The sequence below is a fragment of the Confluentibacter flavum genome (assembly GCF_002843175.1).
GTDB lineage: Bacteria > Bacteroidota > Bacteroidia > Flavobacteriales > Flavobacteriaceae > Confluentibacter > Confluentibacter flavum.
On sequence record NZ_PJEO01000049.1, the window covers coordinates 57672 to 115342 of the forward strand.

The window sequence follows — 57671 nt, forward strand, 5'->3', positions numbered from 1 at the left end:
GGGAGGTGGTGTTATAGGCGTTACGTTATTTCCATCAATTGCCAGTGATAGAATTTCTGTGGAATTAAATATGCCAAACGGTACCAACGAAAAAGTAACGGATTCCATTATATCCATGATTGAAGAGAAGGCATTTATTGTTAATCAGGAATTTACGGAAAAATACCTTGCAGGAACTGGTAAAGAACTTTTTGAAAACACCATTATCCAATTAACGGGCAGTTCCAGTGCTGAATTGGAAATTAATATGCTGCCAGGGGAAGAACGGCCCGATGCTATAAATTCAGCATTGGTTGCAAATCGTTTGAGAGAATTGGTAGGACCAGTAACTGGAACAGAGCGTTTAATTTTTGGTTCTGGAGGTAATTTTGGTGGAAGTCCGGTATCGGTTTCCCTGTTGGGGAATAATATTGATGAACTCAAGGCCGCTAAGATTGAGTTGAAGTCCGTTTTAGAAACGAATGTGTTGTTAAAAGATGTTGAAGATAATGACCCTGCTGGAATAAAGGAGATTAGGTTAGAGCTTAAAGAAAGTGCTTATTTACTCGGATTGGATTTAAGATCGGTCATGAATCAAGTAAGAGCAGGTTTTTTTGGTGCCCAAGCACAAAGGTTCCAAAGAGGACAAGACGAAATTAGGGTTTGGGTGCGTTATGACAGGAGCAATAGAGAATCCATAAACGATTTAGATGAGATGCGCATTGTAACGCCATCGGGAGATCGTGTGAACTTAAAGGATATTGCTAGTTACTCAATTGAAAGAGGAGATGTAGCTATAAACCATTTGTCAGGGCAAAGGGAAATTCAAGTTTCAGCCGATTTAAAAGATCCTAATTCTAGTGCCACTGATATTTTAACAGATATAAAAACGAATATGATTCCCGATATCCAATCTAGATATCCTACCATATCAGCATCTTTTGAAGGACAAAATAGAGAAAAGGATAAATTGCTAAATTCCTTAAGCAATGCCGGAATACCTATTTTATTACTGATTTACATTACCATAGCTTTTACATTTAGAAGTTATAGCCAACCCCTTTTATTGCTAATTTTAGTTCCATTTAGCTTAACGGCTGTGGCCTGGGGACACTGGTTATTTGGGTTTTCAATAAATATTTTGTCATTATTGGGAATTATAGCTTTGGTGGGTATTATGGTAAACGATGGCTTGGTTTTAATAGGTAAGTTCAACTCAAATCTTAAAGAGGGGATGACTTTTGATACAGCGCTTTTAGATGCGGGTAAATCGCGTTTTAGAGCGATATTCTTAACATCCCTAACAACCATTGCTGGATTGGCACCATTACTATTGGAAAAAAGTAGACAAGCACAATTTTTAAAACCTATGGCTATTTCCATTTCATTTGGTATTGCTTATGCAACCATTTTAACATTGCTTGTTTTGCCTTTGTTTTTGTCTTTCAGTAACAATATTAAGAAAAATGCTAAGTGGTTAGCTACCGGTAAAGAGGTTACAAAAGAAGAAGTTGAACGTGCTATAAAAGAACAACATGAAGAGAATGAATATTAAATTTTTCTATTTAAATATATTGATTCTAGGAATATGTATGTCGCATTCTGCTCAGCAACGATTAATAACGCCTAGTGAAGCCGTTTCATTGGCTTTAGATAACAATTACGGTATTAAAATCGCTAATAATTCAGTAGAAATAGCTGAGAATAATACAAGTATTTTAAATTCAGGATATTTACCCACATTAATTGGAAATGCAGGTACAGCTTTTAATATAGATAATACCGAAGCAGAGTTTTCAAATGGAAATACAACGGTATTAAGAGGCGCCGAAAGTTCAAGATACAACGCATCGCTAAACTTGAACTACACGTTGTTTGATGGCATGGGAAGGACTTATAACTATAAACAACTAAAGGAAAGGCACAACCTGTCTGAATTAGAAGCACGTGAAACTATTGAGAATACGATATTGCAGTTATTTACAGTTTACTATAATGTAGCACAATTGTTTGAAAATACGTTGGCAATCCAGCAAACACTTGATATTTCAAAAGACAGGGTAGTACGTGCTAATTATCAGTTTGATTACGGACAAAGCACTAAATTGGAGGTGCTTAATGCTGAGGTTGATATTAATAACGATAGTATTAATCTAATAAATTCTAAGCAACAACTAAAGAATTTCAAAAGAGATTTAAATGTGGTTACAGGCCATACACTACCTGATGATTTTGATGTAAAAACAGACATTGATTTTGTTTTACAACTCAATAAAGAAGATTTGTTTCAAAAAATGTTGGTTAATAATGCAGTGTTATTGCAAGTGGATAAAAATATATCTATTAGTGAATATGATGTGAAATTTGGCAAATCAGCTTATTTACCAACTATAGGGCTAACAGGAACTTATGGTTGGAACGAAAATAATAATAACGCAGCAGCCTTCGTTGCTGTATCAACAAGTACCGGTTTATCTGGAGGCTTAAATTTAACATGGAATTTGTTTGATGGTGGCGGTACCATTACAAGAGTAAAGAATGCTAAGATAAATTTAGAAACACAAAAATTGCAGAAAGAGCAATTAGTGATTGATATAACCCGTAATTTTAATAATGCTTGGGATGATTATCAAAACAAACTTGAAATTTATAGGATTCAAGAAAACAATATAATTACTGCCCAAAATAATTTTGATAGGACCGAAGAAAAATTTAAAATAGGACAAGTAAATTCAATTGAATTCAGGCAAGCACAATTAAATTTGCTCAATGCTGAATTAAGTAGAAATCAGGCTAAATATTTAGCAAAATTAGCAGAGCTTCAAATACTTCAAATAAGTGGTGAGATTTTAAATATTGATTTTTAATTAAAAAACATATCAATAATTTATAATTTATTTTCTTTTTTCTGAAGATTGTAATTTCAATAACGTCCATGAGTTTTTCAAGTATTTATGTTTTTCATCGGAAATTAAGCGGCTCATCGAATGTGAAATGTTAAAAAAACAAGCATTTCATCGAATAAAATAGTTTTTCATCTGCTTCTGGACTACTTTCGTGAGAGAATTAATCCCAAATTTATTCAGACATGAAAACTATAAAACTACTCTTAATCTGCTTTTTTGTTACAGCATATTCTTTTGCAGATATTTCCTCAACTGAAAAGGATGCCTTAATAGCACTTTACAATGCTACAAATGGTAGTAATTGGAATGCTACATGGGACTTAAGTAAGTCTGTAGATACTTGGTATGGAATCAAAATAGAAAATGATAAAATTGTTGAGATTAATTTACCTTTTAATAATCTTGAAGGTCAGTTACCCCAAGAGATAGGTAGTTTAGTATCATTAAGAATTTTAAATTTCGGATTTAATAAAATAAGCGGCACGATACCAACTTCAATTAAAAACTTAACAGAATTAACATCTTTAGAGCTTTTCATGAACAGGTTAGAAGGAACGATTCCTTCGGAATTAGGTGAGCTAAAAAAATTAGAATCATTAAAATTATACAGCAATAACTTAACAGGAACGATTCCAACAGAATTAATGGGATTAACCAATTTAAAAGAACTTTTATTAGGAAGTAATTTTTTAACAGGCACCATTCCAAACGAAATCTATCAATTGAGTAAGTTAGAAAAGTTAAGTTTGATGGATAATAAATTGGAAGGTCAAATACCCGTAGAAATAGCACAGTTAGGTCAATTAGAAGAATTGGTCTTGTCAAGCAACAAATTAACTGGCGATTTACCTATGGAATTTATAAACTTAAAAAATTTGAATACACTAATGGTAAGCGATAATAATTTAAATCAAGAGTATATTAGTGTTTCAGGAAACAATCCTCCAGGTATTATGTTGTTGCCATTGCAAAATCAGAGTGCAACAGCTATCATGGATATTGAAAAAGAATAGTTTTAGTTAGAATTTCTTAAATCTTAAAGAGGCTGTATTTAAATACAGCCTCTTTTTTTTTTAACTTTATGGGATGGTTGAACATTATTTTAATTGTCCGTATTGTTGGGAACCCATTTCTATGCTATTGGATTCTTCTGTTTCTAAACAAACATATATAGAGGATTGTGAGGTTTGCTGTAACCCAATCCAGGTTTCAGTTGCATTTTTAAATATGGAGCTTATAGATTTTCAATCGAATAGTATTGAACAATAATATTTTTAAATATAATCGTTGTTAAAATTAAAAAGGATTGTATATTTGCATTCCGAAACGGTTTTGTCGGCATTATGAACCGAAAGTTTAAAGCTAAGTAAGCTGTTTTAGGAATTAATATCGCGGGATAGAGCAGTAGGTAGCTCGTCGGGCTCATAACCCGAAGGTCACTGGTTCGAGTCCAGTTCCCGCTACAAAGTATAAAGTTTTTAAAACAGCGGTTTAGTTTTCCTAAACCGTTTTTTTATGTCCAGTTTAAAGGAATTAATTATCTTAGATGCACAAAATGAATACGAAAGTGCATACGATTTGTCAGTAAACAGAAACTTTTCAACCCCCAAAATCTACTCAGCCAACGATGATTTAAAAAAGCGCTGGTATATTTATTTTTCCTTCCGAGACCCAAAGTTAGGTAAGATGAAACGGGTAACTCCATTTTATGGTAATGCCAATAAGTACAAAACAAAGGAAGAAAGATTGTCCGTTTTAGTTACTTATAGAAAAGTATTATTAAAGCTCTTAAAACAGGGGTATAATCCATTTGTGGACAATACGGAACTATATCTCCAAATACGTTGTAAAGCTTTAATTAAAGAAGATCAAAATTCTAAAAAAGATTCAAGTAACAGTTTAACAGCTGTTGTTGAAAAACCAATAATGAATTTGAAGGAAGCGTTCGATTTTGGATTGAAGCAAAAAGAGAAGCTTGTAAATTCAACTACAAAAAGAGGCTATGATAACCATGTTAAGAATTTTTTAGAATGGCTTAATGACAATCACCCAGAGGTTAAAACCATAGATACATTAAACAAGCAAATAGTCTCTGGATTTTTAAATGACGTTTTAGACAAAACCAGTGCTAGAAATAGAAATAATTATCGAACAGATTTAAGTAGTATTATGCAGGTGTTGGAAGACAATGATATTATAGCATCAAACTTCATTAAGAAAATACCTGTATTAAAATCGATACCCGAAAGAAATAAAACCTATACAAACAAAACTCAGGAAGAAATATTTGAATGTTTAGAAAAGAAGGATCCGATACTCTTGCTTTATATCAAATTTATCTCCTATAACTTTCTACGCCCCATCGAGGTGTCTAGACTGACCATAGGCGATATAAATATAAAAGAGAGAACCATTCAGTTTAAAGCAAAAAATAGCCCATTAAAAACTAAGATAATACCAGAAATATTGTGGGATGATTTACCAGATTTATCTAAGTTAAGTAAAGATTTGGTCTTGTTCACGCCCGACCAAATTGGTGGTATTTGGGAAACTGAAACAGGTAATAGAAGAGACTACTTTTCAAAGCGTTTCAAAAAGGTAGTAAAAGATCCTTTTGGGTTGAGCAAAGATTATGGATTATACAGTTTCAGGCATACCTATATTACCAAGTTGTATAGAGCACTGATGATAAATTCATCCCCTTTTGAGGCAAAAAGTAAGCTTTTGCTTATAACAGGGCATACCTCTATGACAGCACTTGAAAAATACCTGCGAGATATAGATGCTGAATTACCGGCAGATTATTCAGAAATGTTAAAGAACACACATGAGTAAGCCGACTCTACATCAATTTTATTTAAGCCTAATTCCTAACCTGGTATCAGAGTTGTTTTTCTTTATACCCAAAAATGAAATTAGGGAGGATATAATTGAGAAACTTGATTTTTTAAAAACAAACGATATTTTCAATAAAGTATATGTAATAGATTATTATCAAGGTCCTATCGAATTTAAAAAGGGTAGGGATAATAGACGCCTTCTATTAAAGGAAAGTGATCTGGATAAGAATATGTTTCAATTATTGGAAAAGAAAAGCGACGTACCACCCCATGAATTTAACTATGTGTTAGATAAATATTTTGAATTGGCAGAATGTTTATTTTATATAACCCATTGGATGGATAACAACATAACTCAAATACTTCAAGTAGATGACACTTCCGCAGGGATATTCTACTTACAGTATACAAGCTACAAAAAACACTTCGAGATCTTAGTAAAGAACTTATACCCTACCAAAGACATTATACCAAAAGGAAACTTCAATGCCCTAGAATTAATAGACACCTATTTTCCAGATATAACAAGTCAGTACAACATTTCCACAGATTACCCCACACTTACACACTCCACTTTAGAAAGGGGGCGGGGGCAGGAGGAAAAGCTACCGCCATTAAAGAAAACCAAAAAATCACCACTAATTACGGACATAGAAGCCGAAAAAATATTGTTGGAAAAAGTATTTAATTTAGATTTAAATAAATTAAAATGAAAATTATGCGTAAATTACACGTATAATTGACTCATAATAATGAAAAAATCAGAAATTTGCCTGCATTGCAACGGCGATTACACCCCCACCAGACGCGGCGTGCAAAAGTTTTGCTCCCAATCGTGCAAATCTCGGTATTGGTATTTGAAACAGAATTTTGGGAACAAAGAAGTAACCGTTAAAGACCAAAGTATTGTTGCACCGCAAAACTTAAAGGTTGAAAAAATGAGTTTAGCAGGCGTTGGGAACGCAGCTGCCGGAGTTGCAGTTGTAGAAGTAGCAAAGTATCTTGCCACTTCACCTGAAAACAAGCCTGCGACAAAAAAGGATATACAAGAACTTAAATCATTATTGATTAGTGGTGAACGTTATTTGCCTGTTAATAATGTTCCAAATGATGGTTTTGGTAGAAAACCGTACTACGATGTTGAAACTGGAGATGTGGTTTATTTATTTGTTTAATAAATATGGCTTTCTTTTTCTAAATCATTTTTCACAAAATTTTAAATAGTCTTATTTTCAATAATAATGCTATACCCCATGCCAACACCCACACACATAGTAGCTAAAGCGTATTTTCCTCCTGAACGGATTAATTGGTTTGTAGCAGCTTGAACAATTCGTGTGCCAGACATTCCTAATGGGTGACCAATAGCAATGGCTCCTCCGTTCGGATTAATTCTAGGGTCGTTATCGTCTAATCCTAATTGTCTTGTACATGCTAATGCTTGAGCAGAAAATGCTTCGTTAAATTCCATGACATCCATGTCGCTAAGTTTTAGTCCTGCTTTTTTTAGTACTTTTTTAGTTGCTTCTACAGGGCCGATTCCCATTATTTTTGGTTCAACACCAACAACAGCAGACGCCACAATTCTGGCCTTAGGTTTTAAGTTGTATTTTTTCAATGCTTCTTCTGAAACCACTAACATAGCAGCTGCACCATCATTTAATCCAGAAGCATTACCAGCAGTTACAGTGCCGTCCTTTTTAAAAACGGTACGAAGTTTTGCTAAAGTCTCTAGTGTTGTACTTGGTCTTATAAATTCATCTGTATCAACAATAATAGAATTTCCTTTTCTTTGAGGAATTTCAACAGAAATAATTTCTTCAGCCAAAATGCCATTTTTTTGTGCTCTAGTTGCTTTCATTTGAGAATTGTAAGCGAATAAATCTTGGTCTTCTCTAGATATAGAAAACAATTCTGCCAAATTTTCGGCTGTAATCCCCATGGCATCTGTTCCATACAACTCATGTAATTTGGGATTTACAAAACGCCATCCGAAACTAGAATCTTCCATCTTAGAATCATTTCCAAAGGCTGATGATGCTTTTGAAATCACAAAAGGTCCACGAGACATATGCTCCATACCACCAGCAATGAATACATCGCCATCATTAGCTTTTATGGCTCTATTTGCATGAATGATAGCCGACATCCCAGAGGAGCAAAGTCTGTTAATTGTTTCTCCAGGTACAGAGTAGGGGAGACCCGCTAATAATAGAGACATACGAGCAACGTTACGGTTGTCTTCTCCTGCTTGATTATGGCAACCCAAAATAACATCATCAATGGCATCTTTTGGTATGTTTGGATACTTTTCTAATAATGCTTTTATGGGAATAGCAGCTAAATCATCTGCTCTTACAGGAGCTAAAACCCCTTTAAAACTTCCTATGGGTGTTCTTAATGCATCAACTATATAGGCTTCTCTCATCTTTTTTTAATTAAGTTTTTCAATAAATTTAGCTTCCGTTTTAGCTCTAATTTCTTCGAGTGAACTTCCTGGTAAAATTTCAATTAGAGTTAATTGGCCATCAATAAATTTAAAAACCGCCAATTCGGTAATTAGTATATCTACACAATTATAATCGGTAATAGGTAAGGTACATTTGTTTACTACTTTTGATGTTCCAGACCTATCTGTGTGACTTAAAGTTATAATTAATTTTTTAGCACCCGACGCTAAATCCATGGCGCCTCCAACCCCTAATAAAGGCTTTCCTGGAACGGACCAATTGGCTAGATTGCCTGAGGCGTCAACTTCTAATCCTCCCATGATAGCGACATCGATATGACCACCGCGTATCATGGCAAAACTATCGGCACTGTCAAAGTAGCTACTTCCAGGTAAGGCCGTTACTGGAACTTTTCCAGCATTTACAGGGTAGAACATGGCGCCCCTACCATCTACTGGTTCTGGCCCCACACCAAGCATCCCATTTTCGGTATGTAAAATTATACTATCTTTTGGTTTTATAAGGTCTGCTACTAGGGTTGGTATACCAATACCTAAATTTACAACATCACCTTTATTTAATTCAGCGAAAGCTCTTTTAGCCATATTCATACGCTTCTCATCAATGACTTTAGACGAACCTACAGATGCCGAAGTGCCTAAATCTTTTTCAGATAAAGTTTTCTGAACTAAATAATCAACAAAACAACCTGGTGTGTGAATTTGGTTAGGGTCAATGTCTCCGACCGGAACAATTTCTTGAACTTCAGCAATAACAATATCTGCTGCAGTAGCCATGGCTCTATTGAAATTTTGCTCAGTCATTCTGTACTGTAAATTTCCAGCAGTATCGGCTTTCCAAGCTCTAATAATAGCTATGTTACCACGAATTCCTTCAATGAAAACTTGTTCTACACCATTAATAATTTTGGTTTCCCTGCCTTCAGCAATTAAAGTGCCTGCCGATGTTGGTGTGTAAAAACCTCCAATACCAGCGCCTCCAGCACGAATGGCTTCTGCTAAAGTGCCTTGAGGTAATAATTCATATTCAATAGTACGAGATTGAGCCGCTTTCACTGCTTCTGGATTGGATGTAAAAAAAGAACCAATCATTTTTTTTAGTTGGCCATTATTTAACAAACGACCACCACCCATATTGGGTTCGCCAACATTATTAGCAATAAATGTTAGGTCTTTAGTTTTTGTTTCAGCCAATGCATGTATAATATCAACAGGGCTTCCTGTCATTCCAAAACCGCCTCCAAGAATAACATCGCCATCTTTTACCAATGCAGCAGCTTCTTTTGCGGTTATTTGTGGTACTTTTTTCATTTATATAATGTTATGATTCAAACGATTCAAAAGGCAGTCCTACATAATTCTCGGCAATGGTTGTTTTATAGGCTTTTGACATTTTTATATAATCTATTTTTGCTTTTTGTAATCTGTAAGTATACGATCCGTGTTCATCTTGTTTATGAAAAAGCGTTGTCATAAAGTTTGAAAAATCTTGTGCTCTCCAAATTCTTTTCAAGGCTTGTTCAGTATAGTTATCAAGAAATTCGGTAGAATTGTTTTTGTAAAAACCTACAAATCCATCTACCAAGTGTTTAACATCTGCAACAGCTAAATTTAATCCTTTTCCACCTGTTGGAGGCACAATATGACCAGCATCACCTGCTAAAAACAAATTTCCTGAGCGTAAATTGTCAATCATGTGACTGCGCATGGGAGTTATGCTTTTATCGAAAATAGGACCAGATTTTAGTTTCCATCCTTTAGTCGCTAAGCGTGTTGAAAGTTCTTTCCAAATGCGCTCATCAGGCCAATCTTCTAAGTTTTCATCATTATCAACTTGCAAGTACAAACGGCTAACGGTTTCAGAACGCAGGCTGTGTAATGCAAATCCATTTTTATGATGGGCATAAATTAATTCGTCTGTAGATGGTGCTACATTTGCTAGAATACCTAACCAACTAAATGGATATGTAATGTCATAAGATTTATAACTGTCTTTTGGCATTGTTTTTCTGCCAATACCATGAAAACCATCGCAAGCAGCAACAAAATCGCATTCTAGAATACCTGCTTCACCATTTTTTTCAAAGTGAATTTTTGGACTATCTGTATCAAAATCGACTATTTCTTTAGCTCCAGTTTCAAAGTAAAGTTGTTCGCCTTGATCCAACCAAGCATCTGTAAGGTCTTTAACAACTTCTTGTTGTCCGTAAATAGTTATTTTTCTTCCACTTGTAAGTTCAGAAAAAGGAACATGTATACGTTCTTCGTCAAAACTTAAATACACGCCATCATGTTCAATACCTTCTTTTTCAAGACGACTACTTAAACCAAGTGATTTAATTATATCGACAGTATTTTGTTCTAATAATCCTGCTCTTACTCTTGCTTCTACGTATTCTCTGGAACGCAGTTCTAATATAACAGATGAGATGCCATGTTTTTTAAGCCAATGTGCTAAAACTAATCCGGCAGGGCCAGCTCCAATAATGCCTACTTGAGTTTTTATTGTTTTCATTTTTTGGATATTATTTTCCTAATTCATTAAATACTTCTTCTGCCGTGTGAATAGCTTCGTTTGCAGCTGGAAGTCCGCAATAAATACCTGATTGCATAATAACTTCCATAATTTCGTTTTTTGTAACACCATTATTAAAAGCCGCTTTAATGTGCATTTTAAATTCAGGTTTTCTATTCAAAGGAATGAGCATAGCAAGCGTAATTAAACTTCTGTTATGTTTAGATAATCCTGGTCGCGTCCAGATTTCTCCCCAAGCATAGTTGGAAATGAATTCTTGAAAGTCTCCATTAAATTCGTTTTTATTATTGTTGGATTTATCTACATGGGCATCTCCTAAAACGGTTCGTCTAACATGCATACCTCTGTCAAATGCGTCTTTACCAACTATAAAATTGATAAGTAATTCTGAATATATTTTTGGAACTTCTGTACTTGCTAGATGCCTAGCATTTACTATTTCAACTTTTGAATTTACAATTTCTAAAGTCATTTTTTGAGCAGCTATAGGATCAGTAACAGTGTCTTCATTACCTGTAATGATTAATGTTTCTGTTGAAATGTTTTTAATGGTCTCTCTAAAATCGGCATCTCTTACAGCTGCACAGCAGTTGGTGTATCCTAAAGGGTTGTTTGCTATAAACTTGGCCTTAACTTTTCCAACAGTGTTTATGTTTGTTTTTCTGAAGTCATCTGTAAACCATCGTTCAATAGTGCTATCAATAATCGAGCTCATACCATGTTCTGATATGGTTTGGATGCGCTCGTTCCAGCGTTGGTCATCACCAATTTTACTGTCCGTATTGCTAATTATGAGTTTTAATAGGCGTTCAGGATGATTTATCCCTAACCATTGACCAATTAAGCCTCCCATAGAAAGACCGCAGAAGTACACTTTGTCAAGCTCTAATGCATCTAATAAATCAATAACATCTTGTCCGAGTAATGCAATATTGTATGGGTGTTTTGTTACTTCACTACCGCCATGGCCTCGTGTATCATACTGTAAAACTCGAAAATAGGGAAGTAGGTAGGGAACTAATTCATCCCACATACTCATATCAGCACCTAATGAGTTAGAAAACACCAATACCGGACTGTTCGGTGTACCTTGAATTTTATAATTTGTCTTCATTTTAGTTCTTATATGATTTGAGTATTTTCTCAACCCATTCTATACTGTTTCCAATAACATTTTCTGGTTTAAACAGTTCCTCAATATTTTCGATTTCAGGATGAGCCTCTGAAATAATTTCTTTTAAGTGCTTACCACTGGAAATCGATAGCTGGCAGGATTTTTTAATGGCCTCGTGCGCTTGCATTTTACCTATAGTTTTAGATAATATAAAAGACACTTTTTCAGCATAAATAAGACCGTTTGTTATTTCAATATTTTTAAGCATACGCTTACTGTCAACTTCAAGATTTTGGATTAAATCGATACTTTTTTCCAAAGAACCTGCGGTTAAACCTATTAATTGTGTAAGTGTTTCCCATTCGGCATGCCAATATCCTGCTGAACGTTCATGTTCTTGAATCATTGCAGATAACATGGTTGAAACAAGTCCAGGCGTGCGGGTGCTATTGCTTAAAATGAGAGCACATGTTACTGGATTTCGTTTGTGAGGCATGGTGCTAGAACCACCTTTATCTTCTTGAGCACCTTCAAAGACTTCGGCAACTTCTGTTTGCATCATTAAAGAAATATCTTTCGCAATTTTCCCCAAAGTCCCACTTAATATGCCCAATATGCAAGAGAATTCATTTAAATCGTCTCTTTGTGATTGCCAGGGGAAGGCGTTTCTCAAACCTAAATTGTTGGCGAATTTTGATTGAACATCCTCAGTAATATGGTTGTTTCCGCTTCCTACGGCACCACCCAATTGTATTTGTAATACATCATTTTTAACAGTTTGTAATCTTAGTCTAGATCGTGTAATGCTTTCTAACCAACCTGCTGTTTTTAAACCAAATGTTATGGGGCGTGCCTGTTGAAGCAGGGTACGACCAACCATTATAGTATTTTTGTGTTCTTTTGTTAATGTAATTAAAGCAGTTTCTAAAGTGTTTAACTTATCTTCCATCCAAGAAATAGTTTTCTTGATGGTAAGTATGGAAGCGGTATCAATAATATCCTGACTGGTAGCACCAAAATGCACATATTTTGAAGCCTCAAAATTAGAAGTCTTAATAACTTTTGTAAGCTCTTTAACTAAAGGTATGGCAGCATTTCCGCCTAATTTTATATCAGATTTTATTTTGTTTATATCTATAAAATCAACGTTACAACTTATTGAAATAATTTTGGCAGCGTCTGCTGGTATGATGCCTAATGCTGCCTGAGCATTTGCAAGAGCAGCTTCAACTTTAAGCATTTCTGCAATGGCACTTCTTTCTGAAAGTAGCAGATTGATATCATTAGCGTAAAACGTATCGGAGTATATAGACATTGGATGTATTTTATATTTGAAAAAAGACCGTTTCGTCTGGTCCTTGCATATGAATATTAAATTCATAACCTTTTTCTGTTTTATTGGCAATTAGCGTTTGTCTTCTTTCTTTTGAAACGGATTGAAGTATGCTGTCTTTTTCATTTAATACATCTTCATCAGAAAAATAAATTCGAGTGTATGAATGTAATAACTGTCCACGCATAAAAATGATGACATTTATAAAGGGTGCTTGCTTGTTAACAGAATTAGGTTTTAAAGTAGTAAAAGAAAATTGGTTATTTTCCTCCGTACCCGTGCCATATCTGCCAAATAATTGATTTTTACCATCGTTTTGCCATAATTCTATCATGGCATCATTTATAGTTTGCCCTTCGCCATCATAAACTTTTCCATAAATATTAATAGCATTGGCATCTTCAGACATTTTATTGTCTACCCAACTCCTGAAATTATATCCGTATTGAATAGGGGTAAGGCCATACGCAAAGTAAGGGCCTATGGTTTGTGACGGAGTTTGTTGTTTTAAATTCACGATACTATTTTATTTGTTTTTAAAAGGTGTTGCTATATGTCCTCTAAGCACAATATCAAATCGATATCCCAATGCGAAATCTGGTTCGGTAACAGAAAGGTCGAAACTAGAAATTAGTAATTCCTTTCCTCTTTTTGGAATGGCATTATAAATTGGGTCGTATTCAAGTAATGGGTCTCCAGGAAAATACATTTGTGTTATAAGCCTACTCGAAATATCACCTCCAAAAAGTGAAAAATGGATATGGTTGGGACGCCATGCATTTTGGTGATTTCCCCAAGGATAAGCACCTGGTTTTATGGTGTAAAACTTATAATTTCCATGAGTATCTGTCATGCATCTTCCAGTACCTAAAAAATTGGGGTCTAGTGGCGCATTGTGCTGGTCTACTTTATGGACGTAGCGTCCGGCAGCATTTGCTTGCCAAACCTCAAGCAACGTGTTAGAGATAGGTTGCCCTAATTCGTTTGTTACTTTGCCTTGAACTACAATACGTTCACCAATTGGCTCCCCATCTATAATGGCGTTTTTTGTTAAGTCGTGGTCTAATACTCCCAATTTAAAATCATTAAAAACTGGACCTGATAATTCAGATAATGTTTTTTTAGTAATTACTAAAGGTTTGCTGGATGCTCTAAGAATCGTCGATTTATATTCAGTAGCTTGATATGGCGGATGAATATCCATATCAAAATGATTATTGATTAGTTTACTCATGTCTCTTTTAGTATAAGACAAAGATATCTTGATAACAGATTATCTTACTGGATAAAATAATTTTTAACTTGTACAAAATTAACATTTTATAGTGCAGTGTTATTTTAAATTTGTTATTTTGTAATGTAATCACTTAAATTTAAGATAAATACATTAATAAATGTATATTTTACTTAAATTTAAATTGTAATATATTAACATCTTATGAAGCCAATCTTGCAATTTAAAGGGTTGTATGGGGATAATCAGTCTTCATATTTATCAGAATTTATACATTTTGAACCTTTAGAATTTAGGAGTAAAATCTATTCTTGGGAGATTAACCAACATGTGCATTCAGAGTTGTTCCAGATATTTATAATTAAATCTGGAAATGGCACGCTGGTTTCTGGTAAAAACAAAATCACTATAAATAGTCCTTCAGTAATTACAATACCAGCTTCTATCATGCATGGCTTTTCTTTTGACCCTAATGTTGAAGGTGATGTGTTGACTTTTTCTGATAGTTATATTGAAAACGTTTTAAAAGAAAATCCACAATTGTATTTGAAATTGAATAAAATCAACCAGTTTTTTTTTGTTGAGGAAACCACTCATTTTAATAACTTATTATATTTAGTTAAAAACATTAGCAATGAAATTTTAAATGAAGCTATAGAAAGGCAACTAGCGTTAAAATCTTATTTTCAATTACTTTTTTTAGAATTATATCGAAAGGGGTTAATAGTCGATAACCTAGAATTACAAACCTCTAATAGAACATTGTTGTATTTTCAGCAATTCCAAAAATTGATTAAACAGTCCATGCGTAGTCCGTTAACTATCGAAGAGTATGCTTTAAAGTTGGGCATTACACAAATGCATTTAAATAGAGTTTGTCATGCTGTAGTTGGAGAGTCTGCTTTAAAAGTAGTACAGAGTTTTATGATAAATGAAGCTAAGAAATATTTGTTGAATACATCATATTCTATATCCGAAATCGCTTATTTTTTAAATTTTAATGACCCTGCTTATTTCAGTAGATTATTTAAAAAGCTGGTAGGAGTTCCACCTGGAGAGTTTAGGAAATCTTAAAAAATTTTTTATTAAAAAATTGATATTGCATAGTTTTATTTCAAAAGTGGATAATTTTCAATAAATCCTTTTATCAAATTTGCAATTCATCTTGAATGATTTAATAATTAAGAGCTTTATTATTTAGTATATAATTATGTTTTATAATTTACATAAAGCATGTTTCCATGTTGTTGTAATTGTAACAAATAGCTTGAATAAATGTCTTTGATAATTTGAAAAACAGACTAAATATAATTGATAAAAAAAATATTTATATCCTATCAGGATCAAGAACTCCGATGGGGTCTCATGGTGGAGTATTGGCTACAATTCCTGCAATCCAATTAGGGGCAATTGCTATTAAATCAGCAATTGAAAAAGCAAAGGCTATCAATGACGATATTGAAACAGTAATATTTGGAAACGTACTTTCCGCAAATTTAGGGCAAGCGCCTGCTCGTCAAGCTTCTATGGATGCAGGTTTACCAGAAAATATTTGTGCAACAACCGTTAATAAAGTTTGTGCATCTGGTATGAAAGCTGTTAGTATGCTTTTTAATGATATATATGTTGGTAATTGCGAAATTGGAGTTGCAGGTGGTATGGAAAACATGAGTCAGGTTCCACATTATTTACCTAATGCACGATTTGGTTTAGGCTTTGGCAATTCATTATTAGTTGATGGTCTAGCCAAAGATGGTTTGACCGATGTCTATAATAATACATCAATGGGTGTGTCAGGTGATAAAACAGCTGAAAAATATAATATTAGTAGAGAAACCCAAGATAATTTTGCTGAGCAATCTTATAAAAAGGCGGCAAACGCATGGCAAAATGGATTTTTCGCAAATGAAATCACTTCAGTTATTGTTCCACAAAGAAGAGGCGACTCTATTGAGGTTAATGAAGATGAAACCTATAAAAAAGCAAACTTTGAAAAAATGCGTCAATTAAAGCCAGCTTTTTCAACAAATGGAACAGTTACAGCCGCTAATGCAAGTCCAATGAGTGACGGTGCAAGTGCTTTAGTTTTGGCCAGTGAAGCATTTGTTAATACTAAGAATCTAAAGCCATTATCTCGTATAATAGCTTATGCAGAAGCAGAGCAAGATCCAATGTTTTTTACGACGTCGCCAGTTTTGGCAACTCAAAAAGTTCTAGAAAGAGCCAACTTAACAATCGGAGATATTGATTTTTTTGAAGTTAATGAAGCTTTTTCTGTAGTGCCAATAGCTTTTATGCAAATGTTAGATGTAGATCCAGAAAAGGTAAATGTTTTTGGGGGTGCAGTAGCTATAGGTCATCCTTTAGGAAGTTCTGGAAGCAGAATTATAGTCACACTATTGAATGTTTTGCAGAGTAATAATGGTAAGTATGGATTGGCGACTATTTGTAATGGTGGTGGTGGAGCAAGCTCAATAATTATTGAAAATTTGAATTATGAACAAAAAAGTTGAGAACGTAGCAAAAGCTATGATCGATTTAAAGAATGGTGACACCTTAATGCTTGGTGGTTTTGGGCTTTGTGGTATTCCAGAAAATGCTATATCTGAGTTAGTGAGATTGGGAGTAAAAGACTTAACCTGTATTTCGAATAATGCCGGTGTAGATGATTTCGGATTAGGTTTATTGCTTCATAAAAAACAAATAAAAAAAATGATTTCATCCTATGTAGGTGAAAACGATGAGTTTGAACGTCAAATGCTTTCAGGAGAACTAGATGTAGAATTGATTCCCCAAGGAACTTTAGCAGAACGTTGTAGAGCAGCACAGGCTGGGTTTCCAGTAATATTTACACCAGCAGGTTATGGAACCGAAGTAGCAGAAGGAAAAGAAACGCGTGAATTTGATGGTAAGATGAATGTGATGGAATATGCTTTTAAAGCAGATTTTGCATTTGTAAAAGCATGGAAAGGTGATGAGGCAGGAAATTTAATTTTTAAAGGAACAGCCAGAAATTTTAACCCAAATATGTGTGGTGCAGCAAAAATTACAGTAGCTGAGGTTGAAGAATTGGTTCCTTTAGGCACATTAGATCCTAACCAAATTCATATTCCTGGAATTTTTATTCAGCGGATTTTCCAAGGAAAAAATTACGAAAAAAGAATTGAACAACGAACCGTGAGATCGAGAAGTTAAATTAGTTGTCATTCCTGCGAAAGCAAGAATTCAATATAAAAATAGAAAAGTTTTAATTAAAACAGATTCCTGCCTAAGCAGGAATGACATAGAAATGTTAGATAAAATAGGAATTGCCAAGCGCTTAGCAAAAGAACTAAAAGATGGATACTATGTAAATCTAGGTATCGGGATTCCAACGTTGGTGGCTAATTATGTTCCAAAAAGTATAGCTGTTGAGTTTCAGAGTGAAAATGGTGTTTTAGGTATGGGACCGTTCCCCTTTGAGGGAGACGAAGATGCCGATGTTATTAATGCAGGTAAACAAACCATTACAACCTTGCCTGGAGCTAGTTTTTTCGATTCTGCATTAAGTTTTTCAATGATTCGAGGAAAACATGTAAACTTAACAATTTTAGGAGCTATGGAAGTTTCAGAAAATGGCGATATAGCTAACTGGAAAATACCTGGTAAAATGGTAAAAGGTATGGGAGGTGCTATGGATTTGGTTGCAAGTGCAGAAAACATAATTGTAGCCATGATGCATACAAATAAAGCAGGAGATTCTAAACTTCTTAAAAATTGCTTATTACCACTTACGGGTGTTGGTTGTGTAAAAAAAATAGTGACCAATTTAGCAGTATTAGAAGTAACTAGGCTGGGATTTAAACTTTTGGAAAGGGCTCCAGGGGTTTCTGTTGAAGATATTAAAAAAGTAACAGAAGGCACTTTGATAATTGATGGAGAAATTCCAGAAATGAGCTTTTGAAAAATTAAAAACTATTTTTTTCAATATCATATATTATTCAGTGAAACCTGTGTCATTTATTTTTTAAAAATAGTCACAAATTCTAAATAAAACTTGAATATTTAATTAATGTGAGTAAAGTTAAGATATAGAGTTTATGAACATTTTTATCACATAATATGTTTATTTTATTGAAAAAAGAATTGAAATTGCATACAAATACAATGTAATAGACAATTTTTGAGATTCTTTTTTCATGAAATTTGTAGTTAGTAGTTTTATTAAAATAAAATGGAGTTTAAAATTTTTTAAAGGAAGTAATAATAAATTTTAGTCAATGAAAATAATAGATCTTTCGGTAACAATTTCTGATGAAATAAAAGAGCCACTGCCAATAAAAATTTCATATGAAACTCATGAAGAATGTGCAGATAATGTTGGTAAAATATTATTCAAAGACGTTGAAGGTGATATTTTTATGAATGGAAAAGGTCTTGCTGGGGAAATGTTAAGTTTGTCTACTCATAGTGGGACTCATGTTGACGCACCTTATCATTATGCCCCTACATGCAATGGAAAACCTTCTAGAACCATTGACGAAATGCCATTAGATTGGTTTTTTCGAGATGGTGTTGTTTTAGATTTCACTGATAAGCCAAGTGGTTATATGTTTGAACCAGAGGATTTGATAGAAAAATTAAATGCTATAAAGTATAACTTAAAGCCATATGATATTGTGCTTATTCGTTGCGATGCAGATAAAAGAATACATGATGAAGATTATGTAAAAATCCATGTAGGAGCATCAGCAAAGGCTACCCATTGGCTTATTGACCAGGGCATAAAGGTAATGGGCACAGATGGCTGGGGTTGGGATATTCCACTTCATATACAAGTAGAAAAGTTTAAAAAATCGCCACGTCCAGGCATTATATGGGAAGCACATTATGTGGGTATTGAAAAGGAATACTGCCAAATAGAAAAATTAGCAAATTTAGATCAATTACCTCCTTTTGGATTTAAAGTAGCTTGCTTTCCAGCAAAAATAAAACAAGCAAGCGGAGGTTGGACAAGAGCCGTTGCCATAATTGATTAATAACGATTTTTATGAATTTAATAGATATTATATAACAGGAATAAATCGCATAAATGATAAATGAAAAATCGTCTAGCCAAACAAAATTTCTGGCCGTCATTTTTCTAGCCGTCTTTTTAGATTTGTTAGGAGTGACTATTATAATACCTGTAATACCTGCCTTGTTTGAAGGAGAACACGCTATGTTTTCTGGTTTTCAAGTAGGAACGAGATCTTTGCTTTATGGATTGCTAATAGGATGTTATTCCATCATGCAATTTATAGGAGCGCCGGTACTTGGAGCTTTATCTGATAGATACGGTCGCAAACCTATTTTATCTATTGCATTAACCGGCGCATTTATTGGTTATACCTTGTTTGGTTATGCTATATTGGAAAACATAATTTGGTTATTGTTTTTAGCACGAATGGTTCCTGGTTTTATGGGAGGGAATATAGCGGTGATTTATTCTGCAATTGCCGATATAAGTTCGGAAAAAGAAAAAATTAAAAACTTTGGGCTAGTTGGTTCTGCTTTTGGATTAGGGTTTATAATAGGGCCTGGTTTGGGGGGTGTATTGGCAGACAAAAGTGTTGTTAGTTGGTTTAACTATGCAACGCCTTTTTGGTTTACAGCAATTTTAACATTGATAAATATTATTTTAATTAGATTCTTTTTTCCTGAAACCTTAAAGGTTCGTACCAATAAGAAAATTTCTATTTTACAAGGAGTGAACAATTTAAAAAAAATAGCTTTTTTGAGTAATCTTAAAAACGTATTTGCCATTGTTTTCTTGGTAACACTTGGCTTTACATTTTTTACCCAATTCTATTCGGTGCACCTCTTCAGAAAATATGGTTATTCCGTTAAAGATATCGGAACACTATTTTTATGGACAGGCATTTTTCTTGTCATTGCACAATCGTTTATTGTTAGAATTATTTCTAAAATGTATTTACCTAAACAAGTACTAAAATGGTCATTACTTTTTTTAAGTTTATTTTTAGTTTTACTCATATTTTGCGATGAAACTTGGAAAATTTATCTAATGAACGCACTTATAGCGTTGGCTTTTGGCATCAGCTCACCTAACTTAACAGGTTTGGTGTCTAACAATGCCGAACCAAATCAGCAAGGGGAAGTTCTTGGACTTAATCAATCAATAACCTCTCTCGCGCAAGTATTGCCACCTTTAATTGGTGGTTTACTGTTGGGATTAGATTCTGTGTATCCCATATTAACTGGAGGCTTGGTCTGTTTTGTGGCTGTAATTCTTTTTTGGTTACGCCGTGCATTATAGATTAAATTTCTTAAATTAGTAATACTTATCATATTATAAAAATATATTGTGGATAACAAATTTGGAAATAATTATAAAGATTCAATGCTTTTAAAGCTTGAAGAAATTTTGGCTATATTTCCTGAAAGGTTGAGAAGCAAATCAAGAACCTATTTCAAAAGTTTCCATATTAATAGAATTAAAGATTTCGCTCCCTTTGTAAGTCATAAAAGACCCCCATATAGAAAAAGAGTTACAGATTTCATGTTAGTAACCAAAGGGAATTCTGTTCGAACCAAAGGTCTTAATCAATATGAGTTAAAACCAAATACAGTTTTCTTTATTCCCGCTTTTCAAATAAGAACCACAGAGTTTAATAGCGATGATTTAGATGGTTACTTTTGTCATTTTGATGACACGATATTCGATAATAAACTTTTCCCACAAGAAAGTTTTAAAAATTTTTCTTTTCTTCAATATTTAGGGAATCCATTGATAAATATACCAGAAAGTGAAATGATGTATATTACTCATTTAATGGAGCAATTAATTGTAGAATATCAAAACGAAAGTATTGATGATTTTAAAGTTATATCTTCAATTTTGATGGCATTATTCTATAAGCTTGGTAGTTATGATAATGAGGTATATCCAAAGCTAAAAAATAAAGCATCAATATTAACACAGCGTTACAAAAATGAGTTGATGAAGCATATTTATGATTTGCATTTCGTTGCTGATTATGCTGATTTATTGGGTGTTTCTCAGAATTATTTAAACCTATGTGTGAAAAAAACTATTGGAAAAACCGCATTAACATTACTTACCGATATGCAGTTAATTGAAGCAAAATCTTTGTTACGTCAATCTGAGATGAACATAAGTGAAATAGGCTTCGCTTTAGCTGATAAAAACCCTAGCGATTTTAGCCGCTTCTTTAAAGCAAAAACGGGTTTTACTCCTCGAGAATTTCGAAATAATGCAGATTTTTAAATTATGTGAAAATAGCATAGTTATTCATTTTATGTGCATATAATTACAGATTTAATAAAATTAAATTTGTTTAAATAACAACAGTTAAGTCTAAAACAGATTTAATTATGAAGTTTTTCACATTTAACAAATAACAATAATGGACCGAAATGCATTAGGGTAAGAATTGAATTCGTTGAAAAAGGAGATTGCTTATTTAAAAAAAATCGAAAACAGAGCTAGTGACCTTGATTAAGTAGAAAATCTTATGAATAGACACATATATTATCATAATGTCTTTGAATTTGATTTAATGTGCTTAGTTTGGTGAGGATAGTCAATCTGTTATTATGACTCTAGCAGGAGAGGAAATAGAAAACCCAATACTTCCTTATAGAACATTTACTGGCCAGACTTAGAGCCTAAAACCAACTAAACTATGCAAAACACACAATGGAGAATTTTACTAGAAATCACAACCAATCTAATACTATGCAAAATCAAATAAAAATAGGTTTTAGTCTTGATATGATTAATATGCATCATCAAGAGCCAAATAGAAATCGACAAGAAAGTAAATATTATTGGGAAGAATTATACCCTCTTATTGTAGCCGCTGGTTTTCATGGTATCGAGATGCCTTTTGACCCTTTTTGGATTTTCCGAGGCGGTTCAGGAGTGCCTTTTACGAATTATTGTATTGACATAAAATACAAAAACGTTGATAATTATCTAAAATATTTAAAGGATAAAGGTATAGACAAAGTTGCTGGAATTAATTTCAGTCCACAAATGTTTATGCGCAACGAGGATTTGAACTTTTATTTTGGTGCATCAGGACATTTTGGTGGAGAGGCCATACGGTTTGCTTCAGAGCTTGGCTGCGATTATATCAACGTAACTCCGACAGCACCTTATGGGCTTATAACACATTATCATGGTAAAAATGCAGAGGCGCATTGGGAAAAAGATTTCATCAAACGTACCATAGAGATGATTAACAAGTTTGCTGAAACAGCAGCGCAACACAGCATCAAACTTGTTTTAAAAAATGAATATTGGGGCCTATTCCGAGGCAATAAGATTTCAGAATATTTAAGTGAAATGGATGACTCTATCCGACTCAATATTGATACAGCTCATCTTTCCATTTCTGGTTTAAATTCTGTTGAATTTTTTAAAGAACATGCGCCTAAAATTGGTAGCGTTAATTTAACAGATACAGCTTTTGTAGATGAAGATGACATTTGGAAAACAGCAAATCCTGAATATCCTGAAACAAAAGCAACGCAAGTATTTAGAGATTTAGGTTTCGGTAATTTAGATTTAATCTCTTTTTATCAAGCTCTCAATAAAACTGATTACGATGGATGGGTAATATGCAGCTGTCGTCAAACCAGGGACCCAATGCGTGCACTTTTGAGGAGCCGAAGCTTTATTGATAATAATATATTAATGACCTAAATAGAACAAAACATGAAAAATATCAAATATTCCCATATGAATCATTGGAAAAATATTCCATATAAGAAAATTGACAATTTTCGTGAATTCTATTATGAGGATAAAACTAATACAGCATACTACACAGATTGGGACAGAATATTACGTTACCAAAAGGCATTGGGTTTTGATGGAATAGAGTTGGCACCATGGGATTTCCCAGAATTACTACCATTGTTTGGTTCTGCAAAAGCTTTTTCAGAGTTTGCAGCAGAACGCGGTATCGTTGTGAGTGGTATGTTTCATCTTATAGATAAGTCTCACGATAGTTCACATTATCAACAGACAATTGATGAAGGTAAGCGTGCAGTAGATTTATTGGTGGAATTTGGAGGTGTACATCTAAATTCTGCACCGGGCAATAATTATTTTGGCAATGGTCCATTAAATCGAGATCAAATCAAAGCCGCTGCAAAAGTCATTACTGAAATAGGACGTTACGCTACAGACCAAGGTGTTGAGATAGGAATTCATAACGAATTTTTCTTGGCAATAAACAAGGAGAATCACAAAGAATATATTGAGCTGACAGACCCTCGTTATGTTCATTATTGTATGGATACGGCTCAAGTAGCATTGTTAGGAGAAGATATACTGGAGTTCTATGATACGTATCATGAACGTATTAATAATTTTCATTTAAAAGATACCGCCACACCAAAACTTCCAGATGATATTAGACATAGTCAAGATATTGAAATCGTAGATGACGGAACCCGTTGGTTTTGGGAACCAGGGGAAGGAGTGCTAGATTTTGAAGGGCTTTACAAACTGTTGAAAAAGCATAACTTCAAAGGTTGGATATCTTTAGAAACTGATCAAACTCCAGATTTATTAGCATCCATGGCCTTGAGTCGATATTATATAGATCAAAAATTGAATCCCATTTACAAATAAATAGTTGTTTAGATGAAAAAGAATATTTTCTAATGTTTTTTAATTATTTAAAGCCTTTAATGACTAAAAAAATAGAATAGAAAATAGCCGGATCTAATTAAACATTTTTATTATTTAAGCTTTAGGTTTTTTCAAAAATAAACGGGATTTAAAGAATAACATCCACTAGTTTGAATGTGCAAAATGGTTTTAAAAGTATTCTGTATTTCTTTGGATATGTTCCAAAAACTTCATCCAATGATACGATTAAAGTCTTGATCCAAAGGTTAAAAAATTAAAATGGTGCAGGAAAAATATTTTACTTTTTTATTTGTTTTAAAATTGCATACTTTTTATTAAAATATGAATAAAATAAAGAAAACTTCAGTATTAACTTTGCTTAGTTGCGATTTTATAAAAAAAAATCACAATTAAATAATTAATTAATATTAATGTTAAACTAAAACTAATTAAAGATGAAACACCACAAAATTATTTTATCTAAACACATTTTATGTATAATTTTTACATTATTGTATTTTACGATTCAAGCTCAAAACACAATTAAAGGTAAAGTTTTGAATGAAGACAATGAACCGCTTCTTGGGGTTAATATTTTGGTCAAAGGAACGAATCAAGGCACTGTTACAGATCTTGATGGAGAATTTACTTTTATGGATTTATCTGAGGGTAGTACCTTAGAAATAATATTTATAGGGTATGAAAGGCAAGAAATTTCAGCTACACAGGATATGGTAGTTTATATGAAAATCGATAAAAATTCATTGCAAGAAGTAATTGTATCAGCTGAAAACCGAAATGTCTCTGCACAAAAAGTTGCCATAAGTATGGATTTGGTAAGTGGAGTCAAATTACAGGATATGGGAATAACCGATTTGAAACAATTACAAAATCTCACACCTAGTTTAGCATTTAACCAAAACACCTTTTTTACTCAGGTGTTTATTCGTGGGGTTGGTAGTGATGTTGGATCTGCTGAATTGCAAGATCAAGCAGCCACCCTTTCTATTGATGGAGAATTTATCAATAGACCTGTAGCATTGAATTCATCTCTTTTTGATGTTGAAAGAATAGAAGTACTTAAAGGCCCGCAAGGGACACTTTATGGTCGTAATTCTACTGCTGGCGCAATAAATATTTTGGCAGTAAAACCTAGACTAAATATCACCGAAGGAAATGTATCTGCCCAATACGGGAACTACAACAGTTTAAAGCTAAATGCTGCCGTTAATGTACCATTAGGTGATAAAGCGGCCATTCGTGTTGCGGCCATGTCGGATTCTCATGATGGATATCGCGAAAGTAAAGCAGACCCTTCTGTTGGAGTGAATGGGGATATAGATAATGGTAAGGTTTGGGGCGCGCGTCTTGGATTAATGTTAAAACCAACAGATAAGTTTAATATTTATATTGCTGGTGAATTAAATAAAACAGATCAACAAGCAAATTCTCAATATGGTGTTCGATTAGATTCAACAGGATTACCTCCATATGATTTTAAAACCAACTTGCCAGAAGATTTTGATGTGGCAACAGCAGGCTCTATTAAAATCGATCAAGCAGCTTTAAGAACTAGGATGTCTTATGATTTTGGAGGAGCCGTTTTAACTTATACAGGAGGATACCGTCATGTAGATCTAGAAGCATATCAACCTCTTAATGGTTTTGTGCCAGAAACCTTCAGTTTCGACAATAAGTTAATTTATGATACCCAAAGTCACGAAATAAGATTGAATGGAGAATCGGATCATTTTATATGGCAAGCTGGTTTATTTCACGGTAATGAAGATCAAAAAGCGGCTCGTGGACTAGTTCTCCCAGCAGCTTCCGGAGCTTTTGGCGGCAGTGTCCCATACCTTAATTGGTTTGATGTAGATGTTAACTCCAAAACTACAGGAATTTTTGGACAGGCCACAATTGACTTAAGTGAAACGTTGGCTTTTACTGGAGGACTTCGTTATACAAAAGATAAAAAATCCAGTGATGGCTTCAATATCCAACAAGGACCTTTTGGACCTCCTGGTACACCAGCATATTTTTATCCTAATCCTCCGCAAGCAGGTGATGCAGGGACAGGTCAGGTTCCAGGTGCTGGTAACGGATCATGGAGCCAAGTTACTTGGTTAACAAGTTTGGAATATAAACCTACAGAGAATAACATGTTCTTCGGTAAAGTTAGTACAGGCTATAAGTCAGGAGGATTTACAGTGCGAGATGAATTTGATGCGGAAAATTTAATAGCATATGAAATTGGAACAAAAAACTATCTAGCTAATAGAAAATTGAGACTTAATGGATCAGTGTTTGTTTATAAATATACAGACCAACAGGTTTCCGTTTTTATTGATACCCAAGCTGGCGCGGATATTGAAAATGCAGGAAGTTCAGATTATTTTGGTGTAGAGATTGAAGGGGATTATATGTTTTCTTCTAAAGATAGGATTAATTTTAACTTTAATTATCTAAACGCAGAATTCAAAGAACTTACAACACTTGTAAACACGATTGGCAACAGTGCTATTGTTGCAAACTTAGCAGGTAACAAACCTGCACAAACTCCCGAATTGATAATAGTTGCTGGTTATAACCATACTTTTTCATTGGGTGAAGGAACTCTTGATTTTGGAATAGGTACCATGTTCAAATCAGATTACTATCTACAGGTCTTTAATTTCGAAATGGATAAACAAAAAGCATACACGAAAACAGACATAAATCTAACCTATAGAGCAGGAAATGGCAAATGGGAGCTTGGAGCATTTTTAAACAATCTTGAGGACAATAGAATCATAAATTATGCCTCATTTAATGGGAGTAATATTAATATATACAACTGGAGTTTTGGTTCTCCAAGACTGTTTGGTCTAAGAACAAGTTACAAATTTTAAGTTAGTTTAGACTCATAGATAAAAACAGGCTGTTGTTTGAGAGTAATAACAAAGCAGTCTGTTTTTTTTAAAAATTATTTATTAAATCATTAGTAACAATGAGTAATTCTGTAACCAATAGAAAAGCTGGAATACCACAAGGAATAATAATAGCAGGTGTAAGTATTTTGCCGATGATGGCAGTAATTACTTTAATGCCAGTTATTCCTACTATAAGAAACCATTTTAGCGATATACCTTATATTAATGTGCTTGCTCCATTGGTGATATCCGCACCAGGATTATGTGTAGCACTTTTCGCTCCGTATGCAGGGTTTTTAACAGATAAGTTGGGAAGACGTAAATTATTGCTTGTTTTTACTTTTCTGTATGGATTAGGCGGTATTCTTCCATTTTTTGTTGAGAATTTTGCTTTATTAATAGGTAGTCGCTTGATTCTGGGTATAGGCGAAGCCTTTATACTTACGGTCTCGAATGCTTTGTTAGGCGATTATTTTGAAGAAAATAAGCGAAATACATGGATTATGTTGCAGAGCATGATTGGCCCTGCTTTCGGTTTCTTTATTATTTCAGGAAGCGGTTATTTAGCTTCTATTGGTTGGCAATATCCATTTTTATTGTACTCTTTCACTTTTTTCATAACCATTGGTGCTTATTTTTTTATTTACGAACCCACGAAAAAAGTAATTTCTGAAGCTGATAAACTGAAGAATTTTGAGAATGATAAATTTCCGATGAAACTTATTTTAAAAGTTGCATTGACCACATTCATAGCTTCAGTACTATATTATGTTTATACGCTTCAGTTTTCCTTGGCTCTCGATGAAATAGGAATTACAGATCCTAAAAAAGTGGGTAACATCACTGCCGTGGCTAGTTTAATGTTACCACTTGGTGCCATTGTTTTTAAGTTGATTGGTAAAAAAAGCAATAGGCTTCAATTTATGTTAATGTTTACATTAATAGGTATTGGTCTTATAGGTATTGGTCTATCGGATAGTTTGAACATGGTTTGGGCAAGTGCTATTGTGCAACAATTTGGTTGTGGTATGGCCATTCCAGTTTTAATTGCTTATGGTCTTCGCTCTGTACCGGTAAAATTTAGAGGTAGAGGAATGGGCTTTTGGAGTAGCGGTTTTTTCTTGGGTCTTTTTTTATCACCTTTCATAGTAGGTGCGGTCAGTGGCGTTGTTGGAGGATTATTGCCAGCTTTCGTCATATTTGGTGTCACCTGCATTGTATTGGCAGGTATCAACTGGTTTTTTAGTACTGGTAAGCCTCAAGTGGCGGCATAATTATTAAAAATATAAATTAAAATTTCAAAATAAAATAAAGTAAATGAATCACTCAATAAAAAGAGGAGTAAGTCTATATAGCTATCAAGAGGAGTTTTTTCTAAAAAAAATGTCTTTGGAAGATTGTATTGCTGCTACCGCTGCTACTGGTGCCACAGGAATAGAAATTGTGGGAGAACAAAGTATTCCAGGATGTCCTAATATACCTTCAGACAAGTTTGTAGTACAATGGTTTGAATGGATGGACAAATATAATGTGACTCCCGTTGCTCATGACATGTTCTTGGATTACAACAAAAAGAAAGGACATTATTATACCGATGAGGAAGCTGTGGAATCTTTCAAGAAAGATATACGTTTTGCGCACAAATTAGGATTTAAAATCATCAGGGTCATCGTGAATACCACACCACAAATCATGGAAAAAGTAATTCCGTATGCTGAAGACCACGATATCAAATTAGGTATTGAAGTGCATGCACCATGGCATATCAATTCTCCCTGGATGACTAGGCATTGGGAAGTTATGGAAAAAACGGGCACCAAACACTTTGGTTTTATTCCAGATATGGGAGGCTTTACAAAAAGATTGGCGATGGTTCAGGTCAATCGTTTAATCCGTCAAGGAGCAGATCCAGAAATCGCAAAATTTGTATGTGAACAGCATGAGAAAGGAGTTATGGCAGAATATACCATTTATGAAGTCTCAAGAATGAGTGATCGTAGAATAGACATGGCAGTTGCAGAGCTTTCTCGTCATAACACGTTTGCTAACCCCATCAGTTTAAAGGAACACATGGATAGAATAGTACACGTTCATGGAAAATTCTATGATATGACAGAAGATTTTATAGAGCCAAGCATTCCATATGAAGATGTTATCAACGTATTAAAAGATGGAGGCTATAATGGGTATATCTGTAGTGAATATGAAGGTAATCGTCACATCCAGGACATTCAAGAGGTAGATAGTGTATTACAAGTGAAAAGGCATCAACAGATGCTGGTAAATTATGGAGTTAAATAAATAGAAGAATCAGATTATGTTCGAAAAATATATGATTGTTGAGGACAACCTAAAAAATGTTGTCGACGAAGGAAAAGTGTCCGGATTTCAGTTTGGCGCAAGATTACCTTACTACAGGGGAGTTTCTCTATCGATGCTTGAAGAAATTGAAGTTTCCGTAGACGGTAAAGTTTTGCCTCAAGACAAAGTCCATTTGATTGTACGTGATAATACGTATAATTTAAAACAAAGAGAAGAAGAGTTGGATGACCGTTGGGAAATGGGTGAGGTAGTAAATCTTTTTATAGAAAAAGAAGAAGGACTTCCTAAAGGAAAACATCAACTAGGATTAAAAGTTAATATACGAATCGGGTATTTGCCATTTCCAGCTATTCGAAATGCACAAAAAGAAATAACGATAGAATAATATGGGACCATTAGATAAATATATCCTTAGAGAAGATGCGCTAAGTAGCAACGCTCAAGGACTAGGATTACGTTTTCAATCACACTGGTATAGAGCTTTGCCTTTGTCATGTATGGATTTTAATTTAAAGGTCAATGGAATACCTGTTGATGAAGAAAAAGTAGAGGTAGAGATAAACGGTAAACGTTTTCCCAAACAAAAAATGTTGGAATTAAAAGACGAGTGGTTATTCATTTTAGATCAAGCCACGGTTCATATTCCAATGCAAAATCCTCCAAAAAAAGGTGATATCTGTTCAATAGAATTCAAATTAGACCTCTATATACCTTATATTTTAATAGGTCCGGATCAACACCCCTTGTTAGCAGGAACTTTAGTAACTAAAAACCTATTATGTCAATAATGAAAAAAGGAAATATAAAATTAGCCACGTCACTATTCTCTTATGCCTATGAGTGGAATTCTGGTCAATATACATTGGAAGATATGATAAGGAAAACCCGTGAACTTGACTTGGGAACGGGATTAGAGATTATAGGCTTTCAAAGTCTAAGAAATTTTCCTCACATTACAGAGGAGCAGATTAAGGAAGTAAAGAGTCTAATGGAAAAATATGACTTTGAACCTGTTGCTTTAGACGCTAATATTGATGTGGGCATTCAACGTAACAAACTAATGAATGTTGATGAAACGGTAGAATACATTAAACCTCAAATTACAGCTGCTCAAAAATTAGGCTTTCCTATTTTGAGATGTCAGACGACTGCTCCGGCAGAAGTATATAAGAAATTGGTGCCTTTTGCAGAAAAAGCAAATGTAGTAATGGGTATTGAATTGCACACACCTTATAGTGTTGATCACCCATCGGTTATCAAGATGAGAGAAATGTTCGAAGAGGTAGATTCCCGTGTTTTAGGTTTTGTTCCCGACATGGGAACTTGTATGCACGCCATTCCAGATGCGTTACTGACCAGTTTTAAAGAGGCTGGTGTTACCGATGAAATGATTGAAGTTACCAAGGAAATCTGGTTAAAGGACATTCCAACACCTCAAAAATTCCAACAACTTGGTCCAACGGTAGCTGCTATGGGTGCAACCCCACCACAAATAGGAAGGTTGAATATGGCCTTTAGTATGAATGGCAGACAACCTGTTGAAAAGTGGGCGGAAATCATTCCTTGGACTGTTCACCTTCATGGCAAATTCTATGGGTTTGATGAACATGGCGATGAAAAATCAATCGATTATGAAAAAATATTCAGAACCTTCATAGATGGTGGATACAACGGATACATTGCCAGCGAATATGAAGGCTCTGCCTTTACAGATGAATTTTCAGCTTTTGACCAAGTAGAAAAGCAACATAAGTTATTTAAGAAAATATTAAAAAAGATCAATGCAGAATAAATTCAATTTAAAATACGCGCCACATCTTGGGTCCTTTGTGTATACAGCAGGAAAAAATCCCATTGACCAAATAAAATATATGGCTGATTTAGGATTCACGGCCATTGAGGATAGCGGTTTTAAAGCCGATTACATTCCTTTTGATGCCACTAAAATGGGCATTGGGATGTGTAATCAACCCAATTCTGTGCTTGATGAAATCGCAAGTACCATGACCAAATTAAATATGGAAATGGGAACATTTGTAGTGACGCCACACGTTTGGCCACCAATAGAAATTGTGACTTCTGGCAAGCCGGAAATGCATAGAATTTTTATCGATAAGTACACCAAGGGACTTGAAGTAGCCAAGCGCATCAACGCAAAATATGTCACGGTAACACTCGATTGTTACGACCGCTCTTTACCTATTGAAATGCAGACGGCACACGCCATAGATGCACTTAAAAGACTGTGCGATATCTATGATGGCTCTGGGGTTACCATGGTTTTAGAGCCATTAAGCGACCATCATGAGTTGTTCTTAAGAACTGCCGTGCAATCTTATATGATATGCAGAGCCGTAGGCAGTGACAACTGCAAGATATTATTTGATATGTTCCATCTTCAGAAAAACGAAGGTCGATTGATATATCATATGGATATGGTGTGGGATGAAATCGCCTATTTCCAGATTGGTAATGAACCAGGAAGAACAGAACCTGGAACCGGCGAAATTGACTATAAAAATGTTTTTAAACATATTTACGAAAAGAGTAAAGCAACCAATAAGAATTTTATTCTGGGAATGGAGCATTTCAATTCTACGGAAGGTGCTGAAGGAGAAAAGAAACTACTGAAATCCTATTTGGAAGCTGATAAATTTTTAAATGATTAAGATGGAAAAGAACAATTTCAAACTTAAATACGCGCCACACTTCGGGAGTTTTAAACATTCTGCGGGAGAGGATTTATTGGACCAAATAAAATATGCTGCCGATTTAGGGTTTACTGCTTTTGAGGACAACGCATTTTCAGGTGTGCCTTTGCCAAATTTGATGGGAATTGGAATGATGGGTCAAGAACCATCCTACCTTGATAAAATAGGAAGTACGCTTGATAAACTGAATATGCAAATGGGGACTTTTGTAATGGGACCGATTAGCTGGCCTCCAAACGCGGCATATACCTCTGGCGACCCTGCTTTACGTGAGCAATTTTTAGAGAAATGCAGAGCCTCTGTGGATGTTGCCAAACGTTTAAACGGAAAATTTATTACGGTTGTTCCAGATGCTGCCGATGCATCTCTGCCTTATGAGATACAAACGGCAAATGTCATTGAAGCCTTAAAACGTGCGGCCGACATATATGAACCTCATGGAATTACCATGGTTCTGGAGCCTTTGAGTTTTCCGCCGCAAGTCTATTTGAAGCGATCTGCTCAATGTTATTTATTGGCGAAAGCGGTTGATAGTCCATCTTGCAAGATTTTATTTGATATGTTCCACCTTCAGCAAAATGAAGGGAACCTTCTAAAAAACATGGATTTGGTTTGGGATGAGATTGGCTATTTTCAAATAGGCGATGTACCTGAGCGTTACGAACCTGGTACTGGAGAAATTAATCATGAAGTTCTTTTTCAACATATTTATAAACGATCCAAATCTGAAGGTAAAGAATTCATTTTTGGGATGGAACATTATAATTCTAAAGAAGGTAAAGAAGGAGAGGAAGCGTTATTGAATTCCTATTTAAAAATAGATAAAGTATTATAAAAGTAAAATTTCTATTTGATGGATAATTATATTATTTTCAATAATAAAAGATCTAAGTTATATGCTTTTTTAGCGGTGTTGACTCTTTGTTTTTTTAGTTGTAACCAAAACAAACAAACTAAAGAAAATATGAAAAATGAGACATCAACAGAAAAAGTAACTGAACCTAATATTACAGAGACAAACCGAAAAATCGTTGAGGATTTTGCTGATATTTTCTATACTCAAAAAAATGTAACAAAAGCTTTTGAAAAATATGTTTCAGAAGATTACATACAACATAATCCAAATATTCTAGATGGTCCTAAGGCCGCTATAGATGCCTTGAAGCCAATGTTTGACAATACTGAAGCTACATTTATAATTAAGCAGATGTTGGTAGATGGCGACATGGCCATGATTCTTATACATGCAAAAAAAGATAGTACAGTACTTGGAGGAGCCGTAGCCGATATCTATCGCTTAGAAGAAGGTAAAATAGTTGAGCATTGGGATATAAAAGAAGAAATACCTAGTAATGCCATTAATCCGCATGCTATGTTCAATACAGAAGAATAATGAAGAAATATATAACAGAATTTATAGGAAGCTTTTTCTACACTTTTATAGTATGGATGACGATTCCTACTGGTTTTGTTACTGGTGCAGGAATGATGACAAGGTTATCCATAGGAATCTCATTTGCTATATTGGTCTATGCAGGTGCTAGTATTTCCGGCGCGCATTACAATCCTGCCATAACATTGGCTGCATGGGTTCAAAAAAGAGTATCATCAAAAGAAGGTTTAATTTATATATTTTTTCAATTACTAGGAGCTGTATTAGCTGCCTTAGTAGTTGTCAAATTATTAAAAACAGAACAATTGCCGCAAGAAGCTAGTCCACTACAAAATGGAATCAAAGCATTGATTTCCGAAATTTTAGGAACTTTTTTATTGGCCTTTGTATATTTAAAAGTCATTACAAAAAAGTTAGATAACAGCTATTATGGGTTAGCTATAGGATTAACAATTACAGTAATGGCATATTCTGTAGGTACCATTTCAGGAGGCGTTTTTAACCCTATTATTTTTGTCTCTGGTGCCATTATTAAATGGTCAATTTGGTCAGATTTCTGGATTTATCTTGGATGTTTTGTAGGGGCGGTTATCGCAGGCTTTTTGTATAATCAACTAAAATTAAATAGTAAAAATTAAGTTAATATATAATATTATGAAAGAAAAAAAATATGATGCCATTGTAGTGGGGTCAGGGGCTACAGGTGGTTTTGCCGCTAAAGAGTTGTCCGAAAAAGGTTTGAAGGTTTTAGTCCTTGAGGCAGGGCCTCAACATGACGAAGCATTATTTCAAAAAACAAGTGGTGCATTTAGTAGTATTGGTTCACTTTCCAGAATAAAAGCAGGAGTTTCAGGACATCATAAACAAGCTCGTGCGTCTTTTTATTCAGAAGATAAATCATTTTTGTTTGTAAATGATTGGGATCACCCATATACATCATCTGCAGATTTCTTTCTTTTTTTAAGAGGAAAACAAGTAGGAGGTCGTTTCTTATCTTGGGGAAGGGTTGCCTTGAGGATGTCTGATTATGCTTTTAAAACATTTTCAAAAGCGGGTTCAGGTGTTGATTGGCCTATTGATTATAAAGATATAGAACCTTATTACGAGCATGTTGAAGACTTTTTAGGTCTGTATGGTGAAAATGATAATATTCCTTTTGTGCCAAACGGTAATTATATTGGTAAAGCAGGGTTAAGTACTTTAGAAAAAGAGTTTAAAACTACTGTAGAAACCAAATGGCCAGAACGTAAAGTAATACCATGGCGATATGTAAAAAAAGAAGCGACTCCAGTTGATAAAAATAATAAAAGAACAACCAGTCCTTTAGCTGCAGGTATGGCCACAGGTAATTTAGAATTAAGGTCTAATGCTATGGTTTCTAAAGTTAATACAGATCCTACTTCAGGAAAGGCAACGGGTGTAACTTACATAGATGCAGAAACAAAAGTAGAACATACGGTTAATGCGGATGTGGTGATGCTATGCGCTTCTACTGTAGAAACGATACGTTTAATGCTCAATTCAGCTGGTGGTAAACACCCTAATGGTCTGGGAAATTCTTCAGGCACTTTAGGTAAATACTTTATGGATCAAGTACCTTCATGGATATTTGGTAGCGTACCAGGAAGATTTGGTGGTGAGTTGGTAGATGCCGATAATCCAAAAGATAATCATGGCGGTATATACATTCCTCGTTCTGAGAATTTGGATAAGGTTACTAATCCAAGTTTCAAAGGTGGTTTCAATATACAAGGTATAATAGGTCGCCCAATGGTTCCGCAAGGTATGGAGTCAGTTTTTGGCTTAATGGGACATGGAGAAATGCTTCCATATAAAGAGAATTACGTTTCTGTACATAAAAATCGAAAAGATAAATGGGGCATTCCAATCCCAAATATTAATATCAAAATGTACAAAAATGAAATCAATTTGCTTAAAGCTCAAGTTCAAACTCAAAAGGATTTAATTGCCGAAGCTGGTTATAAAGTAGATTTTGCAATAAGTCCGTTAGGAATTGCTAAAGAGTATGAATTGTTACCAAAAGCACCTTGGTATGAAAGGTTGCTATTTAAACTGAACTATAAAAAAAGTGTGGCACTGGGAGCAGCTATTCATGAATGTGGAGGCGCTCGTATGGGCTTTGATCCTAAAGATTCTGTGCTAAATGCAAACAATCAAGTGTGGGATGCGCCTAATGTTTTTGTTACAGATAGTTCTTGTTTTCCAACTAATGGCTCATGTGGCCCTACATTAACTACAATGGCATTAACAGTAAGAGCTTGTGATTTTATTGCAAAGAATTTAAAATAAATATGAATTTTAATCATATCACTGAATAATAAATATAAACTTAATAATTATGGCAAAGAATCCACATTATTTTTCGCAAATGGCCCATGTTGAAGTTCTAACAAAGGATTTAAACAAGTCAGTTGAATTTTTCCGGGATGTTGTGGGAATGGATGAAACTGGGCGAGAAGTAAACTCCGTTTATTTAAGAGCATGGGGAGATTATTTTCATCATACGTTAAAACTCACGCAAAGTAAGGAATCAGGTTTAGGTCATATTGGATGGCGTGCAGATAGTCCTGAGGCCTTAGAAGAAGCTGTAGAATATCTAGAAAGTATTGGTGCAGGTAGGGGTTGGTACGATGGCGATCTTGGTCATGGCAAGGCATTTAAATTCCAATCTCCTGAAGGACATATGCATGAGGTTTTTTGGGACGTAAGATGGTTACGTGAAGAAGGTGAGCGAGGTAGCGTTTATGTCGATCGTTATTCAAGTAATCGTTTGCAAGGTGCCAACCCAAGACGTTTTGACCATGTTACCTATATGGTATCCAAAGGAGCTTATCCTGCAGAAAAGGCTTTTTGGAAAGCGTTAGGATTAAAAAATCCAGATGAAATAAGAATTTCTGATGAAATTCCACCAATAGGAGGTCTTCACACTATAGCCAACCTGTCTCACGATGTAGCTATTTTTACTGATCCTAATATTGAACCTAATAAAGCAGTCCTTAATCATATCTGCTGGAATGTAGATAGTCGTGAAGAAGTACTATTAGCCTTAGATTATTTTATTGAAAAGGGTTATAAAAGTGTCATGGGAGCTCCCACTAGACATAAAGCTGATGAAGGATTCTTTATATACATTATAGATCCTGGAAGTGGAGTTTTGTTTGAGTACTATGCATGCGCCAGGTTGGTGTTTGCACCAGACCATTTAGATGTCCATTATCTAAAAGATAATCCTAATGATGCTTGGGGTTCTGCTAATCCTTTTGCTGAAATGGGTAAAGGAAAAAAACTAGGGCTATCAGAAGATGGCACCGTTAAACCAGTAGACATTTAAAATATAATAAAAAATAAAAATAAAGAGATGTGGCATTTTTTTCCGGGCAAATACATGCCTTCCTATCAAGTAAATAGAGCGTTGACCCAGGCACATTATGGTGGTGGTGAATTTGCAGAAATAATAGAAGTTGCTGGAAATATAGATCCAGATAATCGCGAAACATTCAACTTAGAATGGTTAAAAAAAGGAGATGAGGTATATAGTTGGGCTGAAGCATATGAAAAAAACAAAAATTTTGTTTCTGCCAGACGTACATATCTTAGAGCTTTCAACTATTTGCGAACAGCAGAATTTTTCATGAATCTTAAGGACGAAAGAAAAATAACAACATATTTAAAAGCGAGACAAGCATTTATAAGAGCGATTAAATATTTTGAGGAACAACCATTGCAAATCGAAGTGCCTTTTGAAAATTCTTTTCTACCTGGTTATTTGTTTAAACCAAATGTAGTTAAAAATCCACCTGTGATGATTATGTTTGGAGGTTTGGATAGTTTAGCTGAAGAACTTTATTTTGGAATTGGGCAACACCTCAACGAACGTGGGATTGCTTTATTAGCTATGGATGGGCCAGGGCAAGGTGCAGCTCTTCGATTAAACCATATCTATTCAAGATATGATTATAATGTAGCTGGAACTACAGTTTTAGATTGGGTAATTAATAATCTTAAAAACGATGTAGATATTAATAGAGTTGGTATTTCGGGTGTGTCTATGGGAGGTTATATGGCTGCCCGCTGTGCAGCGTTTGAACCTCGTTTTAAAGTATGTATGATTTTCGGGGCAGTTTGGTCATATTATTCTGTTTGGGAAGGTCGGAATGGAAAACATCCATTGGCTGAAATAGTGCAACATATCATGGATGCTAATAGTTATAAAGCGGTACTCGAAAAACTAAAAGGCTTCACATTAGAAAATGGAGTAGCAGAAAAAATTTCTATGCCTACATTTATTATGCATGGCGGTGGTGATAAACAAAATTTTGTTGATCATGCTATAACATTAGAAAAACATCTTACTTGTGAACATAAAATGAAGATTGTACCTGATGGCGAAAGTGGCTCACAACATTGTCAAGTTGATAATTTCATGCCAACTTTAGATATGTACGATTGGATTGCAGAAAAAATTCATGCGTAAAAGATTTAATAAACTAAACTAAATAAAAGAACATATGTCATCAGTTAAAAAGGTGCTTATAGTTGGAGGAGGAATAGGAGGGCAGTCTGCTGCAATTGCTTTGGCTAAAGATGGAGTTTCGGTTGAAATTGCTGAGCGATTAGAAGCCTATAATGTATATGGTGTTGGAATCATTCAGCAAGCAAATGCTTTAAAAGCATTAGATAAAATTGGTATTGCTGATGAGGCAATGAAACGCGGATTTCCATATGGTCAAGTTAAAATGTTTACTGCTGGAGGACATGCTGTTGGTGTTGCTGGACCACCACCTATGGGGAAATATCCAAGTCATAATGGTGTTTCTAGAAGGATTTTACACGATGTAATGTATGAAGAAGCTATAAAGCGCGGTGTAAATTATCGTATGGGGCTCACTGTAAAAACCATAGAAAATAACGAAGACCATGTTTCAGTAGTTTTTACTGATGGTACTGAAGGAGTCTATGATATTTTAATTGCAGCAGATGGTATAAAATCGGAAGTACGTAAAATGGTATTTGGTGATTATAAACCGCAATATATGGGACTTTCAGTTTGGAGATATGCTTTTAAAAAGCATGAAGATTTAGATACAGGATACATATATTACGGGAAACGTAGCAAAATAGGTTTTATACCTATGTCTGAAGACAGTATGTATATGTTCTTAGTGTCATCAGAAGGAGCTGATAATCCATGGATTGAAAAATCAGCTTATATATCAATGCTTAAAGATTACCTATCAGAATATCCAGTTAAAATAGTTAATGATGTCATAGGTCAAATTACAGAGCCAGATTTAGTAAATTATAGACCATTAGAAGCTACTCATTTACCAAATCCTTGGTATAAAAACAGAGTAATTATAATTGGTGATGCTGCACATGCTACCGTACCACAGTTAGGTTCTGGTGCTGCATTAGCAATAGAGGACGCCGTAGTTCTTTCAGAAGAATTAAAGAGTAACGTTAGTGTTGAAGATACTTTTAAGGCATTTATGAAAAGACGTTATGATCGCTGTATGATGGTCGTAAATGCTTCAGAGACTTTAGCAGCTTGGGAATTATTGGAGTTTCAAGGCAAGCCTCTGCCAGAAGGAGCGCATCCTGGAAAACTAATTGGTCAAGCAGTTGGTGGTTTAATGGCCCCATTCTAATTAAGAAAAATTATAAAATGAGATTAGTTACATATCAAAATATAACAGGAACCATTAATATTGGTTGGTTGAAAGGTGATGGCGTTGTAGATATGCAAAAGTTAGATAAACGTTTGCCAAATGATATGCTAACCTTTATAGATAATCATGAGGCTTATTTCAAAATCATAAACGATAATGATTTAGAAAAGTTAGAGGCACATTATAAATTATCTGAAGTTAAGTTATTAGCGCCATTACCCAATCCAAGAAGCTTTAGAGATTATGTCGCTTTTGAAGAGCACATGCTGAACGCCTCAAAATCCTTTGGTCATAAAGTAAGTGAGGCTTGGTACGATATGCCTATTTTTTATTTTACAAACCATCAAAGTATCTATGGGCCAAACGACCAAATAAAGCGACCTGCTAAAGAAACCAAATTGGATATTGAATTAGAAATGGCGGTCATCATTGGTAAAAAAGGCAGAAACATCGATACGGATAAGGCAGACAACTATATATTCGGCTATACCATCTTCAATGATTGGACGGCACGAAGTATCCAAAAGCATGAAATGACAGTGCCTTTAGGACCTCATAAAGGAAAAGATTTTGCAAATGCGATTGGTCCATGTATTGTTACCAAAGATGAATTTGAAAAGTATCGATGCACTATTACTAGAGAAACTCATCCAGAACATTTAGCCATGCCTACACAAAAAGAGGGACGTTTTAATTTAAGAATGATAGCAAGAATAAATGGGGAAACAATCTGTAACGGAAATTGCAACACCGTCCATTGGACCTTCCCACAAATGATTGCACGAGCTTCAGAAAATGATGTGGACCTGATGCCGGGAGATATCCTGGGAAGCGGTACCGTAGGTTGGGGTAGTTTGATTGAGAACAATTTTTCAGTGCATCGCCCATTGGAGCCAGGCGATATGGTCGAATTGGAAATTGAAGGTATTGGTATTTTGAAAAACACGATTATTTAATAAGATTAAAAATTATAGTCTTTGTTTGATCTAAGTGACAAAGTAGCCTTAGTTACTGGGGCAAGTAGAGGGATAGGTAAAGCCATTGCTGAAGCATTGGGGAAAAATGGAGCGACCGTTATTGTGTCAAGTAAAGATGTAGAAGGTTGTAGAAATGTAGTTGAGGAATTTACTAAAAAAGGAATGTCTGCTTATAGCATACCTTGTGACATTACTCAAAAAAATGACATAGATGAATTAGTAAAGGTTTCTATTTCTAATTATGGAAAAATCGACATTTTAGTAAGTTGTGTAGGTTTAGCCACTGTGGAGTCTTTTTTAGAAATTGATTCCGATAAATTTAAGGAATCCATTGAAATCAATTTACAAAGCGCTATTTATTTAACTAAACAAATCTTACCAGGAATGGTAAAACGTAAAGATGGGGTAATTATTTATATTGGAAGTATAGCAGCAGTTAGAGGTAATAAAAATATTGGATTATATGGGATTGCAAAAGCTGGATTGGTACAATTAGCAAAAAATATAGCTGTTGAGTATGGACCAGATAATATTCGTGCAAACGCTATATCACCAGGTTTAATTGATACATCCTTTTCTGAATCTTTATTAAATGAAAAAGAATTTATGAAAATGCGTTTACAAAACACCCCGCTTCGTAGAGTGGGAACACCTGATGAAGTTGCTGGTGTTGCTGTATTACTCGCTTCAAAATGTGGTAGTTTTATTACTGGGCAAAATATAATAGTTGATGGAGGTACAACTATTAGTGATGGTAACTAATAAATTATTATGTCAAGGTTTAAAAATAAAGTATGTTTAGTGACGGGAGCAGCTTCTGGCATAGGTAGAGCAACTGCTATGAGCTTTGCCAAAGAAGGAGCAAAAGTTGTAGTATCAGACGTTTCTAGCAAAGGAATAGATGTTGTAGAAACCATAAAAAGTCTGGGAGGGGAAGCTTTTTATCAACATTGTGATATTTCTGATTGGCATTCTGTTGAACTATTAATAGAAAAGGTAGTAGAGGTATATGGGAAGTTAGATTGTGCTGTTAATTCCGCTGGTATTGCAGGACAAGTTTCTCAACCAATACATAGTTATCCATTTGCAGATTGGCATAAGCAAATTGCTGTTAATTTGACAGGTTCATGGTATTTTCTAAAAGCAAGTATAAACCAAATGCTCGAACAAGGTAGTGGCTCAATTGTTTTGGTATCATCAGCTGCAGGTTTGAGTGGGCATTCAGAAAACTCACCTTATTCTGCCTCCAAACATGGAATAGTAGGACTTACACGAACTGCTGCTTTAGAGTACGCTGATAAAAATATTAGAATAAACTGTGTTTGCCCTACAGCTATTGAAACACCAATGATTATGGAAGGACGAAGAAATTTAGCTCAAGACCCTGAAGCACTTATGGCTATAAATAATTACCAAGCTATGAAACGTATGGGACAGCCTGAAGAAGTCGCATCAGTTAATTTATGGCTTTGCTCCCATGAGTCTTCCTTTATTACAGGATGCGCTATGCCAGTTGATGGGGGAGCTTTATCAAAATAATTTAATCTATGAAAATTCAAAATAAAATTCATAGGGTAGTAACAGGACACACAAGAGAAGGAACTGCTATATTTACTTCCGATCTGGAGTTGGAAACAAAAATTATTCCTACCGGTGATGCTGCCATGTCCTTAATTTGGTCGACTGAGAATGTACCAGCTAATTTAAATGATGAGGCAGATGGCAGTTTTAAGCAAGCAGGAACTACATTACATGGAGGGTCTGTAATTAGAGTAGTTGATATGCTACCTGGGAACTCATCTCCTTTTCATCGCACATCTAGTATTGATTATGGCATTGTCCTAAGTGGACAGGTTGAATTGGAGCTAGATAATAATGAAACTAGAATATTAAAAGCAGGAGATATAATTATTCAAAGAGGAACAATACATCTTTGGAGAAATTTAAGTCAAGATGAAATCTGTCGCATAGTTTTTGTGCTAATTGAGGCCAAACCATATGAAGTTAATGGTAAATCTTTAGAAGAATTCATGGAACATTAACTGGGTAAGTATGGAATTTGCATACAGAGTTCATTACTTTTTAGCATGATTTTTTGCAAAAGATATTATTAATTAGTTATCAATAAAACTAATGTAGAAAATGGAAATAAATGAAATGATAAATAATGGAAGAAAATAGTCATTGTAACAAATCTTTTAATAAAATTGTTTTTTCAGAAAAGGAAACCAAAAACAGAGAGTTTGATAATTGTACTTTTAGTAACTGCGATTTTTCAAACACCTCATTTGTATCAAGTATGTTCACTAATTGTTCATTTAGTAATTCTAACTTAACAATGGCTAAATTTAACCACTCTCAATTGGATAACATTGGATTTAAGGAATGTAAACTATTAGGAGTTAATTTTAGCTTGTGTAGTGATTTCCTGTTTTCAGTGAAATTTGACGGCTGTATTCTAGACTGTTGTTCCTTCAACAGAAAAAAACTACATAATACACCTTTTATTAATTCTTCAGTAAAAGATGTTGATTTTACAGATTGTGATTTAACAAATTCGCTATTCCAAAATACAGATTTGTCAAATACCACATTTAATAGCACTAATCTTAAATCAGTTAATTTTCTCACTGCTAAAAATTATAGCATTGATCCGGAAATGAACAATATTAAAAAAGCTAAATTTTCTCATCAAGATGTTATTGGATTGTTAAGTAAATATGATATTATTATTGAATAGTTCTGTTTACATATTATAAATAAAGAACATCATCAATTTTAAATTTTTACTTGGACTAAAAGTAGATCATTGGGTATTAGATCTAATGGTTCCAATCCTTTTTAAGATAGCAATAATAAGATTTAAAAATGATTTGTATCAGTTCACTCTTGGTTGAATTTTTTTTAAATTTCAGCAATGTTTTGTTTATACAACTAAATCAATTTTGACTATATTGCATTAAATATTTCAATAATCCGAAAACTCAAAACTGCATACGTTTTTGCATACGATTTTATAATTTGAAGGGCTCGTGAGCCCAGTAAATGTGTTTAAAATTTGATAGGCACAGAGCTCATAACCCGAAGGTCACTGGTTCGAGTCCAGTTCCCGCTACTAGTAAAGGCAAGGCTTTCGAGAAATCGGAAGCCTTTTTTAATTCCGCTTAGTACAGATTAAGTACTAAATAATGTGTCAAGACCAATTGTTGTGTTTAAGCAAATATTGTAGTTAATCTATAAAGGAATAATTCTTCACTTTTAACTCCTCTGAACTGTTTCTATTATTGATAGAGATCCCATTTAATACTTTATATTAAGCCAATATCTGGTACTTTTAAGTTCGCCTGTTTTGATTAGCATTTTTTTATCAACCATATCTTTTAAATCACGAGTAGCGGTAGAAGCCGAAGTTTTTGCAATTTTTGTATAATTCTCGGCACTTAGACCACCTTTAAAGCCTTCGTATCCAGAATCGAAAAGACGTATAACAACTTTTATTTGTCGTTCATTCATAAGTGTTGTGTAGCGGTCAAAAAACTTAGCTTTTTCAATTAAAAAATCAATAAGTTTTAACGTATCGTTTTGAGCATCTAATATGGTTTGCCCAAAATATAGCAACCAATCGTTAATGTCTAAGCTCTTGTTGTTGTTTTCTAGTGTGTTGTAATACGTTTTTTTGTTACTTTCAATAGTTTTTGATAAGGATATTAGAGCAGGTTGCCCTACACTTTGTGCTACAGATTTTTCGGTAAGAGCACGTGCAATACGTCCGTTACCATCTTCAAAAGGGTGAATACACACAAAGTATAGGTGTGTAATACCTGCTTTAGCAATTGGTAATACACTATGCTCCGTTTCGGAATGCATGGTATTGAACCATAATACAAACTGCTCCATTTCTTTGAGCATGTCATGAGATGGCGGTGCTTCAAAATGAATAGTTGGTTTGTCTAAACGTCCAGATACCACTTGCATTGGGTCTTCATGAGTCCTATAGGTTCCTATGTCTTTTAAATCTCTTCTGCCATTGGTTAACATTTTATGCCAGTCAAATAATTGTTGGTGTGAGAGTGGTGTGTTGAAGTTTTTGTATAAGTCCACCATCATTTCAGAAATACCAAATTCAGCAGGCGCTATCTTTTTCTTATCAACCTTTAATCCTAGATTTCTTTTAATAGAAGATTGAATACTATCTCTGTCTAAATATTCGCCTTCAATTTCTGATGTTTTAAGTGCCTCGTTGGATAGTATTTCAACAATTAAATGTTCTTTTTCATTCTCATTTACATGTTTAAAAGCACCTAGAACAGTTCCAGTATTCTGAGAGAATTTTAACTCTAAAGTTTTTAGAGCATCCTCATCATATGTAAAATGAGGCCATTCTTTTTGTTGCCAGTTCCAAATTTTATGTGCCATGTGAGCTATAAATTTTATTTTATAGCTCAAATATAGCGATAATTTGAGCTATAAAGATGTGTTTTATTCCTCAATATAATTTTTAATTAATCTAGGATTGAATTTTTGTTTCCATAAAACGATTGTGTAATTTGTAATACAAATATTTGTATTGCGTAAAACATCTCAAAAAATTATGTAAATTTGAATTGAAAATAATTATAAATCAGAGTACACTATTGCGTACACGATTTTATTAAAATAAGGTATTATAGCGCCCAATTCGGTTGTTTTTTCAAACTCATAACCCGAAGGTCACTGGTTCGAGTCCAGTTCCCGCTACTAGCAAAGACAAGGGTTTCAAGAGATTGAAGCCCTTTTTTTTATTGTGTCTAGTACAGAATAAGTACAGAATAAGGGCATTATTGTGGCCAAAATATTAAATGTGATTATTTGTCATCATTTGCAATTAAAGGTTATGAATATTTCAATCCTCACTTTCTTTGTCAATAAAACATTCTACGCTAGACTTAGGACTTAGCCAAGCAAAAGGACAAAAAAATTTTAAGATGCGGGTGTGGTGGAATTGGTAGACACGCCAGACTTAGGATCTGGTGCCGCGAGGTGTGGGAGTTCGAGTCTCCCCACCCGTACAAAAAGCCGAAGGTTTTTTTTGATGCCCAGCTGATAGCAAAATATGGTTGGCTTTACCAAGAAGAGCTAGTTCCCGGTAATGTAAAGAGCGCCTCCCATTTAGAATTGGGTAGGTTATTGGCGCTGCGTGACCAAATTGTGAGAAACAATGCTGACCTGAAAGGAACCTTAAAAGAAATGAAAGAGCTGTTGTAAAACCCTACAACGGACTTTGGATGCATGGCCCTAAAGCGCAATTTATTCTGTTGTTTACAATTGCCGTAACAATAATAATTCATTTTTATTCAGTAAAGAGAAACAAGTGCTTAATTTTTATTTTGGCGATTTTATCTTAAAACGTGAAAGTTTAAGAAGATAATCAAGTAGTTAATAAAGTTATTTAAATGAGATGTCTGTATTCTTCTTTATCTAATTTACTAACTGTCCCATCATTCTCAACATAAACATATTCAAATTCTTCATTTTTTGTTTCCAATGGATGTGATTTTAATTGAAGTTTCAGGAAAGTTCAGTCAGAAATTCAGTCTATTTTTTTGCTACTTTGTTTTCCGCTTTTAATTCGCTTGAGTCTCTTTCGTTAAATTCTTTTCTGTTCTAGAAGCAATGCAATTCGCGGTTTGGCTAGTTTCTCATTATAAATATCGAGTCGATGGGTTGTACTCATAATTGTTAAATGCTAATTAAATGTTGTCTAATAAATCAGTTAAAACAGAATTATAGTTGAAATATTGGTTGCAAATTTCTTTTGCCCAACTACAATGTTTGGTATAATTATTATTTATCTCCGAAAATACATCAGGCAAATCCTCCATCTTTTTAAAACCAAAAAGCCCACGCCCTGTATTGAAAATTTCACTAAATCCTGTTTCCTGAACCACTACAGGCTTTGATGATGCAAGGTAAGCAGTGCTTCTTTCGCTAAACCAACCGCTATTGGAAATTACATATCCATGCTTTGCGATACTCCATTCTCCTTTCGATGCCAAAATATAATCTTTATATGATTGTGGAGTTTTTGTTATTTGTAAAGGATCACAAATATACCATCCTAAATTCTCCATTTTGCTTTTGGGAGCAGACGCGCTGCCTAGTGCTAACTCAAATTTTTCATTTGTGCTTTCAGGAAGATTTAAAAATTCATTAAATGATTTTGATTTCATTCCATATACCTGTTTGTTCCACTGTCCTGTTTTATAACTATCCCATTGCATTACGGTTGTCCAATTGCCAGTTGGGTTTGCATTGAAACATTTCCAAAGCTCGGAAACTACAGGCTGCCTGCCGGGTAGGTTTCAATATAAATCCATTTTTGGGGCTGGGATACCCTATTCGTTTTTATCTGAGAAAGATTGATTACTGTATCACTTCATCATTACTGGGAAAGAAACAGATAATCATATTGTATTAATTCGGTATTTTCAGTTCTTTGATTTCTCTTATGAATTTTTCTTTTATTTGATTTAACTTTAAAATTGCGCCTGTAGCACATTGTTTTGCCTTTTTTTTGGCAGTAAAAGAGAGGCAATAATCCATTGCATCCCCCAAAGCTTGATGGGTGATGTTTTTGGAGTTAATCAAAACAGGCCAGTTCAATAATTTTACTTGTAAGGTTATTTTAGCTCCGTCAGCGATAGGATCGACAGGGATAACAGGGACTCCATTTTTAAGTGCAAGGACAGTTCCATGCAATCGGGTAGTAATTACAACATCCATCTTGGAAATTAAGGATTCAATTTCCCCTTCAGTTTTTAACCCACCTTGATTTTTTAAAATTGCGGTATCAATCGGAACTACTGCCAATTGGCGACTATCCAAGAAGTTTTCTATCATTTTATTGACCAAATCATGCTTACTCTTTATTCCGTATTCTTTTTGTTTGTGCGCCAGTATCAAACCTACTACAGGAATTCTCGGTGGAGGTGCCAAAAAAGTAATGTCAGGATTTGAAGCCCTCGAACTATCTCTTTCGTACAGTAAGACAAAAGGGTTCCAATTCTCAAGGGAATCCAATAATGACAAATCCACACCAATTAGTCTGGCACTCGAAAAATGTCTCAACATATTTGTAACAGGATATCCATTGCCAAATGGACCACAAACAAATAGAATATCTGTATAGCGATTACTATCTGCTTGGGTCCAGTCTACGGCATTGGGAAAGGGGAACTGATGATGTACGGCAGTTTCAAATTCGACTTCCGATTCCCTAAGCCAGTCACATACTATATCCCTCGCTATTAAATCACCTGCTGTTGTCCCCATGTCTTCCCAAGAAAACCATCCGGCTACTAATATTCTCATCTTACTTTAATTTTTAAACAATCGATTTTAACTATATTTAAGTTGTTGAAAGAAAGTTTACTTTCTTTCTAGCTAGGGCATCGGCATGATTTTCCTTTATCACTTCCAATAATTTTCCTTTTTCTATATGCAGAATAACATTACAGTTGCTAAGCGTATCCAATCTGTGGGTAATCATAAAAGTAGTACGACCTTTCATCAGTCTTTCAACTGCCTCCATTACCTGTAATTCGGTATTTATGTCTAGGGAACTTGTAGGTTCATCCAATATCAAAACAGGGGCGTCTTTTATAAAGGCCCTGGCAAGTGCTATTCTTTGCCTTTCCCCTCCAGAAAGCTGCATCCCTCGTTCTCCAACCAAAGTTTGGTATCCAGATGAACATCGGGTGATAAAATCATGTGCGTTAGCTGACTTGGCAGCTTCAAGAATTTCATTTTCACTTGCATTTTTACGTCCGTATGAAATATTTTCTGCAATGGTGGAAGAAAACAAAACTGGTTCTTGAAGTACTAGACTGAACTGATTTCGGTAGTCATTTAATTTATAATCTTTAATATTGATGTTATCGAGTAAAATATTTCCCGATATTGGATCATAAAATCTTGTAATCAAATTAATCAGGGATGATTTTCCAGCGCCGGTTGAACCCATTATCCCTACCCTATCTCCTGGCAAAATTTTAAAAGAAATATTATCCAGGATATAATCACTTTCATTGTAAGCAAAACTAACTCCTTGAAACTCCACTATACCCTTTGCCCTATCTATTGAAACAGGGTTAGATGTCTCTTTTACTTCTTCCTTCTCATCAAGTAAATTATAAACACGTTCCATACTTGTCAAAGAGGATTGAATTCCATTGAGGCTTTTGCTGATTTTGTCTACAGGTGCATAAACTTGAGCCAAATAAGAAATCACCATAGTAAGTTCACCCAGAGTCATTAGACCTTGTTGAACATAAATAGCCCCCCAATATATAAATCCTGCCGTAACTGAAGCAAAGGTCATCCCTATCAAAAAATAAAAAATAGCACTGGTCCAAGCGATTGACATTTGCCCTTTCATAGCTATATCTGATTTAGCCATAAACCTGTTACTCTCCCTTTTTTCTTGGGCAAAGGCCTTTACTACTCTTAAAGACCCAAGTACCTCATGGACTACTGCCATTGCATTGCTTTCTGAATCCATCACTTTCTTCCAATCATTCTTCAACTTTTTAGTTGAATATCGGATAAGAAAGACGATCGGTAGAATTAAAAAACAAACTATGAGAGCAAACCGCCAATTGATAATAAAAATAATGATAATCATCCCAACCAAGGTAATAAATGAGGAAAGTAATGGTGATAGATTACCGATTATAAAAGTTCGGATTGATGAGGTATCAAATTGGATTTTATATATGCTATCCGAGGAACCTTTTTTATCATGATACGCCAGAGACAACCTTTGAATATGGGAAAAAAGACGCATTCTAAAACTCCTAACCAGGTTTTCCCCGGTTTGGGCATTAACAATCCATATGGTAAGGTTATATAGGTTTTCAAGAATTGCCACCAAAACAACCAAAATAACAGATATCCATACTACTGTTATAAACGTGAATTCAAAATCAAATGGGAAAAAGAAAGAAATATAGCTTGGAACGGATTTACCTCCAAAACCATTGTCTATAAGGATTTTTAAGGCCAATGGTTTCATTAAGGAAATTGGGGAAGCTAAAAAATTAAGAACAAAAATAAACCCTATGGAAGACCAATAAGGTCTCGCATCCGCAAAAGTTCTTTTCAATATAATAAATGATGGACTCATAAATACAGCTTCCTATTTGATTACTATTTCAGAGTTTATTGATTAAATAAGAAAGAACTTTGTTACTGTCAAAGAATTCATTCGCTATTTCTCTTGCAGCACGTGAATGTTTATGGTAATCAAAATTAACTTCCTCAAGTGCATTTATTGCTGAATTATGGTCAGAAAAGGCAAATAGCCCATTACCAGATGGTATATATTTTGACCATTGTGTTTCTTGTGCAATTACTGGTTTTCCTGCAGCTAAATAACAGGCAGACCTGCAGGAGAACCATCCGCTATTTGATTTAACATAAGTTTCTTTTGCTACTGAAAATTCTCCTATCGATTCATGTATAAAATTTTTGTATTGCCCCGCCGTTTTAATTGTTTTTATCGGGTCTAATAATCTCCATCCATTATTTAAAAGAACTTTTGCATCCATTTTTTTGGAATTGTCTGCCACTATAATATTAAACTTGGTCTTTGTAAATGCTTTAGGGATGTCAATGAACTTTTCAAACTCCACATCTTTTTGTCCCCATTCTTCTTGCATATATCGCATCTTTTTCCTAGTTGACCAATTCATTATTGTAGTAAAAGACCTTTTGTTAACACCAACCTCCATATCCTTCCAATATTCTAAACATATTGGTTGGCGTGTGGGCTGCCATAAAAACCCATAGGTGGGAATCCGGCATTCGGGACTGCCAATATTTTCTCCAAATGAAAAGTAATGTGTATAGTTACGCTTATAATGTTTAATAAATGTTGATTTTGATTCCTCTACATTAGATTCATCCCAATCCTGTACCTGGGTAAACATAGGGTCTGAATCAATTAAAATGCGAGTGGGGATGGACAAATATTCATCTCTCATTAATGATGACGCTGAAATATTGATAAATATATCAGCAGTTTCACATACTTTTGCAAGTTTTTGGGAGCTCATTCCAAAGCATTTTCCAGTAGCAACATCACGGTATGCCCACCTATTTTCCAATCCAAAATTCCTCATTGTTTTTTTAAGGAACTGAATAGTATCAGAAGGATCATCCCATTCTTTTCCCGGTGATTTGTAAAATGAATATTGGCCGGTATCTTCAACATAATAAACATCGTGACCCAACATCTTTAAACCTAAAGGATATTGTATATAATCCCAAGTCACACCTCCCGTAGGGTATAGTCCAATAAATCCACTTACTATTATTTTTAGGTTTCCCATTTGAACATATTATAAAAGGTCCAGAGATAAATCATAAATCAATTTTAAGCCAATCTGACTTACCAAAAGGAAAGAGATATAATTTAAAATTACGCCTCCAATTACCACAATAGCCATAAATACCAGACTATAAAAAAGCAATTGGTCAACTTCCTGACTCATCCCAAAATTTTCCATAAATATAGAAACAAATTGAGGTAAATCTTTTTTTAATAAGACATTATCAATAATAACCTTAATAGGAAGGGGTTTGCTTAACATGAATATCACACCAAGTAACGACAAGACTACTAACACCATCAAACGCCACCAGTAAGGACGCATATATTTTAATAATCGAAATACAATTTTTAAACTATTCATTAAATAGTATTTTTATTCAAAATTTCTTTGATCATCGGAAAAAGCTCTGAAATTTAATGTGGGTTCAGACCATTTTATGGAAGGGTATGATCTAATGGCTGTGATAGGTACTTCCTGATTTTCCACTAGTTCTGGTTTTTCCTCTATTATCTCTTGAATTCCAACAGATAGTAATTTCATTGCATATCGCACTGAAGCGAGTGAACCAACAATATCAGTCAAAATTTTAAGACCTAGAATTAGCGAAAATAATATTAATAGACCAGCTGTAATATAGGCCTGACTTATAAATGCCAAATACGCAACACTAGTCAAAGCCACCCAAAGTAGGGTTCCAAACCTTGAAACCGACAATTTTCTTTTAAGCTTTAAATATTGTTTTTCACCTCCATGTTCTTCAATGGTTAGCAAAGAACGAACTGAAGCAAAAAGCCCTGTTCTACTGCGTATATCCCATCGGTCAAATTCTTTTCCTGATTTTACCTTATTATTTAACCCTTCCAAATTAACTCTAATTTCGGTTAACCAATCCTCTGTCGATTTCCACGATTCCGACCAATGTTTTTCGGTCCGTTTTGCAAAAATAATTTTCAGGTTCCTTAATTGCTTTATGCTTCCACGCCAAGGAGTTAAACCATGTTTAATTCGTCCCTTTAAACGTGCAATGGGTTGAACTATATGAAGTATAGTAGTTAACCCCCAATATTTCACTTTACGGAATTTCGTGTCTGGTTTACTCACAAATACGGCTTTGCTTGCTGAAATGCCCGCTTGTAGGAAGACCACAAAAATGGACAGAAGTAGAAGTGGAGTAGCCCATAATAGCGGCGACCATTCTATTCCCAATAAAGAGATAATTCCCAAAAAGGCTATCCATAAATACCATTCAGGCATTAATGGCAAAACCCCGAAAAAACCTGTTGCTGGCTGGTACACTGATTGAAAAAGAGCTGTTCCCTGACTTCCATAAAATATTCTTTTTTTTCTGGTTTTTAAGGGTTGTGTTAATCCATTTCCATAAACACGTCCCGTCCAGGTTAAATGACCGAATACATTGTATTTTTCAGGCCATTTCTTTTCAAGTAAAGCCTCGGCTTTACCGTAACCTTGTTGTTGTTTCCAATACATTTTTATAGAATTACGACAATGGTGCCATACAAATGCAGAAGGGTGGAAGCCAATTGTATATCCCGCTTGCTGTATTCGCCAACAAGCATCTACATCATCACCAGCCGATCTGTAAACAGGGTCAAATCCATTAATCTCCAACAAGGCCGCCCTTCTAAAAGTCATGTTACATCCAGGAATATGTTCAGCCAGTTCATCAGTAGTGAGCACATGTAGTGGCCTTCCAGGCGAATTAGCCACACAATCGGCTAAAGGACCGTCGCCGGCAGGCGTTATGTTCGGTCCACCAACTCCGCCATGGTCAGAACTCATATAAGCCGATGCCAAGTATTTCAGCCACTGCGAATCAGGATAAGCATCATCATCAATATAGGCTATAATTTCCCCTGAAGCCTCATACATTCCTGTATTCCTGGCATTACTCAATCCACGATTTTCGGTGCTTATCAAGCGTACTTCATACTCACCTGCAATGTTAGGTGTAGCATCGGTAGAGCCATCGTTAATAACTATAACTTCATAATTGGGGTAATCCAAATTTGCAAGCCCTTCCATAGTATCACGAATGGTGGATGCGCCATTATAACTACAAACCACTACTGAAATTCTGGGCAACTCTCTTTCACTGGCAAAAGGAACATCGGTAAATACTTTTCCGATAACTTGTAAGGCGGGTTTTGGGTTGCGATCCCTATCGACCAATCCAAAATCCCAATCTTCTATCCAGGAACCTCCGCGCCACCATTCATCTGTCCACGAAAAAACAAATGCACCGGCACATCCTTTTTCAAAAATTGTTCGGATTTGCCAGTCTAGCATTTCTGCTTGTTGTTCTTCTCCATTTCTATGACTGTCCAAACCAATTTCAGCTAAAACCAAAGGTTTATCTCTAGTAAGATTGTGCAATCGCGCCAAATATTTTACCAGTTTTTCCTTTGTTTCTAAATAGACATTAAAACAGTCAAAATCTAAAAAGGGTAATTCTAGATATTCAGTAGTCGGAAAATTTACATATGTTACAAGTCCTTCCGGATCGATCTTCTTTACAGCTTTATACAATTTATGTAGGAAATTTGATATCTTTTTATCACCATACCACCTAACTATTGATGCCGGAATTTCATTTCCAATGGCATAGCACAAAATGGCCGGATGTTTTTCGCAACTTGATGCAGCCTCCGCCACTCTTTTAATAATTTGATTTTCCTGTGTTTTTGTATCTAAAAAAGTTAAGTGTTGTTCCCATGGTAACCCAATCATTATTTTTATATCATATAACAATGCAAGATCAAGTATCTCTTTTGAGGGTACTGTATAAGTTCGAACGGTATTTACCCCAGATTTAACCATCTGTTGAAAATCATTATCCACTGTTTTTAAATCTGGAAATTGAAAGTTATTTTCATCAGGAGCAAAAGTTCCATATGTGACTCCCTTAATGTAAAATCTTTCCTCGCTTACTTTAAGAAACTTTCCATCAATGGATGGTCTTGTTTCCTTTTTATTTATATATTTTTTCATCAGATAAGTATTAAATTAATAGAAAGTTCAGTACTGCTATTAATAAATAAGTTTTCGGAAGCATCACGTGTATCTGAATAATAAGGAATACCTTCAGGTGTTTGAGCCAATGAAGTGACATTTGTCACAAGACAAATAATTGAGAATAAGATAAATTTTGTTTTCATTATGATGTGATTGTTGGTTAATCAATTTTACCACAACATATATGTATATTAAATTTGGTATAGATTTGGAAGGACTCTATTTGTCCTAATATCTCAAAGACAAATTTCGGAACTTAACGAGGCAGCAAGCATAGCTACCATTAAGATTCCTTTTTTTGTGTTTTTAATTTCTTTTTTCATGATTTGGTATTTTTTAACGTTCAACACTATAAAGATATATAGGTTTTTAAGTCTGTATAACATTGATATTTACCGATTTATATGCTATTTTATCTGTTATTTAATTATTATTTTTATGTTAAATCAATTTAGCATAGATGCTTGTTAATTGGCTGTATTATATGAAATGAATTACAAATTGGAATGATATACTATTAATGAAGATTTTAAAGCTTTGGATGGATCAATCCCAAAAGTTGTGTGTGAAATGAAAATAGAATGAGATCTTTGCGGAAAAAACGCAGCGCTTTGGAATTATCATTGGACCTATTGAAGTTTATACTACCAGAATTGTTGGTAACGCACTTTGACCTAGTTTCCCATAAAACGGAATCAGGAACGCTTCATTTATGTTTTGAAGAAAAGAAAGACACCCCTAAAGAAGAAAAACATCGCATTTTAACAGCCCATGTTTTTCATAAAGAGATTATCATCCAAGACTTTCCATTGCGAGGGAAGTCGGTATACCTTCACGTTAAGCGTCGACGTTGGCTGGATAAGGGCAGTGGCGTGATAGTGCAAAGAGATTGGGATCTAGTAGCACAGGGAACTCGAATGACCATTGAGTTCGCTGCTTTTTTAAAAGTACTTGGTCAATACGAAAACCTCTGACTGCCATACCATAGGTGGTTTTTATGGGGTCAACGGCAAGAAACTACAGCGGCAATACCGAGATTACCTGAGTGATTTTAAAGATTGGGAGCAAAAGAAACACGCCAAAGAGTGGCTCATATTCCCTGAGATTATGGGGCCTTATCTCTCTATTGACGAAACGGCACTCTCCAAGGGGGAACTCTACACCATAATCACCAACAAGAAAGCTAAAGGTAAGAAAGGGTCCATAGTGGCTATTTTTTCAGGAACCAAGGCAGAGCCCATTATAGGGCAATTGCTAAAGATCCCTGCCAAGAAAAGGGGCAAGGTCAAGGAGATTACCTTGGATATGGCAAACTCCATGAAGATCATAGCTAAAAGGCGCTTCCCAAAGGCCATACAGGTCACCGACAGGTTCCATGTACAAAAACTCGCTCTGGAAGCCCTTCAGGACATACGCATCAAACACAGATGGGATGCCATTGACCTGGAGAATGAACAGGTAAAACAGGCTAGGGAAAACAACAGGACATTCACTCCGGAAGAATTCAGTAATGGTGACACAAGAAAGCAACTATTGGCCAGGAACAGGTATTTGCTCTACAAAGCTCCCAATAACTGGACACGGAACCAATCCGAAAGATGTGAGGTACTATTTGCCCAATATCCTGATATAAGGATGGCCTTTGACCTGGTGCAGGGGCTGAGAAAAATATTCAACACGGCAACATCTATCGAAATTGCCTATACAAAACTAGCGCATTGGTATAAAGATGTTGAAAATACAGGCTTTAGCCTTTAATACAATCGCAAACACCATAGCTCTCAATTATAGGTCGATCCTTAACTATTTTATAAATAGAAGCACAAATGCATCAGCAGAATCCTTTAATGCTAAAATAAAAGAGTTTAGGGCACAGTTCAGGGGCGTGAAGAATGTAGAATTCTTCCTTTATAGATTAACTACCATTTTTGCATAAACACAACAATTGCTCATGATCCATTAAAATTTTAGTGTCTGATTTTGGTAATAAGAATACGTTTATTTTCATAATTTTGGAATTATTGGTTAACAAATTTCACCTCAAAAAATGTGATATAGGTATACTAAATTTAGTATTGACCTGAACGGGTTCAATATGTCCTAAAACGTGTAGATTAGTTGGTTAATGGTAAGTTAATATATTTTTTTTAAAGACATGCATCTAAATATCTTCATTTTTTCGATAAGATGTTTTTTATGACGTTCAAGCGTTCTCGTCGTTATACGTTCAGTTACAGTAACTAATATCAATTTTAAAATAATATTCAAAAACCCTTCAGGATCCTGAAGGGTTTTTGAATTTAGTTTTTTTAATGATTAGTATTTGATTAGTAGTTCTGAAAGCCATGTTTTTACTCTAGACTAATTCTATTGTGTTGAACATGGGTTGCCGACAATTTCAGCGTTCCAGACTACATTTTAGTTACCGTGAACCCTGTTCTATTCACCTTCTTCTTTGAATTCAAGAAGTGCCTCTTATATTAAATTTCAATTCTTACCGACTTCGAACCAGTTGTAACAAAGGACATTTAAAATTCCAATAACTAAAATAATTGCCAATTTAATGGATCAAATACTCTCTGAATTTATTTTCAGTGAGTAACGTTAGTTTGCTTTTTCAAAAAATTTATCATTTGCTAATGGTTTGGTCATGATGAAGCACGATGCCGATGTTACGGGACTGCACAAAGTGTGGGCTTTTAACACTGGTTTTTTACGACGCTTCACCCGCATTGCCGTGTAGCCTATGGTTAGTGACTATTCTATTTGTTATCTATTAATAATTAACTTAGCATTTGTCTTATTGCCGTATAAATCTATAAGGATTAGTTGGTAAAAACCTGACACATAAATTTCAATTTCGGTTTGTCTTTCTGTTATTTTTGATGAAATTATTAGCTGGCCCAACAAGTTATACACCTTCAAATTACCCTCAAATTCTGTTTCTATAATTACTTTGCAGTTACTTGGGTTAGGATAAATTTTGAACGTTGGTGTATCTGAAAAATCATCTATTCCTAAAATTGGGTTAAAATTTGCTACCAAATTTCTGTTATCAGAAATAGTGAAAGTGTAAGAAACATTTGAGCTAATAACATTTCCGTTTTCTGTCTAATTTACAAAAGTGTAATCCGTGTTTGCAGTTGCAGTAATCGTAACACTCGCACCACTTGCATAAGTTCCATCACCCGTTGTGATACCTCCTGTTAGTGGATTTGACGAGGTTATTACGGTATAGTTTGTGGTAGTGCAAAAAGTATTCAGAGAGGCAACAGTTGGAGCAGATGTAATAGGATTCAGGGCAAAGCTGCGATATGCAGTTGCTTGTGCAGCTGTGGAAGAAGGTGGCAGCAGAAACGAATAGCTCTAACAGGACCGTTTTTAGAAGTAACTATCGGTCCGTTTGCGTTAGAAAAGGTGTTTTCAGTGCGGGCACATTGATTAATTGCCACAAAAGCCTGCTGATATTCTTAACTCATCCTCAATCCATCTGCCTGTAAATCTCATGCTGTAATTTTCCGTGCTAACGGTAGAATTTTCGGTGTTATTTGAACCTGTACAAACTTCATAGGTCGACTGATAATTAGATGCGTAGGTGAAATTATAGTTCACATAAGAAACGCCTGCACTTTGGCTGAGTGTTCCGTTTTGCTGAAACAGATACACATACTCACTGGGGAAAGTTCTGTTTTTTATTGTTTTGAGAACACAGGCTATTATTCATTGAAGTTGGCACTATACCTGTCCAGTCAGGACATTGTGTATGTGCAGGAGAGCCCCGTCAAAATAAAACGTTCCTTGGGGATAGTAAAGGAAAAAACCGACCCTCTTGAACTACCCCCAAAAAGTTAGACACTATTTGGGGGTATTTTTATGGAAAGAAAAGTCAAATACAGTTATGAATTCAAACTAGAATGTGTTGAATTGGTTTTAAAGAAGCATTTATCAAATCAAACTATTTCTAAAATGATAGAAGTTTTTAAAGCCAACATTACTAAACAAAAGGAATCAAGAGAAATTCTTGAGAAACTAAATCAAACGTTTCCTAAATATAAAATCAACTTCGATCTTGAAAATTGCGATAACATTTTACGTATTGAAAACCCAAGCGGGGAAGTTCATAATGACAATGTTATTCAATTAATTAATAATGTTGGGTTTTTTATAGAACCGCTTACAAATGAGTTTCCAGCTGCTGAAAA

General features: G+C 34.7%; 56 protein-coding genes and 2 tRNA genes (2 of these 58 cut by a window edge). 41 read left to right on the forward strand and 17 right to left on the reverse strand.

Features of this window, described 5'->3' with window-relative positions; all coding sequences use genetic code 11:
* The 8 genes from CSW08_RS12760 to CSW08_RS12795 form a co-directional block, all read left to right on the forward strand.
* On the forward strand, positions 1 to 1534 hold the 3' end of the coding sequence (locus tag CSW08_RS12760) for an efflux RND transporter permease subunit (RefSeq protein ID WP_106660262.1). Its footprint begins 1664 nt before the window's first position; the window shows 1534 of its 3198 coding nt (coding positions 1665-3198); its start codon lies beyond the left edge, outside the window; the stop codon is at positions 1532 to 1534.
* Positions 1524 to 2846, forward strand: a complete 1323-nt coding sequence (locus CSW08_RS12765; protein ID WP_106660263.1) for a TolC family protein — start codon at positions 1524 to 1526, stop codon at positions 2844 to 2846. Before CSW08_RS12760 ends, CSW08_RS12765 begins: the two co-directional genes overlap by 11 nt.
* 221 nt (positions 2847 to 3067) lie before the next feature.
* The gene (locus CSW08_RS12770) at positions 3068 to 3898 is read left to right on the forward strand and encodes a Two component regulator three Y domain protein (protein WP_106660264.1); all 831 of its coding nucleotides are present in this window, start codon (positions 3068 to 3070) and stop codon (positions 3896 to 3898) included.
* Positions 3899 to 3971: 73 nt separating this feature from the next.
* Entirely contained in the window at positions 3972 to 4154 is a 183-nt protein-coding gene (locus tag CSW08_RS12775) for a CPXCG motif-containing cysteine-rich protein (RefSeq protein WP_106660265.1), read from the forward strand.
* A 121-nt stretch (positions 4155 to 4275) separates the two neighbouring features.
* Positions 4276 to 4348 (forward strand) — tRNA-Met (locus CSW08_RS12780).
* Between the two features lie 52 nt (positions 4349 to 4400).
* A complete protein-coding gene (locus CSW08_RS12785; protein WP_106660266.1) occupies positions 4401 to 5720 on the forward strand; it encodes a tyrosine-type recombinase/integrase in 1320 nt (439 codons plus the stop codon).
* Complete coding sequence (locus tag CSW08_RS12790; protein WP_106660267.1) at positions 5713 to 6438, forward strand: hypothetical protein; 726 nt, start codon at positions 5713 to 5715, stop codon at positions 6436 to 6438. Before CSW08_RS12785 ends, CSW08_RS12790 begins: the two co-directional genes overlap by 8 nt.
* A 144-nt stretch (positions 6439 to 6582) precedes the next feature.
* Positions 6583 to 6900, forward strand: a complete 318-nt coding sequence (locus tag CSW08_RS12795; RefSeq protein WP_106660268.1) for a hypothetical protein — start codon at positions 6583 to 6585, stop codon at positions 6898 to 6900.
* 41 nt (positions 6901 to 6941) lie between these two features.
* Here CSW08_RS12795 and pcaF read toward each other — a convergent pair whose 3' ends face one another.
* From pcaF to pcaH, 7 genes are read right to left on the reverse strand one after another with little or no spacing between them, the layout of a single operon-like run.
* On the reverse strand, positions 6942 to 8153 hold the full coding sequence (gene pcaF, locus CSW08_RS12800; RefSeq protein WP_106660269.1) for a 3-oxoadipyl-CoA thiolase: 1212 nt from the start codon (positions 8151 to 8153) through the stop codon (positions 6942 to 6944).
* A gap of 6 nt (positions 8154 to 8159) precedes the next feature.
* Entirely contained in the window at positions 8160 to 9506 is a 1347-nt protein-coding gene (locus CSW08_RS12805) for a 3-oxoacid CoA-transferase (RefSeq protein WP_106660270.1), read from the reverse strand.
* 10 nt (positions 9507 to 9516) lie between these two features.
* The gene (locus tag CSW08_RS12810) at positions 9517 to 10710 is read right to left on the reverse strand and encodes a 4-hydroxybenzoate 3-monooxygenase (RefSeq protein WP_203226891.1); all 1194 of its coding nucleotides are present in this window, start codon (positions 10708 to 10710) and stop codon (positions 9517 to 9519) included.
* 10 nt (positions 10711 to 10720) lie between these two features.
* A complete protein-coding gene (gene pcaDC / locus CSW08_RS18395; RefSeq protein ID WP_106660271.1) occupies positions 10721 to 11845 on the reverse strand; it encodes a bifunctional 3-oxoadipate enol-lactonase/4-carboxymuconolactone decarboxylase PcaDC in 1125 nt (374 codons plus the stop codon).
* Position 11846: 1 nt separating this feature from the next.
* Positions 11847 to 13160, reverse strand: coding sequence for a 3-carboxy-cis,cis-muconate cycloisomerase (gene pcaB / locus CSW08_RS12820; RefSeq protein ID WP_106660272.1), 1314 nt, complete (start codon positions 13158 to 13160; stop codon positions 11847 to 11849).
* A gap of 10 nt (positions 13161 to 13170) precedes the next feature.
* Positions 13171 to 13695, reverse strand: a complete 525-nt coding sequence (pcaG, locus tag CSW08_RS12825) for a protocatechuate 3,4-dioxygenase subunit alpha (RefSeq protein WP_106660273.1) — start codon at positions 13693 to 13695, stop codon at positions 13171 to 13173.
* A gap of 9 nt (positions 13696 to 13704) precedes the next feature.
* Complete coding sequence (gene pcaH, locus CSW08_RS12830; RefSeq protein WP_106660274.1) at positions 13705 to 14412, reverse strand: protocatechuate 3,4-dioxygenase subunit beta; 708 nt, start codon at positions 14410 to 14412, stop codon at positions 13705 to 13707.
* A 204-nt stretch (positions 14413 to 14616) separates the two neighbouring features.
* Between pcaH and CSW08_RS12835 the strand changes: the two genes are divergently transcribed.
* The 28 genes from CSW08_RS12835 (at position 14617) to CSW08_RS12970 (ending at position 42803) form a co-directional block, all read left to right on the forward strand.
* Positions 14617 to 15486, forward strand: a complete 870-nt coding sequence (locus tag CSW08_RS12835) for a helix-turn-helix domain-containing protein (protein ID WP_106660275.1) — start codon at positions 14617 to 14619, stop codon at positions 15484 to 15486.
* 215 nt (positions 15487 to 15701) lie between these two features.
* Positions 15702 to 16925, forward strand: a complete 1224-nt coding sequence (locus CSW08_RS12840) for a thiolase family protein (RefSeq protein ID WP_262496557.1) — start codon at positions 15702 to 15704, stop codon at positions 16923 to 16925.
* Complete coding sequence (locus CSW08_RS12845; protein ID WP_106660276.1) at positions 16906 to 17607, forward strand: CoA transferase subunit A; 702 nt, start codon at positions 16906 to 16908, stop codon at positions 17605 to 17607. Before CSW08_RS12840 ends, CSW08_RS12845 begins: the two co-directional genes overlap by 20 nt.
* A 94-nt stretch (positions 17608 to 17701) precedes the next feature.
* The gene (locus CSW08_RS12850; RefSeq protein WP_106660277.1) at positions 17702 to 18355 is read left to right on the forward strand and encodes a 3-oxoacid CoA-transferase subunit B; all 654 of its coding nucleotides are present in this window, start codon (positions 17702 to 17704) and stop codon (positions 18353 to 18355) included.
* A gap of 316 nt (positions 18356 to 18671) precedes the next feature.
* On the forward strand, positions 18672 to 19430 hold the full coding sequence (locus CSW08_RS12855) for a cyclase family protein (protein ID WP_106660278.1): 759 nt from the start codon (positions 18672 to 18674) through the stop codon (positions 19428 to 19430).
* Between the two features lie 53 nt (positions 19431 to 19483).
* Positions 19484 to 20710, forward strand: a complete 1227-nt coding sequence (locus CSW08_RS12860) for an MFS transporter (protein WP_106660279.1) — start codon at positions 19484 to 19486, stop codon at positions 20708 to 20710.
* Between the two features lie 48 nt (positions 20711 to 20758).
* Complete coding sequence (locus CSW08_RS12865; RefSeq protein WP_157831480.1) at positions 20759 to 21682, forward strand: AraC family transcriptional regulator; 924 nt, start codon at positions 20759 to 20761, stop codon at positions 21680 to 21682.
* A 471-nt stretch (positions 21683 to 22153) separates the two neighbouring features.
* The gene (locus tag CSW08_RS12870; protein WP_203226892.1) at positions 22154 to 23125 is read left to right on the forward strand and encodes a sugar phosphate isomerase/epimerase family protein; all 972 of its coding nucleotides are present in this window, start codon (positions 22154 to 22156) and stop codon (positions 23123 to 23125) included.
* 12 nt (positions 23126 to 23137) lie between these two features.
* Complete coding sequence (locus CSW08_RS12875; protein WP_106660282.1) at positions 23138 to 24061, forward strand: sugar phosphate isomerase/epimerase family protein; 924 nt, start codon at positions 23138 to 23140, stop codon at positions 24059 to 24061.
* 455 nt (positions 24062 to 24516) lie between these two features.
* Complete coding sequence (locus CSW08_RS12880) at positions 24517 to 26949, forward strand: TonB-dependent receptor (protein ID WP_106660283.1); 2433 nt, start codon at positions 24517 to 24519, stop codon at positions 26947 to 26949.
* 98 nt (positions 26950 to 27047) lie between these two features.
* Entirely contained in the window at positions 27048 to 28244 is a 1197-nt protein-coding gene (locus CSW08_RS12885; protein WP_106660284.1) for an MFS transporter, read from the forward strand.
* A gap of 43 nt (positions 28245 to 28287) precedes the next feature.
* Positions 28288 to 29271, forward strand: coding sequence for a sugar phosphate isomerase/epimerase family protein (locus CSW08_RS12890; protein ID WP_106660285.1), 984 nt, complete (start codon positions 28288 to 28290; stop codon positions 29269 to 29271).
* A gap of 31 nt (positions 29272 to 29302) precedes the next feature.
* On the forward strand, positions 29303 to 29677 hold the full coding sequence (locus CSW08_RS12895; protein WP_203226893.1) for a C-glycoside deglycosidase beta subunit domain-containing protein: 375 nt from the start codon (positions 29303 to 29305) through the stop codon (positions 29675 to 29677).
* A 1-nt stretch (position 29678) separates the two neighbouring features.
* Positions 29679 to 30080, forward strand: coding sequence for a C-glycoside deglycosidase beta subunit domain-containing protein (locus CSW08_RS12900; RefSeq protein ID WP_106660287.1), 402 nt, complete (start codon positions 29679 to 29681; stop codon positions 30078 to 30080).
* Entirely contained in the window at positions 30080 to 31084 is a 1005-nt protein-coding gene (locus CSW08_RS12905; protein WP_162495556.1) for a sugar phosphate isomerase/epimerase family protein, read from the forward strand. The genes CSW08_RS12900 and CSW08_RS12905 overlap by 1 nt, the downstream gene beginning before the upstream one ends.
* Entirely contained in the window at positions 31074 to 31961 is an 888-nt protein-coding gene (locus CSW08_RS12910; RefSeq protein ID WP_106660289.1) for a hydroxypyruvate isomerase family protein, read from the forward strand. Before CSW08_RS12905 ends, CSW08_RS12910 begins: the two co-directional genes overlap by 11 nt.
* 1 nt (position 31962) lies before the next feature.
* Positions 31963 to 32838: a hydroxypyruvate isomerase family protein gene (locus CSW08_RS12915; protein ID WP_157831481.1), complete on the forward strand. Its 876-nt coding sequence runs from the start codon at positions 31963 to 31965 to the stop codon at positions 32836 to 32838.
* A 129-nt stretch (positions 32839 to 32967) separates the two neighbouring features.
* Complete coding sequence (locus CSW08_RS12920; RefSeq protein ID WP_157831482.1) at positions 32968 to 33396, forward strand: nuclear transport factor 2 family protein; 429 nt, start codon at positions 32968 to 32970, stop codon at positions 33394 to 33396.
* On the forward strand, positions 33396 to 34034 hold the full coding sequence (locus CSW08_RS12925; RefSeq protein ID WP_106660292.1) for an MIP/aquaporin family protein: 639 nt from the start codon (positions 33396 to 33398) through the stop codon (positions 34032 to 34034). Before CSW08_RS12920 ends, CSW08_RS12925 begins: the two co-directional genes overlap by 1 nt.
* A 16-nt stretch (positions 34035 to 34050) precedes the next feature.
* Complete coding sequence (locus tag CSW08_RS12930; protein WP_106660293.1) at positions 34051 to 35706, forward strand: GMC oxidoreductase; 1656 nt, start codon at positions 34051 to 34053, stop codon at positions 35704 to 35706.
* Positions 35707 to 35755: 49 nt separating this feature from the next.
* Positions 35756 to 36748: a VOC family protein gene (locus tag CSW08_RS12935; RefSeq protein WP_106660294.1), complete on the forward strand. Its 993-nt coding sequence runs from the start codon at positions 35756 to 35758 to the stop codon at positions 36746 to 36748.
* Positions 36749 to 36775: 27 nt separating this feature from the next.
* Positions 36776 to 37891 carry an alpha/beta hydrolase family protein gene (locus tag CSW08_RS12940; protein WP_106660295.1) on the forward strand — a complete coding sequence of 372 codons (1116 nt, stop codon included), beginning with the start codon at positions 36776 to 36778 and terminating at the stop codon, positions 37889 to 37891.
* Positions 37892 to 37925: 34 nt separating this feature from the next.
* Positions 37926 to 39065, forward strand: a complete 1140-nt coding sequence (locus CSW08_RS12945) for an FAD-dependent monooxygenase (protein WP_106660296.1) — start codon at positions 37926 to 37928, stop codon at positions 39063 to 39065.
* 17 nt (positions 39066 to 39082) lie between these two features.
* Complete coding sequence (locus CSW08_RS12950; protein ID WP_106660297.1) at positions 39083 to 40042, forward strand: fumarylacetoacetate hydrolase family protein; 960 nt, start codon at positions 39083 to 39085, stop codon at positions 40040 to 40042.
* Positions 40043 to 40063: 21 nt separating this feature from the next.
* Positions 40064 to 40825: an SDR family NAD(P)-dependent oxidoreductase gene (locus tag CSW08_RS12955; protein WP_106660298.1), complete on the forward strand. Its 762-nt coding sequence runs from the start codon at positions 40064 to 40066 to the stop codon at positions 40823 to 40825.
* Between the two features lie 9 nt (positions 40826 to 40834).
* Complete coding sequence (locus CSW08_RS12960) at positions 40835 to 41602, forward strand: SDR family NAD(P)-dependent oxidoreductase (protein WP_106660299.1); 768 nt, start codon at positions 40835 to 40837, stop codon at positions 41600 to 41602.
* A gap of 8 nt (positions 41603 to 41610) precedes the next feature.
* Complete coding sequence (locus CSW08_RS12965; protein ID WP_106660300.1) at positions 41611 to 42105, forward strand: cupin domain-containing protein; 495 nt, start codon at positions 41611 to 41613, stop codon at positions 42103 to 42105.
* Positions 42106 to 42230: 125 nt separating this feature from the next.
* The gene (locus CSW08_RS12970; RefSeq protein WP_106660301.1) at positions 42231 to 42803 is read left to right on the forward strand and encodes a pentapeptide repeat-containing protein; all 573 of its coding nucleotides are present in this window, start codon (positions 42231 to 42233) and stop codon (positions 42801 to 42803) included.
* A gap of 560 nt (positions 42804 to 43363) precedes the next feature.
* Here CSW08_RS12970 and CSW08_RS12975 read toward each other — a convergent pair.
* A complete protein-coding gene (locus CSW08_RS12975) occupies positions 43364 to 44479 on the reverse strand; it encodes a Fic family protein (protein WP_106660302.1) in 1116 nt (371 codons plus the stop codon).
* A 550-nt stretch (positions 44480 to 45029) separates the two neighbouring features.
* On the opposite strand from CSW08_RS12975, the gene CSW08_RS12980 reads away from it, so the two are divergent.
* Positions 45030 to 45111: transfer RNA gene (locus CSW08_RS12980), tRNA-Leu, on the forward strand.
* 681 nt (positions 45112 to 45792) lie between these two features.
* Here CSW08_RS12980 and CSW08_RS12990 read toward each other — a convergent pair.
* From CSW08_RS12990 to CSW08_RS13015, 6 genes are all read right to left on the reverse strand, one after another.
* Positions 45793 to 46272, reverse strand: a complete 480-nt coding sequence (locus CSW08_RS12990) for a hypothetical protein (RefSeq protein ID WP_157831483.1) — start codon at positions 46270 to 46272, stop codon at positions 45793 to 45795.
* A gap of 244 nt (positions 46273 to 46516) precedes the next feature.
* Entirely contained in the window at positions 46517 to 47413 is an 897-nt protein-coding gene (locus CSW08_RS12995) for a polysaccharide pyruvyl transferase family protein (RefSeq protein ID WP_106660304.1), read from the reverse strand.
* 37 nt (positions 47414 to 47450) lie between these two features.
* A complete protein-coding gene (locus CSW08_RS13000) occupies positions 47451 to 49226 on the reverse strand; it encodes an ABC transporter ATP-binding protein (protein WP_106660305.1) in 1776 nt (591 codons plus the stop codon).
* Between the two features lie 28 nt (positions 49227 to 49254).
* Complete coding sequence (locus CSW08_RS13005) at positions 49255 to 50433, reverse strand: hypothetical protein (RefSeq protein WP_106660306.1); 1179 nt, start codon at positions 50431 to 50433, stop codon at positions 49255 to 49257.
* Between the two features lie 9 nt (positions 50434 to 50442).
* The gene (locus tag CSW08_RS13010; RefSeq protein ID WP_106660307.1) at positions 50443 to 50796 is read right to left on the reverse strand and encodes a hypothetical protein; all 354 of its coding nucleotides are present in this window, start codon (positions 50794 to 50796) and stop codon (positions 50443 to 50445) included.
* A 12-nt stretch (positions 50797 to 50808) separates the two neighbouring features.
* Positions 50809 to 53445 (reverse strand): glycosyltransferase, encoded by a 2637-nt coding sequence (locus tag CSW08_RS13015; RefSeq protein ID WP_106660308.1) that lies wholly within the window; start codon positions 53443 to 53445, stop codon positions 50809 to 50811.
* A gap of 605 nt (positions 53446 to 54050) precedes the next feature.
* Here CSW08_RS13015 and CSW08_RS13020 point away from each other — a divergent pair.
* Genes CSW08_RS13020 through CSW08_RS18555 form a run of 3 tightly spaced genes read left to right on the forward strand, consistent with a single transcriptional unit; the run spans position 54051 to position 55405 of the window.
* Positions 54051 to 54443 (forward strand): ISAon1 family transposase N-terminal region protein, encoded by a 393-nt coding sequence (locus CSW08_RS13020; protein WP_394337033.1) that lies wholly within the window; start codon positions 54051 to 54053, stop codon positions 54441 to 54443.
* A complete protein-coding gene (locus CSW08_RS13025; protein ID WP_449394568.1) occupies positions 54421 to 55227 on the forward strand; it encodes an ISAon1 family transposase in 807 nt (268 codons plus the stop codon). Before CSW08_RS13020 ends, CSW08_RS13025 begins: the two co-directional genes overlap by 23 nt.
* On the forward strand, positions 55199 to 55405 hold the full coding sequence (locus CSW08_RS18555; RefSeq protein WP_449394570.1) for a transposase: 207 nt from the start codon (positions 55199 to 55201) through the stop codon (positions 55403 to 55405). The genes CSW08_RS13025 and CSW08_RS18555 overlap by 29 nt, the downstream gene beginning before the upstream one ends.
* An 833-nt stretch (positions 55406 to 56238) precedes the next feature.
* Here the strand turns inward: CSW08_RS18555 and CSW08_RS18525 are convergent.
* From CSW08_RS18525 to CSW08_RS18130, 3 genes are all read right to left on the reverse strand, one after another.
* Positions 56239 to 56514 carry a T9SS type A sorting domain-containing protein gene (locus CSW08_RS18525; protein ID WP_157831484.1) on the reverse strand — a complete coding sequence of 92 codons (276 nt, stop codon included), beginning with the start codon at positions 56512 to 56514 and terminating at the stop codon, positions 56239 to 56241.
* A gap of 66 nt (positions 56515 to 56580) precedes the next feature.
* A complete protein-coding gene (locus tag CSW08_RS18530; protein ID WP_394337035.1) occupies positions 56581 to 56769 on the reverse strand; it encodes an InlB B-repeat-containing protein in 189 nt (62 codons plus the stop codon).
* Positions 56770 to 56910: 141 nt separating this feature from the next.
* Entirely contained in the window at positions 56911 to 57135 is a 225-nt protein-coding gene (locus tag CSW08_RS18130) for a hypothetical protein (RefSeq protein WP_157831485.1), read from the reverse strand.
* Between the two features lie 207 nt (positions 57136 to 57342).
* On the opposite strand from CSW08_RS18130, the gene CSW08_RS13040 reads away from it, so the two are divergent.
* Positions 57343 to 57671: the 5' portion of a hypothetical protein gene (locus tag CSW08_RS13040; RefSeq protein WP_238987262.1), read on the forward strand. The gene runs 16 nt beyond the window's last position; 329 of the gene's 345 nt are visible here — the first part of the coding sequence; it begins with the start codon at positions 57343 to 57345; its stop codon lies beyond the right edge, outside the window.

Excerpts from the sequence above, each read along its gene's own strand:
- CSW08_RS12900 (WP_106660287.1), top strand. The coding sequence starts at position 29,679 with ATGGGACCATTAGATAAATATATCCTTAGAGAAGATGCGCTAAGTAGC.
- CSW08_RS12965 (WP_106660300.1), top strand. The coding sequence starts at position 41,611 with ATGAAAATTCAAAATAAAATTCATAGGGTAGTAACAGGACACACAAGA.
- CSW08_RS12990 (WP_157831483.1), bottom strand. The coding sequence starts at position 46,272 with ATGAAATCAAAATCATTTAATGAATTTTTAAATCTTCCTGAAAGCACA.
- CSW08_RS12905 (WP_162495556.1), top strand. The coding sequence starts at position 30,080 with ATGAAAAAAGGAAATATAAAATTAGCCACGTCACTATTCTCTTATGCC.
- CSW08_RS13000 (WP_106660305.1), bottom strand. The coding sequence starts at position 49,226 with ATGAGTCCATCATTTATTATATTGAAAAGAACTTTTGCGGATGCGAGA.
- CSW08_RS12920 (WP_157831482.1), top strand. The coding sequence starts at position 32,968 with ATGAAAAATGAGACATCAACAGAAAAAGTAACTGAACCTAATATTACA.
- CSW08_RS13015 (WP_106660308.1), bottom strand. The coding sequence starts at position 53,445 with ATGAAAAAATATATAAATAAAAAGGAAACAAGACCATCCATTGATGGA.
- CSW08_RS12810 (WP_203226891.1), bottom strand. The coding sequence starts at position 10,710 with ATGAAAACAATAAAAACTCAAGTAGGCATTATTGGAGCTGGCCCTGCC.
- CSW08_RS12925 (WP_106660292.1), top strand. The coding sequence starts at position 33,396 with ATGAAGAAATATATAACAGAATTTATAGGAAGCTTTTTCTACACTTTT.
- CSW08_RS12770 (WP_106660264.1), top strand. The coding sequence starts at position 3,068 with ATGAAAACTATAAAACTACTCTTAATCTGCTTTTTTGTTACAGCATAT.
- pcaH (WP_106660274.1), bottom strand. The coding sequence starts at position 14,412 with ATGAGTAAACTAATCAATAATCATTTTGATATGGATATTCATCCGCCA.
- CSW08_RS12940 (WP_106660295.1), top strand. The coding sequence starts at position 36,776 with ATGTGGCATTTTTTTCCGGGCAAATACATGCCTTCCTATCAAGTAAAT.
- CSW08_RS12910 (WP_106660289.1), top strand. The coding sequence starts at position 31,074 with ATGCAGAATAAATTCAATTTAAAATACGCGCCACATCTTGGGTCCTTT.
- CSW08_RS13005 (WP_106660306.1), bottom strand. The coding sequence starts at position 50,433 with ATGGGAAACCTAAAAATAATAGTAAGTGGATTTATTGGACTATACCCT.
- CSW08_RS12945 (WP_106660296.1), top strand. The coding sequence starts at position 37,926 with ATGTCATCAGTTAAAAAGGTGCTTATAGTTGGAGGAGGAATAGGAGGG.
- CSW08_RS12970 (WP_106660301.1), top strand. The coding sequence starts at position 42,231 with ATGGAAGAAAATAGTCATTGTAACAAATCTTTTAATAAAATTGTTTTT.
- CSW08_RS12860 (WP_106660279.1), top strand. The coding sequence starts at position 19,484 with ATGATAAATGAAAAATCGTCTAGCCAAACAAAATTTCTGGCCGTCATT.
- CSW08_RS12790 (WP_106660267.1), top strand. The coding sequence starts at position 5,713 with ATGAGTAAGCCGACTCTACATCAATTTTATTTAAGCCTAATTCCTAAC.
- CSW08_RS12870 (WP_203226892.1), top strand. The coding sequence starts at position 22,154 with ATGCAAAATCAAATAAAAATAGGTTTTAGTCTTGATATGATTAATATG.
- CSW08_RS12960 (WP_106660299.1), top strand. The coding sequence starts at position 40,835 with ATGTCAAGGTTTAAAAATAAAGTATGTTTAGTGACGGGAGCAGCTTCT.
- CSW08_RS12885 (WP_106660284.1), top strand. The coding sequence starts at position 27,048 with ATGAGTAATTCTGTAACCAATAGAAAAGCTGGAATACCACAAGGAATA.
- CSW08_RS12855 (WP_106660278.1), top strand. The coding sequence starts at position 18,672 with ATGAAAATAATAGATCTTTCGGTAACAATTTCTGATGAAATAAAAGAG.
- CSW08_RS12975 (WP_106660302.1), bottom strand. The coding sequence starts at position 44,479 with ATGGCACATAAAATTTGGAACTGGCAACAAAAAGAATGGCCTCATTTT.
- CSW08_RS13020 (WP_394337033.1), top strand. The coding sequence starts at position 54,051 with ATGAGATCTTTGCGGAAAAAACGCAGCGCTTTGGAATTATCATTGGAC.
- CSW08_RS13010 (WP_106660307.1), bottom strand. The coding sequence starts at position 50,796 with ATGAATAGTTTAAAAATTGTATTTCGATTATTAAAATATATGCGTCCT.
- CSW08_RS12765 (WP_106660263.1), top strand. The coding sequence starts at position 1,524 with ATGAATATTAAATTTTTCTATTTAAATATATTGATTCTAGGAATATGT.
- CSW08_RS18555 (WP_449394570.1), top strand. The coding sequence starts at position 55,199 with ATGTTGAAAATACAGGCTTTAGCCTTTAATACAATCGCAAACACCATA.
- CSW08_RS12995 (WP_106660304.1), bottom strand. The coding sequence starts at position 47,413 with ATGAGAATATTAGTAGCCGGATGGTTTTCTTGGGAAGACATGGGGACA.
- CSW08_RS12950 (WP_106660297.1), top strand. The coding sequence starts at position 39,083 with ATGAGATTAGTTACATATCAAAATATAACAGGAACCATTAATATTGGT.
- pcaB (WP_106660272.1), bottom strand. The coding sequence starts at position 13,160 with ATGTCTATATACTCCGATACGTTTTACGCTAATGATATCAATCTGCTA.
- CSW08_RS12850 (WP_106660277.1), top strand. The coding sequence starts at position 17,702 with ATGTTAGATAAAATAGGAATTGCCAAGCGCTTAGCAAAAGAACTAAAA.
- CSW08_RS12785 (WP_106660266.1), top strand. The coding sequence starts at position 4,401 with ATGTCCAGTTTAAAGGAATTAATTATCTTAGATGCACAAAATGAATAC.
- CSW08_RS12775 (WP_106660265.1), top strand. The coding sequence starts at position 3,972 with ATGGTTGAACATTATTTTAATTGTCCGTATTGTTGGGAACCCATTTCT.
- pcaF (WP_106660269.1), bottom strand. The coding sequence starts at position 8,153 with ATGAGAGAAGCCTATATAGTTGATGCATTAAGAACACCCATAGGAAGT.
- CSW08_RS12805 (WP_106660270.1), bottom strand. The coding sequence starts at position 9,506 with ATGAAAAAAGTACCACAAATAACCGCAAAAGAAGCTGCTGCATTGGTA.
- pcaDC (WP_106660271.1), bottom strand. The coding sequence starts at position 11,845 with ATGAAGACAAATTATAAAATTCAAGGTACACCGAACAGTCCGGTATTG.
- CSW08_RS12915 (WP_157831481.1), top strand. The coding sequence starts at position 31,963 with ATGGAAAAGAACAATTTCAAACTTAAATACGCGCCACACTTCGGGAGT.
- CSW08_RS12935 (WP_106660294.1), top strand. The coding sequence starts at position 35,756 with ATGGCAAAGAATCCACATTATTTTTCGCAAATGGCCCATGTTGAAGTT.
- CSW08_RS12880 (WP_106660283.1), top strand. The coding sequence starts at position 24,517 with ATGAAACACCACAAAATTATTTTATCTAAACACATTTTATGTATAATT.
- CSW08_RS12835 (WP_106660275.1), top strand. The coding sequence starts at position 14,617 with ATGAAGCCAATCTTGCAATTTAAAGGGTTGTATGGGGATAATCAGTCT.
- CSW08_RS12875 (WP_106660282.1), top strand. The coding sequence starts at position 23,138 with ATGAAAAATATCAAATATTCCCATATGAATCATTGGAAAAATATTCCA.
- CSW08_RS12895 (WP_203226893.1), top strand. The coding sequence starts at position 29,303 with ATGATTGTTGAGGACAACCTAAAAAATGTTGTCGACGAAGGAAAAGTG.
- CSW08_RS12930 (WP_106660293.1), top strand. The coding sequence starts at position 34,051 with ATGAAAGAAAAAAAATATGATGCCATTGTAGTGGGGTCAGGGGCTACA.
- CSW08_RS12890 (WP_106660285.1), top strand. The coding sequence starts at position 28,288 with ATGAATCACTCAATAAAAAGAGGAGTAAGTCTATATAGCTATCAAGAG.